The sequence below is a fragment of the Pseudomonas sp. F3-2 genome (assembly GCF_038804275.1).
In the GTDB taxonomy this organism is placed as follows: domain Bacteria; phylum Pseudomonadota; class Gammaproteobacteria; order Pseudomonadales; family Pseudomonadaceae; genus Aquipseudomonas.
In genome coordinates, this window is record NZ_CP152388.1 from 3,826,780 (window position 1) to 3,884,450 (window position 57,671).

Below are 57,671 nucleotides of genomic sequence, written 5' to 3' on the forward strand. Positions count from 1 at the left end.
ACGAAGGCCCTGCCAGCCAGTCGCCCCTGGCCTTCCGGTACTACGACGCCGACAAGATCATCCTTGGCAAACCCATGCGCGAACACCTGCGCATGGCCGCCTGTTACTGGCACACCTTCGTCTGGCCGGGCGCCGACATGTTCGGCGTCGGCACCTTCAAACGGCCCTGGGTCAAACCCGGCGATGCGATGGCGCTGGCGCGCCTGAAGGCTGAGGCCGCGTTCGAGTTTTTCTCCAAACTGGGCATCGACTATTACAGTTTCCACGACACCGACGTGGCCCCGGAAGGCGCGTCGCTCAAGGAGTACAGCGATAACTTCGCGCAGATGGTGGACGTGCTCGAAGGGCATCAGGAGCAGACCGGCATCCAGCTGTTGTGGGGCACCGCCAACTGTTTCAGCAACCCGCGTTTCGCCGCTGGCGCGGCCAGCAATCCGGACCCGCAGGTCTTCGCCTACGCAGCCGCTCAGGTGTTCAATGCAATGAACGCCACGCTGCGCCTCAAAGGCTCCAATTACGTGCTGTGGGGTGGCCGCGAGGGCTACGAGACGCTGCTCAACACCGACCTCAAACGCGAGCGCGAGCAGCTGGGGCGCTTCATGCGCATGGTGGTCGAACACAAATACAAAATCGGCTTCAAGGGCGATCTGCTGATCGAGCCCAAGCCGCAGGAGCCGACCAAGCATCAGTACGATTACGACAGCGCGACGGTGTTCGGTTTCCTCCACCAGTTCGGACTCGAGAACGAGATCAAGGTCAACATCGAAGCCAACCACGCCACCCTCGCCGGCCATAGTTTCCATCACGAAATCGCCACGGCCGCCTCGTTGGGCATCTTCGGCAGCATCGACGCCAACCGCGGCGATCCGCAGAACGGCTGGGACACCGACCAGTTCCCCAACAGCGTCGAAGAGCTGACCCTGGCGACCTACGAGATTCTCAAGGCCGGGGGCTTCCGCAACGGTGGCTACAACTTCGACTCCAAAGTCCGCCGCCAGAGCCTGGACGAAATCGACCTGTTCTACGGCCACGTCGCCGCCATGGACGTCCTCGCCCTGTCCCTGGAGCGCGCCGCCGCCATGATCGAAAACGATGTCCTGCAACAGTTCAAGAGCCAGCGCTATGCCGGCTGGGACACGCCGTTCGGCCAAGGAGTGCTCTCCGGCGACTTCAGCCTCGAATCGCTCGCGCAGCATGCATTGGCAAACGCGTTCGCCCCCAAAGCGGTGAGCGGGCGGCAAGAGATGCTCGAGGGCGTGGTGAACCGGTTTATTTATCCCTGAGGTCCTACAGGCCAACGCCGGTCTCTGCACGTAAAGAGGCCGGTTACATTCTCACGACAATTCCCTGCTCGCGGCGCGCGGCAGCTATCTACAGTTCTACCGGCAACACGTACACGCTCATGAAGTGCCCCAAACAAAAATAAAAGGACGCACCACAATGAAGAACCTGAAAGTCACCCTGCTCGCCAGCGCTCTGGCCCTGCTCAGCCTTCCGGTCATGGCCGACTCGGCTCATCCGAAAATCGGTTTCTCCATCGACGATCTTCGCCTGGAACGCTGGTCGAGAGACCGCGATTACTTCGTGGCCGCCGCTGAGAAAATGGACGCCAAAGTCTACGTCCAGTCCGCCGACGCCAATGAGCAGAAGCAGATATCGCAGATCGAAAACCTGATTTCACGGGGCGTGGACGTCATCGTTATCGTGCCTTTCAACGCCACGGTGCTGACCAATGCCGTCGCCGAAGCGAAGAAGGCCGGCATCAAAGTCGTGTCTTACGACCGGCTGATTCTGAACGCCGACATCGACGCCTACATCTCTTTCGATAACGAGAAGGTCGGCGAGATGCAGGCCTCGGGCGTGCTCAAAGCGGCGCCCAAGGGCAACTACTTCCTGCTGGGTGGCGCACCGACCGACAACAACGCCAAAGTGCTGCGCGAAGGCCAGATGAAGGTCTTGCAGCCAGCCATCGACAAGGGCGACATCAAGATTGTCGGTCAGCAGTGGGTCAAGGAATGGAACCCGACCGAGGCGCTGAGCATCGTCGAAAACGCCCTGACCAAAAACAGCAACAAGATCGACGGCATCGTTGCATCCAACGACGCCACGGCCGGTGGCGCGATCCAGGCGCTGGCCGCACAGAAACTCGCCGGCAAAGTGCCGATTTCCGGGCAGGATGCGGACCTGGCAGCGGTCAAGCGGGTCATCGACGGCACTCAGACAATGACCGTCTACAAGCCGCTGAAACTGATCGCCTCGGAAGCCGCCAAGCTTTCGGTGCAGCTGGCGCGCAACGAGAAACCGGCGTTCAGCTCGCAGTACGACAACGGCACGAAAAAGGTCGACACCATCCTCCTGACCCCGACGCCGCTGACCAAGGACAACATCGACCTGCTGGAGAAAGACGGGTTCTACACCAAGGATCAGATCGCCGGGAAGTGATCACTGTCTGCTGGCTGCCATAGCTGCAGCGTGAGCCCTGCACCGACACCTGCAGGAGCGTGGCTTGTCCCGCGATCGGCGGGGATCCCGTCGTGAAACCTGACGCTGTGGTTTGCCTGACACAACGCCTCGGTTGACTTCACGACAGCTTCCCAGCCAGTCGCAGGGCAAGCCGCGCGCCTGCACGAGAACTCCGGTCTGTCCTGGAATACCCCGCAATGTCCGATTACCTGCTGCAAATGAACGGCATCGTCAAAGCCTTCGGCGGTGTCAAAGCCCTCAACGGGATCGATATCAAGGTGCGCCCCGGCGAGTGCGTCGGCCTGTGTGGCGAGAACGGCGCCGGCAAATCCACGCTGATGAAAGTCCTGTCCGCGGTGTACCCATACGGCACCTGGGAGGGTGAAATCCTCTGGGACGGCGAACCGCTGAAAGCCCATTCCATCAGTGAAACCGAAGCGGCCGGCATCGTCATCATCCATCAGGAGCTGACCTTGGTGCCCGACCTGTCGGTGGCGGAAAACATCTTCATGGGCCACGAACTGACGCTGCCCGGCGGGCGCATGAATTACCCGGCGATGATCCACCGCGCCGAAGCCCTGATGCGCGAGCTGAAAGTGCCCGACATGAACGTCGCGCTGCCGGTTTCGCAGTATGGCGGCGGCTATCAGCAACTGGTCGAAATCGCCAAGGCGCTGAACAAGAAAGCGCGCCTGCTGATCCTCGATGAACCCTCCTCGGCCCTGACCCGCTCGGAAATCGACGTGTTGCTCGACATCATCCGCGACCTCAAGGCCAAGGGCGTGGCGTGCGTCTACATCTCCCACAAACTCGATGAAGTCGCGGCGGTGTGCGACACCATTTCGGTGATCCGTGACGGCAAGCACATTGCAACCACGGCCATGGCCGACATGGACATCGCGCAGATCATCACGCAGATGGTCGGCCGTGAAATGAGCAACCTCTATCCCACCGAGCCCCACGACATCGGCGAGGTGATTTTCGAGGCCAGGCACGTCACGTGTCATGACGTGGACAACCCGAAACGCAAGCGCGTCGACGACATCTCGTTCGTGCTCAGGCGCGGGGAAATCCTCGGCATTGCCGGCCTGGTCGGTGCCGGTCGCACCGAGCTGGTGTCGGCCCTGTTCGGCTCCTATCCGGGCCGCTATCAGGCCGAAGTCTGGCTGGACGGCAAGCCGATCGACACCCGGACGCCACTCAAGTCGATTCGCGCCGGGCTGTGCATGGTCCCTGAGGACCGCAAGCGTCAGGGCATCATTCCCGACCTGGGCGTCGGTCAGAACATCACCCTGGCGGTGCTCGACAGCTTTGCGCACCTGACGCGCATCGACGCCGAAGCCGAACTGGGCAGCATCGACAAGGAAATTTCGCGCATGCACCTGAAAACCGCGAGCCCGTTTCTGCCCATCACCAGCCTCTCCGGCGGCAACCAGCAAAAGGCCGTGCTGGCGAAAATGCTCCTGACGCAGCCCCGCGTGCTGATCCTCGACGAGCCCACCCGCGGCGTCGATGTCGGTGCCAAGTACGAGATCTACAAGCTGATGGGCGCGCTGGCCGCCCAGGGTGTGTCGATCATCATGGTGTCGTCCGAGCTGGCCGAGGTGCTGGGCGTTTCCGACCGCGTGCTGGTGATCGGCGACGGCCAGTTGCGCGGCGACTTCCTCAATCAGGGGCTGACTCAGGAGCAGGTCCTCGCTGCCGCACTCAGCCAGCCCCAAGGACATAACAATAATGATCGACCGGATGCCGTGGGGAGAAGCGCGTAAATGAATCAGGTCAAACAACTCTTCACCCGCTACAAGATGCTTGCGCTGGTCATCGCCATCGCGCTGATCTGGGTGTTTTTCAGCTGGCAGACCGAGGGCGGTTTCGTCACGCCGCGCAACCTCTCCAACCTGCTGCGGCAGATGTCGATCACGGGGATTCTCGCGTGCGGCATGGTGCTGGTGATCATCAGCGGCGAAATCGACCTGTCCGTCGGCTCGCTGCTGGGTTTGCTGGGCGGCGTCGCGGCCATCCTCGACGTGGTCTACCACGTGCCGCTGCCGTTGAACCTGGCCATCGTCGCGGCATGCGGGTTGGTGATCGGCCTTGCCAATGGCTGCATGACGGCTTACCTGCGCATACCCTCGTTCATCGTCGGTCTGGGCGGAATGCTGGCGTTTCGCGGGATTCTGCTGGGCATCACCGGCGGCACGACGATCGCTCCGGTTTCGCCGCAACTGGTGTATGTCGGCCAAGGCTACCTGCCGCCGCTGGCGGGCGTCACGCTGGGTGTGCTGCTGTTCGCCCTGACGCTGTTCCTGACCTGGCGCCAGCGTCGCAACCGTGCGCTGCACGGCCTCGCTGCGCACGCCCTGATGCGCGATGTCGTGCGGGTGCTGGCCATCGGCGCCGTGCTGGCGGGCTTCGTCTACACCCTGAACAGCTACGACGGGATTCCCGTGCCGGTGCTGTTGCTGCTGGTGTTGCTCGGGGTGTTCAGCTACATCACCAGTCAGACGGTGTTCGGGCGCCGCATCTATTCGGTGGGCAGCAACATGGAGGCCACGCGCCTTTCCGGCATCAATGTGCAGGCCGTGAAGCTGTGGATTTTCGGCATCATGGGCGTCATGTGCGCACTGGCCGGTCTGGTCAACACTGCGCGGCTGGCAGCCGGCTCGCCCTCGGCGGGCAACATGGGCGAACTCGACGCGATTGCCGCGTGCTTCATCGGCGGAACGTCCATGCGCGGTGGCTCCGGCACCGTCTACGGCGCGCTGCTCGGTGCGCTGGTCATCACCAGCCTGGACAACGGCATGTCGATGCTCGACGTCGACAGTTACTGGCAGATGATCGTCAAGGGCAGCATCCTGGTGCTGGCCGTGTGGGTCGATGTGAGCACGCGTAGCGGACGGCGCTGAGGCCAAGGGACCCAGCGCAATCAGGCTGGCTTCTGCAGAAACGTGGTCGGCGACAGACACGGCTTCTGCAGAAGCACGCTTGCACCCACCCGGTCGAAATCCTCATCGACATCGGTTCTGAAATCCCGCACAAAGCGCTACGCTGACGCCCACGCCCCTTCTGCGGAAACCCGATGCGCCCACGTCTATTCGCCCTGCTCCTGGCATGTCTATGCGCAAGCGCAGCCGCCGAACCCACCACCTGCCCTGCCGGCGAAAAACTCATCTGCCTGAACGGTTGCTTCTGTCTGCCCGATATCGGCCAGATACTGGGCAGCGGCATGCCCACCGACATCACCCAGATCGCCGGCCCAGCCCTGGCGTTGTGGCTCAGCCAGTCTCGCGCCGAAGCCGCAACCGGACTGACCCAACCCATTCCCGAACAGATCCGCGAGAAACTGCCGCGCTGGTACCCTGCCAGCGTCCTCGATGCAGCGCTGTACAAGGTCGGCGACGACGGCGAACTCAGCGCCGCCCACGCCATGATGCAAAATCCCGATATCGGCGCCGTCACGCTGATCGACATCATCGTGTTCCGCAGCGCCAGTGACGCCGAAAACAACGTCGCCCTGTGGGCCCACGAGCTCAAACACGTGCAGCAATATCAGGAATGGGGCGTCGACGGATTCGCCCAGCGCTACACCCAGGACTTCAACGCCGTGGAAGCGCCGGCGTACGAGATACAGACCACCGTCAGCCGGGTGGTGCGTGGGCTGGACCCGTGAGGTTATTCCATGAAGCGCGTAGCAAAGGACAGCGCATCAGCACTGAAGTTACCTATATCATATGCTGTCACTTCCGAGCAGGGGGATAATTGTTCGGATCGCCGTTTCGAGAGGAATCTACAGTGGACACCATATTCAAGATCAAGACTACTTCCGATGCTCCACCCCCCCTTAAAAAACTATTGAAACAATGGATCGCTACGGTACAGCGCTACTCCAACATGCATAACTATAATGATCACTGCTGGTGGTATAACGAACGCGCCACCCTGAGCTCTCTGGCGGGAGCCGCATGGTCGATGGAGGGCTGGGTGGCGCTGGAAGAGTACGCGACCCACAAACGTCAAATGACCAAAACGGATGGTGTCGAATCGGAAGACCACCATGCCGGACGCTGTGATCTATACATCACCAATTGCAAGGTCGATTTTGCCTTTGAAGGCAAACAGGCGTGGCAGCGAATCGGTATACATGCGAATCCAACTCGATATGTTCATAAAGGCATGCTGGCTGCTTGGAAGGATACCGAGAGGCTCGCCGATGAGTTAGCGTACCGCTACGCCGCAACATTTGTCATACCATCCTTGTCACTCAGATACATTCAGAAAAAGTCTATGAAAATTGATCATAAAAAAGTTGTGAAAATGCTTAACACTTGGTTAGACGAACAGAAAGACTTTATCCGCCCCAACGGCATCCCGACCAGCTATGCTTTTGTCTTTCCAAGAGTTGGCCATGCTGGATTTGCATCTGGATCCCGATATTATCCCGGTGTCGTTTTGATCCTAGAAGAGGTCTACAAACAAGATCACACGACCTGAAAAAGTTGGGATTAATTCCTTAAACCATCCAAAATCATGGACTTATGAAAGCCGCAACAAAAACTTCACAATTACTATTAATTCGCTAACACAAGATTTATCAACCACTACGAGAAGTAGCGAGACACCATAAAGCCGAGTAAAATACAATACGCGACCGCTACCACACTTTGAATACGATTTAAAATAAATACGCAATGACAATCTTCCGATTAATATGCCAGTAGTTAGAGTTACTCAATCAAGCAACCTCGTTCAACAGCCACACAATGAGCTTCACTGGAAATTAGATACCTGGAAATACAATGAGAAAAAAATACAGCTATAACATAGACATAATACTAGACGAAAAACCGACTAAGAAAGCGGCAGTACTAAATTTACCCTACCCTCACGGTGGAAATCTGAGCGATCTTTTGACGCTGCGCAACGACTCAATAGTCATAGCATGCACTCGAAACTCCGACATCAACATCAATGATATATTCAGGAACTATAATAGCGGGATCTATGCTCAAATCGCTAAATCATTCATTTACTATATATGCACTAAGCGGAAAATCCCGAAGGTAAAAAAAATAGTAATCACCTCAAGCCGCGGAGGCGCCGAGCTTGACAAGCTAAAAGTTAATCCTAAAGATTTTCAAATTCAATATAAGCTCCGCTCAAAGTTTTGTTCTATTATTAACTCAAAAGCACTCCAAGCATCTCTCGATGAAAGCCCGAAAGGAACAGCTCTACTGAAGGCTGCATCACATCTGATCAAATCAAAAACTAAAGAAGACATTTTTGATCGATTCGATTCGCTGTGGAAGGCATTCAATTCACTTTACAAGATCATAGGAAAAAGTGAAAAAGATCACGATTGCCACGTAGCCCTTAGAGAAAAGTTACTAGCTTATCCGACACTTTCTACAAATACCGCCCGGCTATTGAGCCCAATGACGGAAATGCAGATCCGGGACAAATTGAGATGGAGGCAACTAATACTAAACGATTATGCTACAGCAAAAAAAACTAAAGCACTCCACGACTTCATCTTACGATACACTGATGCTCGTCTAATGAAAGTAATCTGTCAGATCCTACCTTATAGACAGGATTTTTTAACAACAGAAAACTTATTACAGAGCACCTTAAAACACATTCAAAGCCACATCCAAGCCAACGTCAATAATGACCAAGAACTTACAGCATTTTTATGCATAAAATATATGTATTTTGTCAGAAACAGATCAGCACATGGTGAGCGACTGGACAGGATCATAGGACTGAATAATAAAGAGATAAAAGAAACGCAATGGTTATCTGACGTATTAGAATCGCTGATAATTGATCTTATAAACTCAAATAACCTCTTTTAGACCCGAATAAAACTCAGATTTTGATGTACGAGGGAATCGGAGAGTATAAACAACGAAAAACTCACCAGCGTTTGAAAGGTGTGCCACGCCAATCACCGCCCTTCTAGCAACTCCCCGGCCTTGTCCAGCAAGCCCAGCGGATCATCGGTCTTGTGGATGTCCACCGAGAGCAACTGGCGGAATTTTCGTGCGCCGGGGAAGCCGGTTCCCAGGCCCAGCACGTGGCGGGTGATGTGGTGCATCGCTCCGCCGTCGCGCAGGTGCGCGGCGACGTAAGGGCGCAATTGCGCCAGGGCTTCGGCGCGCGAGATGGACGGTCGGCTGTCGCCGAACAGTTCGCGGTCGACCTCAGCCAGCAGGTACGGGTTGTGGTACGCCTCGCGGCCCAGCATCACGCCATCGAAGGTCTTGAGGTGGTCCTGGCACTGCTCCAGGGTCTTGATGCCACCGTTGAGGACGAACTCAAGATCAGGGAAATCCTGCTTCAGACGCGCGGCCACGTCATAGCGCAAGGGCGGGATTTCGCGGTTTTCCTTGGGCGACAGGCCCTCGAGAATGGCGATGCGGGCATGCACGGTGAAGCTGGTGCAGCCGGCGTCACGCACCGTACCGACGAACTCGCACAACTGCTCGTAGCTGTCGCGGCCGTTGATGCCGATGCGATGTTTGACGGTGACCGGGATCGACACCGCGTCGCGCATGGCCTTGACGCAGTCGGCGACCAACTGCGGGTGGCCCATCAGCACGGCGCCGATCAGGTTGTTCTGCACCCGATCGCTTGGGCAACCGACGTTGAGGTTGACCTCGTCATAGCCCGCCGTCTGGGCCAGGCGAGCGCTGGCCGCCAGGTCCGCCGGGTTGCTGCCACCCAGTTGCAGGGCCAGCGGGTGCTCGGTCTGGTCGTGGCGCAGGAAACGTTCGGCGTCGCCATGCAACAGCGCACCCGTCGTCACCATCTCCGTATAGAGCAGCGCATTCTTCGACAGCAGGCGCAGGAAGAAACGGCAGTGACGGTCAGTCCAGTCCATCATCGGCGCCACGGAGAAGCGCCGCGAGGCTTGAACGGGCTGGCTGGCATTGGAAGAGGCGGTCATCGGCAACATGGAATAGATCAGACGGGTCAGGCGTAAAGGGCGCGTAGTTTACCAGTTCGCGAGGATTTAGCAGTCAGCCATAAAAAAACCCGCCGAAGCGGGTTGTTTTTTCAGTTCATGGCCATCCCGAGATCCGTTCGGTAGCGCTCCGCGCGATGGCTGATCATCCTTGATCTCTGAAGCGGGTCCTTCGCTTCAGTTGATGGATCCAATTTACTGCCGTCGCTCGCTGTTTCATAGGGCGAGTTTTCGTCTGCTCGCGTAAGCCTTTCGCTATAGCTGCGGCGCGAAAATGACGTTTATCAGTCAGCCACCAGCGCGTTGGCGATCGCCTGCATCCACAGCGCAACTGCGAAAGCGCCCGGATCCACGTGGCCCAGTACCCGCTCGCCGAGATAAGACGACCGCCCCTTCGCCGGCAACAGATGGCGCGTCTGTTCGGCACCCGCTTGCGCGGCGCTCGCCACCTGAGTCGCAGCGACCAGAGGCGTTGCGTCCTGTGGCTGGCTCGCGAGCACTGTTGCTGCCGGAATCAGTGCGTCGAGCATCGTCCGATCGCCAGCGTTGGCTCCGCCGAGTCTGATCATCGCCTCGCAACCGGCCTGCAACGCCTGCGCCCACGCCGCTATCGTATCCGGATGAGGATGCGCGGCCAGGGTGACGCCCGCGCGCAGGGCGAACACGGCATACAGTGGACCGGACGTGCCTCCCAACACGCGCCGCAGAATCGCCGACAACTGCTGAAGCGCCACGCCGGGGCGGTCGAGGGCAAGCGAGTCCAGGGCGTCGTCGATTGCCCTGGCGCCACGGGCGAGGCTGATGCCGATATCGCCGTCACCCACCTGTGAATCCAGCTCGGTCAACACGGACTCGTTGTCCTGCAGCGCCTGGCTGACAGTCTGAAGGACAGCGCGCAATACATGCTCGTTGCGCTGCGGCCACCCGCTGCCCTGAAGCGTGTCCTGCTCGGCGGCCTTGACACGAGGAATCCGCCTGACAGCCGCAGCAGGTACGGTCATCCCGTGCCATGCACTGGCGTCGCTGGGCGCCTGCAGGCGCTTCAATGTCCGGTCATCGACCCGCATCAGCGAAAGGGAGCAGCCGGCCATCTCCAGCGCCGTCAGAAACGTGCCCACCATCGCCGCCTCGACACTGATCCCGCGAGACGTGCAGCCTGACAGGACATGCCGCGCAACAATGTCGAGCTCCTGCACGGCACTGCCACCCAGGTTGTTGACCATCAGGACCACGCGGTCCCCCCGTTCCAGCGCCCCGCGCTCGACGATCCGCTGCAACAGAACCTCAACCATGTCGTCCGCTCGCTGAATCCGGCCGCGCCGCACGCCGCTTTCGCCGTGAATCCCCAGGCCATATTCGACTTCGTCGTCTGCGATCGCGAAGCCCGGTTGACCCGCTGCCGGGACGGTGCACGGGCTGAGCGCCAGGCCCATGCTGAACAGGCCGGCGGCAGCGTCCTGCGCTTCAGCCTTGACCTGCGCGAGGGACAGACCGGCTTCGGCAGCCGCCCCGGCGACCTTGTGAATGAACACCGTGCCCGCAATCCCTCGTCGCCCGACGCGTCCTGCGTCGTCATCCAGTGCCACGTCGTCGCCCACCACCAGCATCTCGACCCTGACGCCGGCGGCGGAGGCGATTTCCGCTGCCAGTCCGAAATTCAGCCGGTCGCCGGTGTAGTTCTTCACCACTAACAGCACGCCCGCCGGACCGGCCACGGTCATGATCGCGCTGAGCACCGCATCCACGCTCGGCGATGTAAACACCGGCCCCGCCACCGCCGCAGTGAGCATGCCCTTGCCGACGTAGCCGGCATGCGCTGGCTCGTGGCCGGCCCCGCCGCCGGAGACGATGCTCACCTTTCCGGCCATCATCAGGTCCTGATAATCGCTGCGCACGACGATGTTTTCGCCCTCCAGCAGAACTCGGCGCTGATCCGCCATAACGACGCCTTCAAGCATCTCGTCGACCACGCGCAGCGGATCGTTGATCAGTTTCTTCATGGTGGGTGCCTCTCGTCCCGAATCGGTCCTCAGCACAATAGACGAAGGTAGCGGGAACAACCTGCCGCGCCCATGCTCCAACCAGTCTGGATCGAGCGTCCGCCCTCCTCGGCCACCGACAACCCTGCCACCTGGCAGCCCGCGAACAGGGCTGTTCAATCAATCGCCCGGCGAAAACGCTGGCAGGCTGTTTGCGCAAACGCAGGCCGCTGAATCAGCGGGTTTGTTGCGGTTTACGCCCTTGAGTGACCGGCGACGCTCGGGTAATGTCATCAAACCCACAGGACAGAGCACGCTCATGACTTCCAAGCTGGAACAACTCAAGCAATTCACGACCGTCGTTGCCGACACCGGCGATTTCGCCGCCATCGAAAAGCTCAAGCCGGTCGATGCGACGACCAACCCTTCCCTGCTGCTCAAGGCGGGTTCGAGCGACAGCAACGCTGACCGCCTGAAAGAAGCCTTCACCGGCGCCAAGGGCGACATCAATCTGGCGAGCGACCGTTTCGCTGTCGCCATCGGCCGCGAAATCCTCAAAGTGGTGCCAGGCCGCGTTTCCACCGAAGTGGACGCCCGCATCTCGTTCGACACCCAGGCCTGTATCGCGCGCGCCGAGCGTATCGTCGGCCTGTATGAAGAGTTCGGTATCGGTCGCGACCGCATCCTGATCAAGCTGGCCTCGACCTGGGAAGGTATCAAGGCGGCCGAGCAACTGGAGAAGAAAGGCATCCAGTGCAACCTGACCCTGCTGTTCTCCTTCGCTCAGGCCCAGGCGTGTGCCGACGCTGGCGTGTTCCTGATTTCGCCGTTCGTGGGCCGCATCTACGACTGGTACAAGAAAGCCGAAGGCAAGGATTACGTTGGTGCAGAAGATCCGGGCGTGAAATCCGTGACCCGCATTTACAACTACTACAAGGCCAATGACTACAAGACCGTCGTCATGGGCGCCAGCTTCCGCAACCTGAGCCAGATCGAAGAACTGGCCGGTTGCGATCGCCTGACAATCAGCCCTGACCTGCTGCAGAAACTTTCCGAAGACACCGGCACGCTGGAACAGAAACTCAAGCCAGGCAACGGCGGTGAGCCTCGCGTGACGTTGAACGAAAGCCAGTTCCGCTGGGCGTCCAACGAAGATGCGATGGCCACCGAGAAACTGGCCGAAGGTATCCGCCAGTTCGCCCGCGATCAGGAAAAACTCGAAGCGCTGCTGTCCGCCAAGCAGTAACGCGCAGACACAAAAAGGGCGGCACCTTCACAGGTGCCGCCCTTTTTCATGCCCGCGTTTCAGACAACGGGCGAATGCCGAGCTTACTGATGCTCGAGCGCGTTGACCAGGTCGCGAAACGCCTCGCGATTGGAGTCGTTCAGGCCCATGAGGATCTTGTGCGCTTCCAGCACCTTGGCCTTGACCACATCTTCGCACTGATCTTGCGACGGAAGATCGCTCAGTGCCTCGGGCCGCGGAATCGGTCGGCCGACGATGTTGAACACCTGATCGAAGCCCATCGACTGCAACAGGCGCGTGATGTCTTCGTGGGTGGTCACGACGGTCGGCAGGAGCCCTGCTTTCTGACGTGACAAAATCGACAGCTTGGCCAGCAGGCCGAGTGTCGTGCTGTCAATGCTGCGGGTTTCGGTCAGATCGATCACCACGGTCGAAAAATTCATCGAGGTGAAGATCCGCTCAATCGTCGCATCCAACGCCGAGCATAGAGTCAGACGCACTTCACCCACGAATTTCAGGACGAACGTGCCATCTTGCTCGGCAAACTGGATTCTACCGGTACTCATTAAAGGTTCCTGCTCAACACTAACAAGGCGATATCATCCGGCATCTCCCCGAGTGTGGCCAATCCAAACTTACGACGCAGGCCATCCAAGCTGCCGCCCGCCGACTTGACCAGTTCGGGCAAGTTGGCTTCTTTCTCTTTCAGTGTATCACCTGGCAAAAGATCCAGAATGCCATCAGACAGCAGGGTCAGACTGAAGGACTCGGGCAGATCCAGCACGTGGTCCGAGTAAGTCGCTTCATTGAACAGCCCCACCGGCAAACCGCGGCCCTCGAGATAACGGGTCTCGGCAGGCGTATACAGCACCGGAAGCGGCAAGTGGCCACCGACACTGTAGGTCAGTTGCCCGGATTCTTCGTCGATCACCCCGCCCACCATCGTCACATGCTTGCCCAGCTTGCAGCTGATCAGACCGCGATTGATGTGGCCGAGGACGTCCGAAGGCTTGAATTCCGGCAAGCTACCGCCGCGCTTGGATTCGAAGAGCAAGCGCGTGGTCATGAACTTCAGCAGCACGGTAATGAATGCCGATGACGCGCCATGGCCGGAGACATCCGCCAAATAAAAGGCCACGCGGCGCTCGTCGACGCGGAAATAATCGACGAAATCGCCGGAAAGATACAGCGACGGGATGATTTCATGTTCGAATTCGAACGCGTCAATCGCCCAGGGACTGGTCGGCAGCATGTTCATCTGCACCTGGCGACCGGCATCCTGATCTTCCTGAAGCAGGTGCAGGCTGGCCTCGAGCTCGCGATTGGCGGTCTCCAGCTTCTGCCGGTACTGCTTGTTCTCCTGCAGCAGCCGGGCACGGTCCAGCGCGCGTCGCACCGAGTGCTCCAGCACGGCAAGGTCTTCCAGCGGTTTGATCAGGTAATCGGCCGCGCCCAGACGCAATGCCTCGACGGCATCGCTCATGACACCCGCACCGGACACCACGATGACCGGTGTTTCCGGCGCAAGGCTGGTGACCTGGCGAATCAGCTCGAGGCCGCCAACTTGCGGCATGCGCAGGTCGCAGATCACCAGATCGGGCTTTTCCTGCTCGAATGTCTGTAGACCCTGCTGGCCGTTTCCGGCTTGCAGGACGCTGAACCCACTGTCTTCCAAATAGGCCGCGAGACTCGCGCGCACTACTTCGTCGTCATCGATAATCAGCAGCGTGGCACTGGTTTTTTGCATGTGGGCAAACGGCGCCAGATTAGGTTGGCGTAACCGGTCGGATGCTGTCGGACCGCTTACTGGATTCGCTTCTAGCCTCTCTGGTTCAAGGTGGCGGACTTTTGGTCAAACGCTTCACGTGTACAGAGGTGCCCTTCAAGGCGCAGACGGTACTCCCATCCGACGGGCGTTTCAAGCTCGCTCCAGCGGTCGGCCAACGTCTTTACACCGCAAATCGCCGAGAGTTATAAGAACCCTTAAATCAGCAACGAAAACGAAGGATGAGCCATGGGCCAGATCGATCGCGACTACGCCGAGAAACGAGACTACATCCGCATGCGGGTCGACGCCGACATCAGCCTGATCTATGCCGGCCAGATCATCCCGGCCGTGTGCGTGGATTTATCGAGCTCCGGCATGCAGATACAGGCGCCGCGCACGTTCAAGGTCGGGGACAAGATCAGCGTGCGTATCGACTCCGAACACGCGGCGCTCAAAGGTCTTGAGGCCGATACCGAAGTCGTCTGGATTGCCGATGTCGACGGCGGCGAGCAGAAGCTGGGCCTCACCATCCTTGCGATGAAGTGATGGCACTGCGGAACTACTTCACAGTTTCGAAAAAATCCGAAAAAAGAAAAAGGCGACCCGAAGGTCGCCTTTTTTGCATCTCGCAACGGCCGGAAACGATTAAAAATCGTCGACGACCTTGCCATCCTTGACCTTGAACTCGCGGTTCTGCAGGTAGGCGTTGCGGATGAAAATATACTTGTCGCCGTTGATCAGTTTTTCAGCCGACAACAGGCTTGCGCGCGTATCGACCACGCTTACACCGAGCGCCGTGTTACGGGTCGGCACGTGATCGATGTAGCGGTAAGGCAGCGTATAGGTGTCAGGGTATTTCGCCACGGCGTCACGCACGGTGCTCGGGCCGAAAAACGGCAGCATCACGAACGGACCGCTTTCAACGCCCCAGTGGCCCAGCGTCTGGCCGAAGTCTTCATCGTTGCGTTGCAGGCCCATCTTGGTGCCGACATCGAAGAAGCCCAGCAGGCCGAAGGTGGTGTTGACGATCAGGCGGGCAGTGTCGACGCCGGCCGCTTCTGGCTTGGCCTGAAGTACATCGTTGGCGAAGTTGGTGACCTCACCGATGTTCTTGAACATGTTGTGGATGCCGTCTTCGAGGAACTGCGGCGTGATGAACTCGTAACCCTGGGCAATAGGTTTCAACGCGTAGGTATCGAGGGTGTCGTTGAAACGGAAGATTGCGCGGTTGACGCCTTCCCATGGATCTTCTTCAGCTGCCTGAGCGGCCATCGGCACGACTGCCAGGCCGGCCCAGAAACACGTTCGTACCAGACGATTGATAAAGCCTGCACCGGTCACGGGCATAGCTGAGACTCCCAGTCAAAGTAATGAAGCGGGCGCTACGCCCCCAAACCAAAGGCTGGGAGTATAAAGCGTTCTGCGATTATTTACCCCGCCCAATGCAGGGCGAGTTCTGTCAGGCATAAACATTTGCTCATCAAGTCATCTTCCGGTCATCGCAGTGTCATGCAAATCCCTTAGCGTCATGCTCATTTGAGAGGGAATTCCATGCTTGCCCCGGTCGCTGCGCCTGCCCCATCGTTTACCGCCGTGCTGTTCGGCCTGAGTGGCTGTCTGGTCGACTTCGGGGCGCAGACGCGGACGTTGCGCAGCGTCGATGGCAAATCCTTTCATTCCCACAATGCGCAGCCCTTCGCCACACCCACTCCCGGTGCGCTGCATGCGTTGAAACAGCTCAGGCAGCAGGGCATTCCCTGTGCCTGGATCGATGAATACCCCGCCGCTATAGCAGAACAACTGGCCGAGCCGCTGCACGGCCTGATTCAGCCGACGCCTGCACCGAACCATCACTGGCCCGCGCCGGACGCTTGCTGGCAGGCGCTGATGACACTCAACGTGGGTCAGCTCGATGGCTGTGTACTGGTCAGCGGCGACCCACGCCTGCTCATGGCCGGCCTCAACGCAGGCCTGTGGACGGTCGGTCTGGCCTCGTGCGGCCCGTTGTGTGGCCTGTCGCCCGCACAGTGGGAAAACCTCAGCGACCTGGATCGCGAACGCCGTCGCGCCAGGGCCACCCTTGAGTTGTACGCCAGCGGTGCGCACTCGGTCATCGACCACCTGGGCGAACTGGATTCCTGCCTCGCAGACATCACCCTTCGCCGTCAGAAGTCAGAAAAGCCCTAGCACGAAGGTGTCATGCAAGCTCGCCAAGAGTGGATTAGTCTTACGATGTAAAGGACCTTTGCCCACACGCTGCGGTCCATGCTGAGACTATCAATGAAGGGAGCACCCTATGCCCGCCCGCGAACTGCAAGCACAACTCGACACCCTGCGCGAGCAACTGGAGCAGAACCCGCCGCTGACTGCTGAAGAACACGTGCATTTGAAGGAGCTGATGGCCCAGATCCAGGCTCAGATCGAGCTTGAGTCAGCAACGCCCAACAATAATCTGGCCGATGGCGTGAATCTGGCCGTAGAGCGATTCGAGGTCGAGCACCCCACCATCGCCGGAACCCTGCGCAACATCATGAACACGCTGGGCAGCATCGGCATCTGAACACCCTGCTGCACACCCGAAAAAGCCCGTCGTAATGGCGGGCATTGTCTTGTGCCAGGTTTCACCCAGGCTGCAGATCACTGCCGCGCCAGGCGCCCATTTTCCAGCGTGAGTGTCTCTGTGCTGCGATAGGGGTTGATGTCCAGTCCGCCCCGACGCACATACCGCGCATACACCGTCAGCTTTTCAGGCTTCAGCAAACGCTGCAGGTCCATGAAGATTCGCTCCACGCATTGCTCGTGGAAATCCGAATGCTGGCGGAAACTTACGATGTAGGCCAGAAAACTCGCGTGATCCAGCGCCGCGCCCCGGTAGTGCACCGCTACACTGCCCCAGTCCGGCTGACTGGTCACGGGGCAGTTGGACTTGAGTAGATGACTGTGCAGCGCCTCTTCGATCACCTGTGATTCGTCACAGCGCAACAGCTCCGGCTGAGGCCGGTCATAGCTGCTGATGGACACGTCCAGGTCATCGACGCAGACACCGGGTACTGCCTCGATGCCCGCTGACTCGATGTCTTTGAGCGAACGGATGCGCACGCCCACCGGTTTGCCGGCAGCTGTCGACAGGTCCTGTTCCAGTGTCGCGACCAGATCGGCCTGGAAAGCGAACGGCGTCTGGTTCAGCGAGTTGAGATACAGCTTGAAGGACTTCGATTCGATGATATTCGGCGAATCGGCGGGAATGCTGAATTCCCCGATCGCCACCACCGGCTTGCCCGACGGCAACAACCAGGACAGCTCGTAGCAATTCCAGAAATCGACGCCCTGATACGGCAACGTCTCGGCAGTCAGCCCCAGTTCCGCCCACTTGGCGGTGCGCGGAATGGGAAACAGCAGAGACGGCGTGTAGGTGGCGATGTATTCACTGGACTTGCCCAGCGGCGAGTGTTCGGCTGCGGGATGCATGACGGGACCTGAACCTGAAAACGGATGTAATGACCAAGGCCAGGAGTTTATAGGTTTTGTCCCGCGCTTTCAGCGATTACTCGGCGATGGCGATTTTTCCGACCATGCCCGCCTGATAATGCCCGGGAATGTTGCAGGCGAACTCAAGATCGGTGGCTTTGCTGAACGTCCAGGTCAGCTCGGCGGTCTTGCCCGGTTCGACCAGCACGCTGTTGGGATCATCGTGCTTCATGCCTGCGCCGCCGTGGTCCATGCCCGGCATGTCATCGTGCTTCATCGCATCGTGGTTCATGCCTGTGGAGGTCAGCATGCCGCTGGCGACCATTTTCAGCATTTCCTGTTGATGCGCCGCGTGCATCGCGGCGTCTCCCAGATTGAACTCGTGCAACAGCTGGCCCTTGTTGACGAGGACGAAGCGAACCGTTTCGCCTTCTTTGACGGTCAGCGTCTTGGGTTCGAAATACATATCGCCCAAGGTCAGCTCGACCGTGCGCGTAGCCTGCTCCGCTTTGGCCGGATGACCGAAGGCGAAGTGCTCACCCGGCGAGGCCTGTGACGACAGGCTCGCGCCCAGCAACAGGGCAGCAGCGACAAAACGAGCGAACATGTGGATCTCCAGTCAACGACAATCGATGGGCATACCTTAGGCCTTCGCCGCTGGCAATGAGCTGACCGCAGGATTACAACTTTGTAAGCTTGGCCCCTGCCCTGTCCGCTCACGCTATAAAGCGTGCCTGCCAGGCGCCTCCATGAATACGAGCCACCCATGAAATTACTGATCATCGAAGATCAAGCGAAAACCGGCCAATACCTGCGTCAGGGCCTGAACGAAGCCGGTTTCAACACTGAACTGGTCGCAGACGGGACGACCGGTCAGCACCTGGCGCTGACCGGCGAATACGCGCTGCTGATTCTCGACGTCATGCTACCCGGCCGCGACGGCTGGCAGATCCTGCAAGCCGTGCGCGGCGCGGGCCTGGACACTCCGGTGCTGTTTCTTACCGCTCGCGACGCCGTGGCCGACCGGGTTCGCGGCCTGGAACTGGGTGCGGACGATTATCTGGTCAAGCCATTCGCGTTCTCCGAGTTGCTGGCCCGAGTGCGCAGCCTGCTGCGGCGCGGCAGCAGCAGCCATCAGGAAACTCATCTGCAGCTTGCCGACCTGCGACTGGACCTGCTCCGGCGCCGCGTCGAGCGCAATGGCCAGCGCATCGACCTGACCGCCAAAGAGTTCGCCCTGCTCGAGTTGATGCTGCGCCGTCAGGGCGAAGTGCTGCCCAAGTCGCTGATCGCCTCGCAGGTCTGGGACATGAATTTCGACAGCGACACCAATGTCATTGAAGTGGCGATCCGCCGTCTGCGCCTCAAGGTCGATGACGATTACCCCGACAAGCTGATCCACACTGTGCGCGGCATGGGCTATGTGCTCGAAGAGCGCGGCCTGTGAGGCTCAGGCGTATTTCACTGGGCAGTCGGCTGGCGCTGCTGTTCGCCGCCTGCACCTCGGTGGTCTCGCTTACCGCAGGCATCCTGTTCAATCAGGCCAGTGAAACCCACTTTCTGGAGCTCGATCAGCAACTGCTGGACAGCAAACTGCCGACCTTGCGCGAGGCGTTGGCAGACGTCTCCAGCGTCGAACAGCTGACCGCACGCGAACCGGCGCTGCAGGCCGAGCTGAGTCACTCGCCCGACCTTGCGCTGCAGGTGCGCAGCCCCGACGGCTCGCTGTGGTTCGACAGCCTGAACACCGCGTTGCCGGACACGGCAGCCCACACCGGCCTGCACACCCTGAACTACAATCAGACGTCTTACCGCGCTTACACCGTTGCCCTGCAACTCGACCGGCCCGAATCGCCAACGCTGACGTTGCTACTGGACATCACCCATCACCAGCACTTCCTCGAACGCATGCAACGCCTGATCTGGCTGACCGTCGGCCTGTCTGCGCTGGCCACTGCGCTGCTCGGTGCCTGGGCGGCCCGCAGCGGCCTGCGCCCCTTGCGCAACATGAGCGAAATTGCCGCCAGCGTTTCCGCCAGTTCGCTGACCACGCGCCTGCCTCACCAGGAAATGCCTGCGGAGCTTGCGGAGTTGAGTCAGGCTTTCAACGCGATGCTCGGGCGCCTGGACGATGCTTTCCAGCGGCTGTCGGCGTTTTCAGCCGACATCGCCCATGAACTGCGCACGCCGTTGTCGAATCTGCTGACGCACACCCAGGTCACCCTGACCCGTCCGCGCGACCGTGAGGAGTACCGCGAGGCGCTGCTGGGCAATCTGGAGGAGATGCAATGGATGGCGCAGATGGTCAACGACATGCTCTACCTGGCCAAGGCCGAGCACGGGTTACTCAATCCCGACCGCGAACGGCTGCAACTGGCGGATGAAACCGACGCGCTGCTGGAATTCTTTCTGCCGCTCGCCGAAGAGGCCGATGTGCGTCTGAGCCGTGAGGGCGAAGCGACACTGGCAGGCGACCGGCACATGCTGCGCCGCGCCCTGTCGAACCTGCTGGACAACGCGCTGCGCTTTACGCCCGCACAGGGCCGGGTGGCGGTGAAACTGGAATCATCTGTCCAGCGCGTGCGGATTGGTATAGAAAACACAGGCCCAACCATTCCGGCGGAGGCGCTCCCGCGGCTCTTTGACCGGTTTTATCGCGCTGACCCGGCACGTCATGAGGGCAGCAGTGAACATGCGGGGTTGGGGCTGGCGATTACCCAGTCGATCATCAGGTCCCATGGCGGGACGATCCGTTGTGAATCGCGGGAAGGCGTGACGCGGTTTTTGATTGAATTGCCCATCTGAAACCGCCGTCCCCTGTAGGAGCGTGGCTTGTCCCGCGATCTGACGCGCAGCGTCAGTGGATCCTGCGCTTCTCCTGACACTGCTGTGGCGTATGGGTTTGCTGCCGGTTCCCGGCAGATCGCGGGACAAGCCACGCTCCTACAGGTCATGCGCGAGCGTTAGCTGAGGTCTGCGAGACCCCAGCGTCTTACTCATACCGCAGCGCATGGGCCGGCTGAATCTGCGAGGCGCGATACGCTGGGTAGATCGTCGCCAGAAAGCTCAGGATCAAGCCTGCCGCACAGATCATCACCACGTCACTGCCTTCCAGCTGCGACGGCAGGTTGCTGATGAAATAGACGTCGGACGTGAAGATATGCTGCCCGGTGATGCGCTCCACCCAGCCGACCAACTGGCTGACATTGATCGCGGCAATCACCCCGAGCACGCCGCCGATGATCGTGCCGACGATGCCGATGACCGTGCCCTGGACCATGAAGATGGTCATGATCTGCCGGGGCGTGGCGCCGATGGTGCGCAGAATCGCGATGTCGGCGCCCTTGTCGTTCACCACCATGATCAACGTCGCGATGATATTGAACGCCGCAACCGCAACGATCATCAGCAGCAACAGGCCGATCATGGTCTTTTCCATCTTCATCGCGCTGAACAGACTGCCCTGCGTGTGGGTCCAGTCATCGGCCTTGTAGTCCGCGCCCAGCCCGCCGGCGATTGCCGTCGAGACCTGCGGCGCGGCGTACAGATCGGTGAGCGCCAGACGCACGCCTTGCACCTGATTGGGTTGCCAGCGTTGAATCACGGCAGCGTCGGCGACGTTGACCAGCGCCATGGAACCATCGAGCTCGGCGCCGACCTTGAAGACGCCCACTACGGTCAGCCGCTGCAGCCGAGGCGTGATACCGCCCGGCGCGCTGCTGATCTCGGGGACGATCAGGGTGATCTTGTCGCCAACGCTCAAGCGGAAACGTCGCGCCGTGATTTCGCCGATCACCACACCGAACTCACCCGCTTTGAGGTCCTGCAGACGGCCCTGGACGATGTGCTGCGTCACGATCGAGACTTGCGATTCCAGCGCCGGATCGACACCGTTGATCTGGATCGGCTGCATGGCGCCCTTGTACGACAGCATGCCGTCCATTTCAGTGAACGGCACCGCGGCGGTGACCTGTGGATCCTTGAGCGCCGCCCTGGCCGCCGGCTGCCAGTCGTCCAGCGGCTTGACCCCGGAGATGACCGCGTGCGGCACCATGCCCAGGATGCGCGAGCTCATTTCCTTCTGAAAGCCGTTCATTACGGACAACACGACAATCATCGCCAGCACGCCCAGCGCCAGCCCGATCATCGACGTCATCGAAATGAACGAGATGAAGTGGTTGCGTCGCTTGGCCCGGGTGTAGCGCGTGCCGATGAAGATGGATAACGGTCTGAACATTCGTGGAGCACCGTAGCTGAATAGGATCACCCCGTCGCCCCATAGGCGGCGCCGGGTTCAATGCATCACACCTCGACGAGGCGGCCTTCTTCCAGACGCCAGACGCGGTCCATCTGCCGGGCCAGCGCCATGTCGTGAGTCACCACCAGAAACGCGGTGCGCGACGACGTGCTGAGCTCCAGCATCAGGTCCTGAATGCCTTGCGCGGTGTGGGAGTCGAGGTTGCCGGTCGGTTCATCGAGCATCACCAGCCCGGGCTGATTGACCAGCGCGCGCGCGATCGCCACGCGCTGACGTTCGCCGCCGGAGAGTTCCGAAGGCTTGTGTGCCAGACGGTGCTTGAGGCCGACCCGCTCCAGCAGGGCGGTGGCGCGCTGACGGGCTTCGGGGATCGGCGTCTTGCCGATGAGCAGCGGCATGCAGACGTTCTCCAGCGCGGTGAACTCCGGCAGCAAGTGGTGGAACTGGTAAACGAAACCCAGCGCCCGGTTGCGCAACAGGCCACGGGCCTTTTCATTCAGCGCGGACAGCTCCTCGCCCGCCAGCCAGACGCTGCCTTCGGTGGGCGTGTCCAGGCCGCCGAGCAGGTTGAGCAAGGTACTTTTGCCGGAACCCGAGCTGCCGACGATGGCCACGCGCTCGCCCGCGTGCAGTTCAAGTTGCAGGCCCGAGAGGACCACCACGGACTCCGGCCCCTCCTCGTAGGATTTGCCCAGGTTGCGGCAACTCAATACAGCTTTATCACTCATGCCCGACTCACTCATAACGTAGCGCCTCCGCCGGCTGGGTGCGCGCCGCACGCCAGGCTGGATACAGGGTGGCGAGGAAACTCAGGACCAGGGCCGCGCCACACACCAGCAGCACGTCCTCGGCCATCAATTGCGAAGGCAGATAGTCGATGAAATAGACATCCGCGTTGAGAAACTTGTGACCGATCAGGCCTTCCAGCGCGGAGATCGCCGAGCTGACGTTGAGCGCGGCGAGAATGCCCACGCCCGCGCCGATCAACGTGCCGACCACGCCGATCACGGTACCCTGGACCATGAAGATCGCCATGATCTGGCCCGGTGTCGCGCCCAGCGTACGCAGGATGGCGATGTCGCCGCGCTTGTCGTTGACCACCATCACCAGCGTGGAAATGATGTTGAACGCCGCCACCGCGACGATCAGCAACAGCAGCAGGCCGATGATGGATTTTTCCATGCCGATCGCCTGATACAGGTTGCCGTGGGTCCGGGTCCAGTCGCGGGAATAATATTGGTGCTCGCCCAGGCTCTGGGCGATTTCGTAAGCGGTGCGCGGCGCCTTGAACAGGTCGGTGAACTTCAGGCGCAGGCCTTGCACCTGCTCAGGCTTCCAGCGGTGCAGCCGGGCCAGGTCCTGCAGGTTGGTCACGCCCAGATAACCGTCCAGTTCGCCCGCGCCGACGTGGAAAATCCCCACGACCGTGAAACGCTTCATGCGCGGAAACATCCCGGCTGGCGTGACCGTGACCTCAGGGGAAACGAAGGTCACTTTGTCCCCGACCCCGACGCCCAGTTTGGTCGCCGCCTTGTCCCCGATCACCACGCCGAAACCGCCCGCAACGAGGTCGTCGAGGCTGCCCTGCTTCATGAAGCCGTCGATGATCGAAACTTTGCGTTCCTGAACCGGGTCGATGGCATTGAGCAGGATTTTCTGGACATTGCCGTTATTGGTGAGCAGGCCCTGCATCTGTGTGAAGGGTGCGACGGCTTCGACCTGCGGGTTGCGTTTGACCTTGTCCGCCAGCGCCTGCCAATCGCCGATAGGCTCACCGGATTCGATGGTTGCGTGAGGCACCATGCCCAGGACGCGGGTGCGCATTTCATGATCGAAGCCGTTCATGACCGATAACACGACTATCATCACGACTACGCCCAGGGCGAGTCCGATCATCGATGTCAGGGAAATGAAGGAGACAAAATGATTACGGCGTTTTGCACGGGTGTAACGCGTGCCGATGAATACAAAAAGAGGTCTGAACATTTAGGGGCTTGTTCGGAGGAATGGGAACGTCCTTGTGGCGGGCCTGGGCCTGCGGCTTTACACTCGAATCACTAGGTTACGATTCTGAGCAATCACTCTGACAACCGCCGCTACCATGGGTTCGCCATGCCGACACTAGATGAAGAAGAACGCCGCGAATACTACCGTATCGAGGACAGCGTCGCACTGGAAATTAACCGCATTCCCGGTCCCGGCGCCCTCGACGAACCTGCTCTGCACGACACCTCCACGCTGTTCGATCTGCTGAGCGAACTGCACGTCGCCGAGTTCGAATCCCAGCACCTGCTGCGCCAGCTCGATGACCGCGACCGCACCACCAACAGCTTCCTGCGAGCGATGAGCAAGCGCATCGACCTGCTCGGCCAGGTCGTGGCTCAAACCGTGCTCGGCAAGCTGGGCGCGCCGCAGCGGGTGATCATGTCGGAGGGTGGTCTGCAATTCGAATCCCATCAGCCCTTCCCCGTTGGCAGCCTGCTGTCGGTGAAGATGGTGCTGATGCCGCAGGCCTCCGGGATGATGTTGCGGGCCAAAGTGACACAATGTCAGTCGCTGACCATCGGCGACTTCGAGGTCGGTACCGAATGGATCGACCTGAGCGATGCCCAGCGTCAATTGCTGGCCCGACACATTCTGCAACGACAGGCTGCGCAACGGCGCCAGGCCCGTGAGCAAAACGACCCTGAAGTGAAATGAACCGATTCCAGCCTTAGCGCGCATTCGAGGAACAATTGTGACCTTAATTTACGGCCACCGCGGCGCCAAGGGCGAAGCACCGGAAAACACCCTGACCAGCTTTCAGGAATGCCTCAAGCACGGGGTCAAGCGTTGCGAACTGGACCTTCATCTCTCCCGCGACGGCGAGCTGATGGTGATTCACGACCCGACCCTCAAACGCACCACCGACAGGCGCGGCAAGGTGGTCGAGCACGACGCCGCCGACCTTGTGACCTATGACGCGCGCAAGGGTGGCCCGGGATGGGTACAGCCCTGCCCCATCCCGCGTCTGGAGGAATTGTTCGAGCAATGCGCCTTCGACCACTGGCAGCTGGAAGTCAAAAGCGCCTCGCGCACGCGCGCAGCGACCACGGTGCTGGCAATACGCGAACTGGCTCAGCGCCACGGCCTGCTGGACAAGGTGACCATCACGTCGAGCTCGCGGGAAGTGTTGCGCGCCGCCCTGGAGCTGACACCGGATCTGTCCCGTGGCCTGGTGGCCGAATATGCGTGGCTGGACCCGCTGAAAGTCGCGGTGGGATATGGCTGCGAGATACTGGCGCTGAACTGGACGCTGTGCACGCCCGAACGCCTGAAAAAAGCGCAGGCGCTGGGCCTGCATGTGTCGGTGTGGACGGTCAACGAGCCTGCGCTGATGCGCAGACTCGCCGACTTCGGCGTTGACAGCCTGATTACAGACTTTCCCGGTTTGGCCAGCGCCACGCTCGGGAATTACTGAAATCGGTCTCCCCGGCCGGCTCAGGCCACCGGCCGGAGCCGCTCAAAAAAGCCGGTTGAGACCGTCGTAGGCCGCGACCCGGTAGGCCTCGGCCATGGTCGGATAGTTGAACGTGGTGTTGACGAAGTACTTGAGGCTGTTCAACTCGCCCGGCTGATTCATGATTGCCTGACCGATGTGCACGATCTCGGACGCCTGGTCGCCGAAGCAATGCACGCCGAGGATCTGCAACGTCTCGCGGTGGAACAGAATCTTCAGCATGCCGACCGGCTCGTTGGAGATCTGCGCGCGCGCCATGCTCTTGAAGAACGCCTTGCCCACTTCGTACGGCACTTTGGCCACGGTCAGGTCGTGTTCGTTCTGGCCGATGGAGCTGATTTCCGGAATGGTGTAAATGCCGGTCGGCACGTCATTGACGAAGCGCCATGCGCCGTTGTCGACCGCGCTGCCCGACGCGGAACGCCCCTGGTCATACGCGGCACTGGCCAGACTCGGCCAGCCGATCACGTCGCCGGCGCCATAAATGTTCGGCTTGCTGGTGCGGTAGGTTTCATCGACCTCGATCTGCCCACGGCCATTGGCCTTGATGCCGACGTTTTCCAGGCCGAGCTTGTCGGTGTTGCCGGTACGGCCGTTGCACCACAGCAAGGCGTCGGCCTTGACCTTCTTGCCCGACTTGAGGTGCAGGATCACGCCGTTTTCCAGGCATTCGACGCGCTCGTATTCCTCGTTGTGCCGCACCATCACGTTGTTGTTGCTGAAGTGATAGCTCAGGCCCTGGGAAATTTCCGAGTCGAGGAAGCTCAGCAACTGGTCGCGGTTATCGATCAACTCGATGTCCACACCCAGGCCACTGAAAATCGACGCATATTCGCAGCCAATCACGCCAGCGCCGTAGATGATGAGCTTACGCGGGGTGTGGTTGAGGCTGAGAATGGTGTCGCTGTCGTAGATGCGCTTGTGGGAAAAGTCGATATCGGCAGGACGATAAGGACGCGAGCCGGTGGCGATGATGATCTGATTGGCGACCAGTTTTTCCACGACGCCAGTGTTGCAGACCACGTCGATGGTGCGCTCGTCGGCAAAGCTGCCGGTGCCGAAGAACACGTCGACGCGATTGCGCGCGTAATAACCGGTGCGCGAGGCCACCTGCTTGTTGATGACCTTCTCGGCGTTTTTCAGCACGTCAGGGAAGGAAAACCAGCGCGGCTCGCCAATGGCCCGGAACATCGGGTTGGTGTTGAACTGGATGATCTGCTTGACCGAGTGACGCAGTGCCTTGGACGGAATCGTGCCCAGGTGAGTGCAGTTGCCGCCGACCTGCCGGCGGCTGTCGACCATGGCCACCTTGCGCCCAGCCTTGGCGGCGTTCATTGCCGCGCCTTCACCTGCCGGACCCGAACCCAGCACCACTACGTCGTAGTTGTAGACAGCCATGCGTACTCCTCAGAACAGGCCGAGACACCACTCTGGCGTCTCTGGCTAACTCACGCCGCAGCCGGCGGCATGAAGAATCGATATTCGCGGCGCAGTCTAAACGCCCGGCGGCGGAGCGAACATTAACCCTTGGTCGCGTCCCGGGCCAAACGTGTCTGCGCAACAGTACGCGGGACGCTGGAAAAGCCGTCGCGCGACAAATTGCAGCGGATGATAAATCCGTTGGCGTGGCTGCGCATGAAAAAAGCTGCGATTTTGTGCGATTGCGCGAAAACCCGTACGTTTTTGTCGTCCACAACGAAACCGCCAGCCCGATCAGGGGCTGGCGGTCCGGTCTGCGGCGAGCCTCAACCGTACGGCTGCGGATCGCAATTCACTGCGGCTCAACCCTGTCGACGCTTAGTCGTTGGGCTGCACCGGACTTACGGCCGGCTGCAGAAACAGGCGCTTGGCCAGTTCTTTGCCGATCGCGCTGCGATAAATGCTCACCACCTCTTTATTGTCTCTGGCGGCCTTGACCAGCGCCTTGTAGCCGAGAAAGCGCTGGTCGGGCAGTTTCAGGTGCGCCGCCGTGAACGCCGCGTCTGCGTCGGCCTCGCCGGCATAGTGAAAGTGCGCCCACCACAGCACGCTGTGATCCTTGTCGCGAATGACGTACTCCTGCATGAAGTCATTACGTCGAGCCCCCGACATGTTTTTGCGTCCGTCGACACGGGCGATGTCGACTTCCCGCTGCCGATACAGATAATTGACCCGCGCCGCAGTCGGCGGCTGACGCTTGATCATGGCGATGCGCAGACTGCGGCCCTGCTCACGCAGTCGCGCCTCACCGGCCTGCAAATCGGCCAGCACAGTCGCGAGGTTGGCACGGGTTTCGTCGGTCAACTGCTCATCCCCCTCATGCATGCCCAGCTTGCCGGCCAGATCCCGCAGCTTGTCGGCCTTCTGCACGAGGATGTCTTCCATGTCTTCAGGCTCGCTGACACGCCTGGCCTGACGCTGGACGCTGGCGATATCCGGCTCCACGCGTTCGAGCAGCGCCTGGCCGCGACGCAGAAGCTCCGACAGCGCCACAACGCTTTCCCTCACTGGGGGCAGCGGACGTCGCGTCTCCAGTTCGACCCATTCGCCTTCGGCATGTTGGTGATAGGAACCGATGACCCGGTTGCCGACCGTATCCTTGACCTCGACCACTTCCCCGTGCAGCGGCTCCTCGCCCTCGCGCAGACGCCCGATCAACGTTCTCTGGCCCTGCGTTTTGATCACCCGGCGACGTGGCTGCTTGACCCGCGGGGCGTATTCCGATGGTTTCAGCGCTGGCTCCTGGGTTTCACGAATGAGGTCCGACAGGCGTGCCTCGGCGTTATCGCTGATGGCACTGAGATCGTCCAGAAAGGCGCTGAAACGGGCCTTCTCGACCGCCGCAGGCTCGCTCTCGAAGACCGACATGGCGATGATCGACGCGCGGTTGTATTCCCTCAGCGAACTTTCGAGCACGCCGATCTGCTCGTCCATCGAATAGTCGTTGGGCTTCTCCAGCTCCACTTGCGACGTCAGCGCGGCATGCAATGGCTCGTCCAGCCGCAAGGCTTTCAGGGCGAGGGCCTCGCGTCGCTGCAGAATGCTTTCTCGACTGAAACACAGCTCCAGGTACGACCACATGCGGCTGATTTTCCATTCCAGCGCGGTGAACATGTTGCTCTCGTGCAACTCCAGCACCTCCTCGCGCCAGAAGGCCTCGCCGACCTTGGGCACCTCGCGCAGTTGCTGCCAGAGTTTTTCCCGGACGCCGGACCAGTGCACGCCGGTCTCCTGCAGCGCCAGCACTTTCTCGAACAGGCCCAAGTAGATGTCGACGTTACTGGACGTGACCGAATCGCCAGACATCGCGTTCATGCGCTCCGAGTCTTCACGGGCTGACTTGAGCATGTCGTTGAGCAGGATGCCTTCGAACAGGCACACCCGACGACTGATGCCTTGCAGGTCCTTGCCATAGGCCTTCTCGCCCATCCGGTCCGCCGGCCTGAGCTCTTGGTCCAGCACCTGTTTTTTCTCGATGATCTCGATGGTTTCACGCAGCGCCGCTTCGAACATCGTGGTCACTTGCCCTCGCATCTGCGCGGGGACGGTTTGCAGGGATTTGTCGTAATCGGCGATCTCTTTGATCAGCGCCGCCTGACGGTGCACCAACGCGGTTTTCTGCGCGACGACGCGCTTGAGCGTGGCGGCGTTATCCAGGGCCATCTGGCGTGCGTTGCGCTTGGGCGCGCCGCCGCGCAGGCGCAGTGAAAGGTCAAGACGCCACGCGGCGCCGTCGCGCAGCAGGCGCGGACCGGTCACGGTTGCGTCCAGCGGGTCGACGACGAACAGCGCTTCATCGCGCCACTGAACCTGAAAAAGATCGTCGCCCACCGACGCGTACCAGGCGTCGGCGCCACGGCACAGGCCCTCGGATTCCGGCGCGTCGGAAGCCGGCTCAAGCGCGGGACGATCCGTGACTTTGAATCGCTGCAGGGCCGCAGACTGCGACGGGGTCAGCCGGTCGTTCATGCTGGTCCAGGAAAAATCGAGCACTGTGCCCGCAGTCGCCGGCTCGAACTCAGCGACGGGATGCGCAACGACTGGCGTGCGCTGAGCTTCAGCCTCCGGTCGTCGAACGGCGAGGCTGCGGGCGCCGGACGACAGGCCGTGATGCAGCAGAATCATGGACAGACTCAGCAGCAGTTCGCCCATTTGCACCGAGCGCTGATGACCGTCATCGCCTGGCGCCTGCGCCAGCACCGCTTGCACATCGCTCATCAGCTGCACCAGCCAGAGCGCCGTGCCCGCTGTCCCGGAGATGAACGGCATGACGGCGTTCAACGCCAGCCATCCGCCGCGCTTGAGCATTGCCCAGCGACTTTCCGCATCGGACACCGACTGCCGGTCCGCAAGCGCCACCAGCGCCTGTGCATTGGCGTCGTACAAGACCGTCATCAGGTCACCGACGACTGCCTCGTGTACCAGTTGCGCTGGCTGCGGCGTTTCAATCGGGGCGAAGTCGGAGCCGAGGCCGAAGCGCAACAGATGCGGCTCGTCGAATCCGCCGTTGGCATAGACCGGCTGTGCCTGCTCGCTCATCCACGCCAGCACTTCATTTTGCAGCTCGCCCGGCGCTGCAATGGCCGTTCGCAGCGCGCCCCAGGATTCGAACTCGGTCAGGCCGTGGCTCGACAAGGGTCGATACAGCACCACCGGGCCCACGGTGGGATCACGGTCCGCGATCACGAACATGTCGGCGACCTTATCGGCAGCGCGCCCGGCCGACGCACGAAATGCCAGCGGCATGACCATGGTATGCCGCATGTCGCTTTCGCGCTGATCGGCCGTTTGCATGATGGCCGCAACGCGTCGATAGCCTTTTTTGCTGATGCCCTCGCCGCGCAGCTTTTGTTCGAGCGCCTTGAGCGGCAGTTGGATGCACAACTGGCGAGCGAACAAGGCCTGACGACGAGTGCGCTGGGCGTGATCATCAATCAATACGCGCTGAACCAGCGCAGGATAGGTGCGGCCGATGTCGACATGGCAGACCAGCAGTTTCAGGTAATCGGAGGTGAACCATTCCGGCACCTGCGAGCCGTCGCGGCTCACCACCGACAGCGTGCCGCTCGGGACGCTGGACAGGTTACCGAGGGCGAACTCGGCCATGCTCGTTCGCTCCGGCTCGACGCTGCCAAGGGCAACGACTTGTCCGCCTGACGCCACGGCAGCGCCTGTCACCTTATTGATCAGCACATCCAGGCTGACCACCGACAGGCCGCCGTCCTCTGGATGATCGATGTCGATCTTCTTCTGCAGTTGCTCGTTCGCATAGGCCAGCAACGACGGCAAACCGTCGTTAAAGCCTCGCCCGCCGCTCTGCGCCTGGGCACTGGCGAGTGCAGCGGTTCTGCGGCTGAAATCCAGCCGGTCGCCCGGGCGTGCATCGCGCAACCACTGGGGCAGATGCTGCCACTGGGCGACAGCCGGCTGCCCGGCATACAGCACGGGGGTGATGTCCAGAATGCTGCTCAGACACAGTTCCAGTTCTGCAGTGGTGTTGGCTTGCGCAAGGTCAGCGCTGCGCAGAGCCTGCAACTGATTGTCGAAAACCACCTGGGCCAGCACATCGAAGATGTCATCTCCGGTTTCGCGCAGGCGGCCGCGCGGGGCTTGCCCAGCGTCGGCAGCGGTCAGGCTCAAAGCGTCTTCAAGGGCGAGCAGCGAAGCATGGGTCTGCAAATCGCCAGCGGGTTGCCAGCTCAGAAACACCTCGACACCCTGCCACTTCCCGGTCACCGCCAGCCACGGCACCGGCAGCTGCCAGGGCTGCGTCTGCGGCGCGCGATCGACGACACAGGCACGGATGACATCGCCCTGACCCTTTTCAGTGATCTTGAGCATGAAATCTCGCTGACTTTTCTCGCCGAACGAGGTAATCGCCATCATCAGTGCGCGCTGTGCGTCGCTCAGGACAGAATGGCTCGCCACCGCGCTCGCCAGACTTTCCCTGAGCGTGTCGGACACAAGCGCCCAAGGACTTTTCCCGCCCGCTTGCGCTCGACGCCAGAATTCCACCATTGCCTGCTCGAAATCCTCAGCCAGCGCCAGTGCCACACTGTCCACAACGACCCCGAGCTGCTCGAAATCGATCGGGATCACGTCCGGTACCGTCGCCGATGGATTGACCACCAGCTGGTTTTTTTCGCTGCTCCAGCGCGGCGTGCGCTTTTTCGCGAAGACGTACAGCAGGTTGGCCAGCAGCGTTTCAGACTTTTTCTCGCCATCTGCTGTGGTTCGGGTGATCTCACAGACATCAGGGAGCAAGCCTGTGCCGGGAAATTGTTGCTCGAGGGCCGCCGACAGTCGCTCACGCGCCACGCTGGAAACGGTTGGACGCATTAAAAAAGCGTCGATCAGGTCAAACTTTGTACTCATTTGGGATTCAACTCGCAGTCATTGCTAATTCTTCTCACGCGTCAGGAGCAGTGAGAACCAGAAGCGGCGAGTTAATGCATGGGCCGACTCAACGGTGGGATACATAAATATTGTTTTGCGATGACACGAGGCGAACGGTGCGACGGCGGCCATGGTCTTCTGATTGCCAACCCAGTTGTTTACACATATCGTTACAAATCTGCGCCACCCGAGATGACCGGCGAGCGGCGCAGCAGAGGACGCATAAATACAACGGATCCCCAAGCTAGACAGCCTAAGTGAGTAATTCCAGATGGCCTCGACCACAGGCAAAGGCAAGGCGATTTTTCGCGTTGTCAGCGGTAACTTTCTTGAAATGTTCGACTTTATGGTCTATGGCTTCTACGCCACAGCCATCGCCAAAACCTTCTTCCCTGCCGACAGCGAATTCGCCTCACTGATGCTGTCGCTGGCCACCTTCGGTGCCGGCTTCCTCATGCGCCCGCTGGGTGCGATCTTCCTCGGCGCGTACATCGACCACCACGGCCGTAAGAAAGGCCTGATCATCACGCTGGCCATGATGGCCATGGGCACGATCCTGATCGCCTGCGTGCCGGGCTACGCCACGCTGGGTGTCGCTGCGCCGTTACTGGTGCTGATCGGCCGTCTGCTGCAAGGCTTCTCGGCGGGCGTGGAACTGGGCGGTGTTTCGGTGTATCTCGCTGAAATCTCGACGCCGGGCCGCAAAGGCTTCTTCGTCAGTTGGCAGTCCGCCAGTCAGCAGGCCGCAGTGGTTTTCGCCGGTTTGCTGGGCGTTGCGCTCAACCACTGGCTGAGCCCTGAAGACATGGGTCAGTGGGGCTGGCGCGTTCCGTTCCTGGTCGGCTGCATGATCGTTCCGGCGATCTTCGTCATCCGCCGCTCGCTGGAAGAAACCCCAGAGTTCGAAGCCCGCGCCAGGCACCACCGTCCAAGCCTGGGCGAAGTGGTCAAGTCGATCGGCCAGAACTTCGGCCTGGTGATCGCGGGCATGGCGCTGGTGGTGATGACCACGGTGTCGTTTTACCTGATCACCGCCTACACCCCGACGTTCGGTAAAAACGAGCTGCACCTGTCCGATCTGGACAGCTTGCTGGTGACCGTGTGCGTGGGCATTTCGAACTTCATCTGGCTGCCGGTGATGGGCGCGGTGTCTGACAAGATCGGTCGCAAACCCTTGCTGCTGGCGGCGACCATTCTCGCAATCGTCACAGCTTACCCTGCCCTGTCCTGGCTGACCTCGAACCCGAGCTTCGCCAACTTGCTGATGGTCGAACTGTGGTTGTCGTTCCTTTACGGCTCCTACAACGGCGCGATGGTTGTTTCGCTGACCGAGATCATGCCGGTTGAAGTGCGCACGACAGGGTTCTCTCTGGCCTACAGCCTGGCGACGGCAACGTTCGGTGGTTTTACCCCGGCGGCCTGTACGTACCTGATTCACGTGCTGGATAACAAGGCAGCGCCAGGCATCTGGCTCAGCGGCGCGGCGGTGCTGGGCCTGATTGCGACGCTGGTGCTGTTCCGCAAAGGTGGTCAGGCACGGATGGAAGCAGTCGCCGGTTAAGGGTTCGGCGCTTCACTCCGGATACGCGAAAACGCCTCGACATTGTCGGGGCGTTTTTTATTGCCCCACGCCTGCGGCAGCGTCAACCGCAGAAGCCCGCGTCGCTCACCGCAGGCGAGACTAGTATCGCAACTGCCAACACTCGATCCCCACTCGATAGAGCAAAAAAAAACGCCCCGAACCATCGGAGCGTTTCTTTCGACTCAGCGTACGACGTGCGGCATCCCGCCAATCGCCCGCGTGTGCATCGACCTTACTTCGGGAAAGCCGGAGGGTTAACGCCCGCCATGTCTTCCATCACGCGAACCACCTGACAGCTGTAACCGAACTCGTTGTCGTACCAGACATACAGCACGACGCGGTTGTCGTTGCAGATGGTCGCTTCGGCGTCGACCACACCCGCGTGACGGGAGCCCACGAAGTCGGTGGACACCACTTCCTGGGAGTTCACGAAATCGATCTGCTTGTGCAGGTCCGAGTACAGCGCGGTGTGGCGCAGGTATTCGTTGATTTCTTCGCGGGTGGTCGCGGTACCCAGGTTCAGGTTGAGGATCGCCATCGAGACGTTCGGCGTCGGAACGCGGATCGCGTTACCGGTCAGCTTGCCGGCCAGTTCCGGCAGCGCCTTGGCAGCAGCGGTGGCCGCGCCGGTTTCGGTGATGACCATGTTCAACGCAGCGCTGCGGCCACGGCGATCGCCCTTGTGGAAGTTGTCGATCAGGTTCTGGTCGTTGGTGTACGAGTGCACCGTTTCGACGTGACCGTTGACGATACCGAACTTGTCGTTGACGGCCTTGAGCACCGGCACGATGGCGTTGGTGGTGCAGGACGCCGCCGAGATGATCTTGTCATCGGACGTGATGTCCTGATGGTTGATACCGTGAACGATGTTCTTCAGCTTGCCCTTGCCCGGCGCGGTCAGCACCACGCGGTCGACGCCAGGGCACTGCAGGTGCTGGCCCAGACCGTCGGCATCGCGCCAGACACCGGTGTTGTCGACCAGCAGCGCGTCCTTGATACCGTACTGGGTGTAGTCCACCTCGGTCGGATTCTTGGCGTAGATCACCTGAATCAGGTTGCCGTTGGCGCTGATGGTGTTGTTCGCTTCATCGATGGTGATGGTACCGTCGAACGGGCCGTGGACCGAGTCGCGGCGCAGCAGGCTGGCGCGCTTGACGAGGTCGTTTTCAGCGCCCTTGCGGACCACGATGGCGCGCAGACGCAGGCCGTCGCCGCCACCGGTTTTCTCGATCAGGATACGCGCCAGCAGACGACCGATACGGCCGAAACCGTACAGTACGACGTCAGTGCCCTTGCGCGCGCCGGAGTTCTGCTGACCGACGATCTCGGCCATTTCGTCACGAACGAACTGCTCGGCGGTGCGACCTTTGCTCTCGGCCTTGTACTTGACGGCCAGCTTGCCCAGGTCCACCGAAGCGGCACCCAGCTTGAGCTCGCTCATTGCTTTGATGAGCGGGAAAGTCTCGTGTACGGACAACTCGGTGGCGTCAGCTTGACGATGACGCGCAAAGCGGTGGGCTTTGAGAATCGCGATCACTGAACGGTTGATCAGGGTGCGGCCATAGATCGAACTCACCACGTTATTATTGCGGTAGAGCTGACCGATAAGCGGGATCATCGCCTCGGCGAGGGCTTCACGATCAATCCATTCACCAAGACACTGGTCGGGCTTCTGAGTCACGGGAACCTTCCACATGTAGGGGCTGAAAAAAGGGACTACATTATGCCCAAGCCTTTGTTTATGAGCAATCCAGTGTTTTGAACAACCCGGGCACTACATAAATGCGTGAGCACAAAACTGACAGCGGATTCCCGATTTAGTTACAATCCCCGGCTTTGCCGCAACGCCTGGAGCTTTATCTTCCGTGCCCGTTCTGCGCCTACCGATTCTTCCTGCCGCCGCAGGCAAACAACATTGGGGCAACCTGCCCGGTGCCGCTCAAAGCCTTGCCATCGCCGAGGCTGCCAGCGCCGCGAAACGCTTCACCCTGCTTTTGACCGCCGACAGCCAGAGTGCCGAGCGACTGGAACAGGAACTGAAGTTTTTCGCCCCCGATCTTCCGGTGTTGCATTTCCCCGATTGGGAAACCCTGCCCTACGATCTGTTCTCGCCGCATCAGGACATCATCTCGCAGCGCATCGCCAGCCTGTACCGGCTGCCTGAGCTGGAGCATGGCGTGCTGGTGGTGCCAATTACCACGGCGCTGCACCGTCTGGCGCCGACCCGGTTCCTGCTGGGCAGCAGCCTGGTGCTCGATGTCGGCCAGAAACTCGACGTCGAAGCGATGCGCACGCGGCTTGAAGCCAGCGGCTATCGCTACGTCGACACGGTGTACGAACACGCCGAATTCACGGTACGCGGCGCGCTGATCGACCTCTTCCCGATGGGCAGCAAACTGCCCTACCGGATCGACCTGTTCGACGATGAGATCGAAACCCTGCGCACCTTCGAGCCGGAAACCCAGCGTTCGATCGACAAGGTCGATTCGGTGCGACTGCTGCCAGCCAAGGAATTCCCGCTGCAGAAAGAAGCCGTCACCCGCTTCAAGGCACGTTTTCGTGAGCGCTTCGATGTCGACTTCCGTCGCAGCCCGATCTTTCAGGACTTGAACAGCGGCATTACGCCTGCCGGTATCGAGTACTACATCCCGCTGTTTTTCGAGGAAACTTCCACGCTGTTCGACTACCTGCCGCAGGACACGCAAGTGTTCTCGCTGCCGGGCATCGAGCAGGCCGCCGAGACGTTCTGGAAAGACGTGCGCAACCGCTACGAAGAGCGCCGTGTCGACCCCGACCGGCCGCTGCTGCCGCCTGACGAACTGTTCTTGCCCGTCGAGGACTGTTTCGGTCGGCTGAAGAGCTGGCCGCGAGTGGTCACCAGTCAGGACGACATCGAGCCCGGCGTCGGCCGCGAGCGTTTCCCGGCGCAGGCGTTGCCGAACCTGGCCATTGAAGCCAAAGCCAACGAACCGCTCGCCGCGCTGGCGCACTTTCTTGACGACTTCCCGGGCCGCGTGCTGTTCACCGCCGAGTCCGCCGGTCGCCGAGAAGTGCTGCTGGAACTGCTCGAGCGCCTGAAACTGCGCCCGAAGACCCTCGACAGCTGGCAGGAATTCGTCGACAGCAAGGAACGGTTGGCGATCACCATCGCACCGCTGGACGAAGGCCTGATGCTGGAGCAACCGGCGCTGGCGCTGGTCGCCGAAAGTCCGCTGTTCGGTCAGCGGGTCATGCAGCGCCGTCGCCGCGAGAAGCGCATCGATGGCCATTCCAGCGACGCGGTCATCAAAAACCTTGCCGAGCTGCGCGAAGGCGCACCGGTGGTCCACATCGACCATGGCGTCGGTCGCTATCTGGGGCTGGCAACGCTTGAGGTGGAAAATCAGGTCGCCGAGTTCCTGATGCTTGCTTACGCCGAGGACGCCAAGCTCTACGTGCCCGTCGCCAACCTGCACCTCATCGCACGCTACACCGGCAGCGATGACGAGCTGGCGCCGCTGCACCGGCTGGGCTCCGAGGCGTGGCAGAAGGCCAAGCGCAAGGCCGCCGAGCAGGTGCGCGACGTGGCCGCCGAGTTGCTCGACATCTATGCACGCCGCGCCGCGCGGGAAGGTTACGCGTTCGCCGATCCGAAGCTGGACTACGAAACCTTCAGCGCCGGGTTCCCGTTCGAGGAAACCCCTGACCAGCAGACCACCATCGAAGCCGTGCGCGCGGACATGCTGGCGCCCAAACCGATGGACCGGCTGGTGTGTGGCGACGTGGGCTTCGGCAAGACCGAAGTCGCCATGCGCGCCGCGTTCATTGCCGTGCACGGCGGCAGGCAGGTGGCAATTCTGGTGCCGACCACCCTGCTCGCCCAGCAGCACTACAACAGTTTCCGCGACCGCTTCGCCGACTGGCCGGTGAAGGTCGAGGTGATGAGCCGCTTCAAGTCCGCCAAGGAAGTCAGCGCGGCCGTCGCGGAGCTGGCCGAGGGCAAGATCGACATCGTCATCGGCACCCACAAGCTGTTGCAGGATGACGTCAAGATCAAGAACCTGGGCCTGGTGATCATCGACGAAGAACACCGTTTCGGTGTGCGTCAGAAGGAACAGCTCAAAGCGTTGCGCAGCGAGGTGGACATCCTGACCCTGACCGCCACGCCGATTCCGCGGACCCTGAACATGGCCGTGGCCGGCATGCGCGACCTGTCGATCATCGCCACGCCGCCGGCGCGTCGCCTGTCGGTGCGCACCTTCGTCATGGAACAGAACAAGCCAACGGTCAAAGAAGCGCTGCTGCGCGAATTGCTGCGCGGCGGCCAGGTGTATTACCTGCACAACGACGTGAAGACCATCGAGAAATGCGCTGCCGACCTCGCCGAACTGGTGCCTGAGGCGCGTATCGGTATCGGCCACGGCCAGATGCACGAGCGCGACCTCGAACAGGTGATGAGCGACTTCTACCACAAGCGTTTCAACGTGCTGATCGCCTCGACCATCATCGAGACCGGGATCGACGTGCCCAGCGCCAATACCATCATCATCGAACGCGCCGACAAGTTCGGCCTGGCCCAGCTGCACCAGTTGCGCGGACGCGTCGGGCGCAGTCACCACCAGGCCTATGCCTACCTGCTCACGCCGCCGCGCAAGCAGATCACGCCGGATGCCGAGAAGCGTCTGGAGGCCATCGCCAACACGCAGGATCTGGGCGCAGGCTTCGTGCTGGCGACCAACGACCTGGAAATTCGCGGCGCCGGCGAGCTGCTGGGCGAAGGTCAGAGCGGGCAGATTCAGGCGGTCGGTTTCACGCTGTACATGGAGATGCTCGAGCGCGCGGTGAAATCGATCCGCAAAGGCGAGCAACCGAATCTGGAACAACCGCTTGGCGGCGGCCCGGAAATCAATCTGCGCGTGCCGGGGCTGATTCCCGAGGACTACCTGCCCGACGTTCACGCACGCCTGATCCTCTACAAACGCATCGCCAATGCCGCCGATGAGGAAGGCCTGAAGGACTTGCAGGTGGAAATGATCGACCGGTTCGGCCTGCTCCCGGAGCCGACCAAGAATCTGGTGCGCATGACCTCGCTCAAGCTCAAGGCCGAGCAGCTGGGGATCAAGAAGGTCGATGCGGGTCCGCAGGGTGGACGAATCGAATTCGGTGCCGATACTTCAGTAGACCCACTGACGCTGATCAAGCTGATTCAGGGACAACCCAAGCGTTACAAGTTCGAAGGCGCCACGCTGTTCAAGTTCATGGTGCCCATGGAGCGCCCCGAGGAACGCTTCAATACGCTGGAAGCGCTGTTCGAGCGTCTGACCCCGCAGTCCACAAAATCAGCTTAAGGATTCACCATGCGTCTGATTCGCGCGTTCACCCTGCTGCTGGTGCTGGTTGCCCCTGCGGCCTTCGCCGATGGCACCTATCAGGTCGAGCTGATCCTGTTCCGCCAGAACGGCGAGCCGGCGGCGACCAATCAGCCTGCGCCGGAAAACTGGGCCGCCGACGCCCGGCGTCTGGGTGCGGACAACCAGACCTCGACCAGCCTCGACGCGTTGGTGAGCAAGCTGCAAACCAGCACCGGCTACGCCGTGTTGCTGCACCGCGCCTGGCAGCAGGACCTGAGCGCGACGCCAGGCAAGGTGGCGATCAGCAGCGGTGAGGAACAGTTCGGCCATTTTCCGATCGAGGGCACGGTCAGCCTGAGCCTGGCCCGATTCACCGACATCGATGCAAATTTCTGGGTGAACCAGCTCGATGAACACGGCGTGCTGGTGACCAGCGAGCGCATGCGTCAGGCCACCCGGGTCCGCAATGGCGAACTGACTTACCTGGACAACGGGAGCCTGGCGATGCTGATCAAGGTCTCTCCACTTCCAGCACCGCGTTGACGTAGGGCAAGACGTGTCATCCCTATTGGAAAAAGCCCTGGCTCTGCCATGGGAGCCCTTGTTCAAAGCGCAGAGCGTCGAGCGCGGGCTTGAGTACGCGCGTCAGAAACGGGTGATGCTGGAACACTTGAGCGACGACGTGGTGCGCACGGCGTGCCGCGGCTCGAGCCTGGAAATCTACACCCAGACCTTGCAGTTCAAGGACCCCGAGCGCACGCGGCATTTCGTCGTCGGCAAGTGCACCTGTCCGGTCAGAAATAACTGCAAACACTGTGCGGCTGCGCTGTTCTTCCTGCAGGACCCGGACAACCGTTCGGGGATTCTGGCGGCCGTTGAGCGGCAAGGCGCGGCGCGCGCGGCCAAGGCTGAGGAAAAACCTGCGCTGCCCGAGCGCATCATTGAGGCTGTTGCGCCCGAGCCGCGCCTGATCCTCGCCAGCTTCGAGTTCAGCGCCTACGAGCCGCGCAACGGCAAGATGCAGCGGCACATTCAGCACCGTGCCGCGCTGGCGTTTCGTTACAACGAGTTCTACGCCTCGGGTTTGCCTGGCCCAGGTCGTTCCAGCGATATCGTGCGCCACCTGAGCGACGAAACCCTGCGCCTGCGCCGCCATCTGGAGCAGGAGGCCCAGTACCGCAAGCAGTTGCAGGACCTCGGCTTTCGCATCGCCACGCGCCAGAGCAAGGCGCTGCCGGACAGTGCCGGCGAAATGTTCGAGCTGCCCAACGACAAGGCCTGGCTGAGTTTCATGCTCGATCAGTTGCCAGTGCTGCGTGAACAGGGCTGGCAGGTCGAGATGCACGACGATTTCGGCTTCGACGTCACGCCGGTGGACGACTGGTACGCAGTGGTCGACGAAGAGCCGGAGCGCGACTGGTTCGATCTGGAGCTGGGCATCATCGTCAACGGCGAACGCCTGAGCCTGCTGCCGATACTGATCAACCTGCTGCGCACGCATCCCGAATTGATGACCCTGGCCGGTATCGCCAAGCGTCGCGACGACGAGCAGTTGCTGGTCCAGCTCAATCATTTCACCCAGCGCGGCGGCGGCCCGATTCAAGTGGCCCTGCCCTATGGCCGACTGAAAACCGTGCTGGCGACCCTGGGCGATTTCTATTGGCGCGAAGACGGCAACGATGCCATTCGCCTGAACACCGCCGACGCCACACGCCTCAAGCAACTCGATGACATGCCGCTGGTGTGGCAAGGCGGAGATCGGCTTCGGCAGTTTTCCGAGCGCCTGGTCAATATCAAGAATGCCAGCGTCAAAGCGCCAAAAGGATTGAACGCGAAGCTGCGGCCGTATCAGCTCGAGGGCTTGAGCTGGATGCAGGCGCTGCGAGAGCTGGAAGTCGGCGGCGTGCTGGCGGACGACATGGGCCTGGGCAAAACATTGCAGACCCTGGCGCATCTGCTGCTGGAAAAGCAGGCCGGGCGCCTGGATCGACCGGCCCTGGCGGTCATGCCGACCAGTCTGATACCCAACTGGATGGACGAGGCGAAGCACTTCACCCCGCAGCTCAATGTGCTGGCACTGTACGGCGCCAATCGGCATCAGGATTATCAGGATTTGCAGGACTACGACCTGATCCTGACCACCTATGCGCTGCTGCCCCGGGACGTGGAACTGCTCAGTAAACAGTTGCTCCACGTGCTGGTGCTCGACGAGGCACAGTACATCAAGAACCCCAACAGCAAGGCTGCCCAGGCGGCGCGTCAGCTGAACGCGCGGCAGCGCCTGTGCCTGAGCGGCACGCCGCTGGAAAACCATCTGGGCGAACTCTGGTCGCTGTTTCATTTCCTGATGCCGGGCTGGCTGGGCGACGCCAAACAGTTCACCAGCAACTACCGCACCCCCATCGAAAAGCTTGGTAACGAGGCGCGCCTCCAGCACTTGAACGCGCGAATCAAGCCATTCCTGCTGCGTCGCACCAAGGAACAGGTTGCCACCGAACTGCCGCCCAAGACCGAGATCGTGCACTGGGTCGAGCTCAGCGATGCGCAGCGCGATGTGTACGAGACCATGCGGCTGGCAATGGACAAGAAGGTGCGCGACGAAATCACCCGCAAGGGCGTGGCGCGCAGCCAGATCATCATCCTCGAGGCATTGCTCAAGCTGCGCCAGGTGTGTTGCGATCTGCGTCTGGTCAACAGCGCACCGGCCGGCCCGCGCCCGTCCGGTTCGGCCAAGCTGGAAAGCCTGCTGGACATGCTGGACGAACTGCTGGCGGAGAACCGCAAGATCCTGTTGTTCTCGCAGTTCACCTCGATGCTGGAACTGATCGAAGCCGAACTGCAACAGCGCGGCATCGAGTACGCGATCCTCACCGGGCGTACCAAGGATCGCCGTACGCCGGTGCAGGATTTCCAGAGCGGCAAGCGCTCGATCTTTCTGATCAGCCTGAAAGCAGGCGGCACCGGCCTGAACCTGACCGCCGCCGACACCGTGATCCATTACGACCCGTGGTGGAACCCGGCGGCCGAAAACCAGGCCACCGACCGCGCCTATCGCATCGGTCAGGAGAAGCCGGTGTTCGTCTACAAGATGATCGCGCGCGGCACCGTCGAGGAAAAGATCCAGCACTTGCAGCAGGAGAAATCCGCACTGGCATCAGGCGTGCTGGATGGCAGAACAGCCGGTGACTGGAAGTTGCAGGATGACGACATCGAGGCACTGTTTGCGCCGCTGCCGTTGCCGCCGAAGAAGGTCAAACGCTGACTTCTGGAGGGGATTTCGGCACGTTTACCCAGGGTGATGGATGACCTGTGGGGGTCGGCGTGCTCACGAAGGCTGATTTCCGACCACTGCATCTCCACAGCCTGCACCGGCCTCTTCCCGGCTAAAGCCGGTCCTACAGACGCTGCAAATGTTGCGTAGGACCGGCTTTAGCCGGGAAGAGGTCAGTCCACAGACGCCGGAAGTCTTGTAGGACCGGCTTCAGCCGGGAACGCGTTGGGTGTCACGCGTTTGATCGAAGGGGGCGTCAAAGACCGTTGGCTCACTTCCACAAGCATCCGATCGACCGGGCAAGGGGGTTTCTGTCTGGTTGTCCGCCCGCTCCGCCCATTGCACATAACAGACCACGACCGGCATCTCATGCTCGGCGCAGAAATCCAGCCAGCGCAACTGGTTGTCCTGCAGGCGATCACCCGGGCCCTTGACTTCGATCATCCGGTAACGGCGTTGCTCGGGGTAGAACTGGATCAGGTCGGGCATGCCGGTGCGATTGGCTTTGATGTCCTGCAGCAGCCGCCGGAACCAGCGCTGAAGGTGCTGCGCGGGCAGACAATGCAGCGCCTGCTCCAGCAGTTGCGGCGTCAGCGTGCCCCAGAACACGAAAGGCGATTGCAGCCCGAACTTGTTCACGTACGTGTCGCGAATGGCGCTCAGGTAACGCTCATCGTCCAGCAGCGCCAGGCGTTCATCGAACAACGCAGCGCGACGCTGATAGAAGTCGGGGCTGTACAGATCACTCGGCGCGCTGTGGAACGGATGAAAGAACGCTCCCGGCAATGGCGCGAAGATCACCGGCCAGCACAGCAGCCCGAACAGCGAGTTGACCAGGGCATTTTCGACGTAATGCACTTCGCTGCCTTCCTCGGCCAGATGCGCCTGAATCAATCGCTCGACGCTGTGATCCGGCAGTGGCATCACGCTCAGATCCAGCCGGCTGACCACGCGTCTGGCTCGTCGCTGAACCCCGCCCTCGCCCAGCTTGCGCTTGAGACGCGGCTCGATTCGCAGCAGGTGCTGGGTTTCTTCGTCGTTTTCCGGGGCGGCCTGCGCCTGCAGCAGCAGAGCCATCGATTCGGCGAAGCGCTCCGCGCGCTCGAGCACACGGATCCGGCGCACGCGGGCGCCGGGATAGCTCGATGAGCCGTAGACGCTCAGCGCCAGGGCGGCGTCCTGCTCGCGCTCGGCCTGTTGACCGATCCGGAACAGCAATTTGGCGCGACGCATCGCCAGCCACGGGTTGTCGGTCTGAACCGCCAGCGCCTGAGCCGCCAGCTCGCTCAGTGCGGCGCCTTCATCGAGCGCCTGACGACAGGCGTGCAGGTGCAGGCAGATGTCGATGTCGGCGCGCTGATTGATGCCCCGCGACTCAAGGGAAAATTCGACCTTCTCGTAGCGGTAGATGCCCAGGTCCGCCAACACGAATTCGGACCATTCCTGATACAGATTGCCGAAGTACAGCAAGCGCAGCCGGTCGCACAGCGGCATCACCTGGAGGGAAAAAATCACCTCGTCGAAACCGGCAAACCATTCCTCGAGCGGCCGGGCCGTGGGATAGGAAGGCAGCAGTCGTTCGAGCAACGTGGATTTGTTCTCCGCCCGCTTGATCCCGTGCGCCTTGAAGCAGGCGCACAGTTCTTCCTTGCGCAGCAGCGCGAACAGGGCTTGAAGATCAAGGTGCGGCTGGCCTTCGAGCCATCCGTTGTCCAGCAGTGGCGCGGCGGCGAGGCGTACGTCGCCGATCTCCGGATATTCCAGTTTACTCGCCCTGAACAGCGTGCCCTTGCGCATGACCATTCGCACCAGCAGCGCCTGCGCCGGCTGCGGCAGGGACGTGAAATTGGCAATGAACCGGCGCTCGTCGTCATCCAGCAAGTCTTCATAGCGCTCGGCGATCCAGCTCAGCACCTGGCGGAAGTTCTGCAGATAATAAAACGGGTTGTCGAGGGGCGAAGTGCTCACGGCGAGGTCACGCAACGGCTGGTCGAAAGGCGTCAGGATACTGTTTATCCGTACAGATTCCAGCCCCTTTTTACCGTGCACAGGCGCTGGTCTGATCAACGGCACTCCCGCGGCACGTTAGAATTCCCGCACTCACTCTGGCAGGAACCGTTCATGTCCTTTTCATCGCCGCCGCGCATTTACCTTGCAGGCTTCGACGTGTTTCGCGCCGACGCCGTCGACCATGGCCGCTATCTCAAAGCACTGTGCCAGGCTCGCGGGCTCGAAGGGCTCTACCCGTTCGATAATGAAGTGCCGCAGGATCTTGCGCCGGAACAGACCGCAGCGCTGATCTGCCACGCCAATATCGAGATGATCAAGGATTGCGATGCCGTGCTGGCCAATCTGAACGCATTCCGTGGCGTGGAGCCGGATTCGGGGACAGCCTTCGAAGTGGGCATGGCGGTCGCGCTGGGCAAACCGGTCTGGGCTTATTTCAGCGACGAAGGCTCGCTGCGCGATCAGATCGAACACGATGCCCAGGGGTTCGATGCGCAAGGATTTCAGGTGGAAGACTTCCGGCTGCCGAAGAACCTGATGCTGGCGTGCACTTGGGCAGGCAGCAGCGAGACGGCAGAAGCCGGGATTGAGGCGTTGAGTAGTTATCTGGCGGCTCATCACGCCGGCCAGTCCTGATCCGTCCGGCTGGCGAGGCAGGCGCTGCTCAACGGCTTACGTTCAGGCCTGCTGCTCGCCTGGCCGGTATGGAGCCTGGTATCAGCCGAGCGTCGAGGAGCCGATGTCCAGTTTGTCGGCGTCGGCAAATTCGTCCAGACCCAGTTCGCCCAGGTCGAGTTCGCCTTCCGGATCGCTGTCTTCGTCGGCGTCGGCGTCGTTGAGCGGCGAACGGTCGCCGCCGAAATGCTGATCTTCGGTGTTGAACAGAAACGCTGTGCGGTGCAGAAGTGAAGGGTCGGACTGTGCATGCATCGTGAGGTTCTCCCGCTGAAGAAAGGTCAAGGCTCAGGCTAACCCAGTTCGCCTGGAAAAAGCATCGGTCATGACCAGCTCAGGAACGAGCCGCCGTTGTCGCGCAGCATCTGCACCATCGCATGAGCGGCGGGCGACAGGTAGCCCTCGCGACGCAGCATCACGCAGATGGTGCGCGCCATCGTCGTCTGCTCCAGCGGGACCTCGCGCAACTCCTGCATGTTCTTGCCGAACTCCAGGGTTTCCCGGGCGATGAAGCTCAGCAGGCTGGTCTGCGCGATCAGGCGCGGCAGCAAGGAGATCGAATTGGCCTCGATCTGCACCACGGGCAGCGGCAGATCGTGCCGGGCAAACGCTTCGTCGACCCACATCCGCGACGACACGCCCTGCGGCGGCAGCACCCAACGATAGCGACACAGGTCGCTCATCTGGAACGCCTTCTTGAATATCGGGTGGTTGCGACTGGCGATCACCACGGCCTCGTCGGTGAGAATCGGGTAGCCGGTGAATTCGTCTTCATTGATGCGTTGCGCGCAGATGATCATGTCCAGATGCCCGGAGCGCAGTTGCTCGCGCAACATGTCGTCCTGGCCGATCACCAGCTTCAGGGTGATCGCCGGGGAGCGCTTGAGCAAGGCGTTGGTCAGTTCGGGCAGCAAGTACTCGGCCATGGTGGCCGCGCAGCCCAGCCGAATCTCGCCGACCGCGCCACTGGCGAAATCCCGCACCTCGCGCTGGGTCTGGGCGATGCTCTGCTGCAGCACCTTGCCGCGCGCCTGCAACAGTTCACCCACGGGGGTCAGCTTGATTCTGCGCCCGTCACGCTGGAACAGCTTGGTGCCGAACGACTCCTCCAGGCGCTGAATGCTTTTGGTCAGCGCAGGCTGGCTACGGTTGAGTTTTTCAGCTGCGCGGCCGAGGTGGCCCAGCTCGGCGATGGTTTCAAAATAGGTCAGGTCACGCAGGTCCATATATCAACCAAAGTTATCAATTCATGATTATTAGAAAATAGACTTGATCGGTTGGACTGTCGATACTGCCCGGCATTGGATGAAACTCCACCAGGAAAAAGCCAATGCTCTGGAGACCTGCGTTGTCGCGCCCCTCATCGTTTTCCCTCGATCACCTGCACCCGCTGTTGCAATGGTCGCTGCTCATCCTGCTGGCAGGCAGTGCCGGTCAGTTGTTCAAGTACTTTCACGTTCCCGCCGCCCTGTTTCTCGGTCCCATGCTGGTCGCCATCGGCTTCGGCGTCTGCGGGGCGTCGGTGCGCCTGAACAAGCATGTCTTTCGCCTCGGTCAGGGCACGGTCGGTGTGCTGGTCGCCCATTCGATGACGATGGGCGTGCTGCTGGCTGCCGTGCACTCGTGGCACGTCATGGTGTTCGCCACCTTGCTGACGGTCGCGCTGAGCGCGGTGGTGGGCATCGGCATGGCGCGCTGGGGCGGCATTCAGAGCAGCACGGCGGCATGGGGCACCTCGCCCGGCGCGGCCTCGGCGATGGTGGCGATGTCCGAAGACTACGGCGCCGATTCGCGGGTGGTGGCAACCATGCAGTACGTGCGGGTGGTCTGCGTGGTGATGATCGGTGCGCTGGTCAGCCGCTTGATCGGTGCCGACGCCGGCGGCACGGACGCCCATAGCAATGACGCACTGCTGCAGGGCATGAATCTGCTGAACCTGAGCCTGAGTCTGTTGGTCATCGTGGTGGGTGTCGCGTTGAGCGGGCGCATTCCGGCAGGCGCGCTGCTGGTGCCGCTGCTGCTGGGCGGCGCCTTGCAACTCAGCGGCCTGCTGCAGATCACCATGCCCACCTGGTTGCTGGCGATTGCCTACGGCGCAATCGGCAGTTACATCGGGCTGCGCTTCGACCGCGCGACCATCCATTACGTCTGGCGCAGACTGCCGGCGATGATCGTCGGTGCCCTGCTGCTGATTCTGCTGTGCGCGATCTCTGCCTGGTTCATCGCCCGGATGATGGGCAAAGACTTCCTCTCGGTTTACCTGGCGATCAGCCCCGGCGGCCTCGATGCCATGGCCATCATCGCCATCGACACCCATTCGGACGTCGGCTTCGTGCTGGCGATGCAGACCTTGCGCCTGTTCGGCGTCATTGTCACCGGCGCCTACATTGCGCGGCAGGTCATCCGCGTGACTCAACGTCTGGCGTGAGCCAACCAACCCGCCCGGACGCTGCTGTCACCGAGTTGACCCAGGCGGGCATCGGCGCCTGGCAAATCGTTGAATCTTCTGCGCCTGCCATGCCTCCAACGCATCACACCCTTGTGAGCGAACCGCCATGGCCACGCTGAAAATCGCCACGTTCAACATCAACGGCATCCGCGCACGCTTGCCGATTCTGCTGCAATGGCTGGAAACCGAAGCGCCGGACATCGTCTGCCTTCAGGAATTGAAAGCCACGGACATCGCCTTCCCCGCCGACGAGATTCGCAAGGCCGGCTACCAGCCTATCTGGCACGGCCAGTCGTCCTGGAACGGCGTCGCGATTCTGTCCCGCGACAGCGAGCCGCTGGAAATTCGTCGCGGTCTGCCGGGCAACGAGAAAGACAGTCACAGCCGCTACCTGGAAGCGGCGGTTCAAGGGGTCATCGTGGGGTGCTTGTACTTGCCCAACGGCAACCCGCAGCCGGGGCCGAAATTCGATTACAAACTGGATTGGTTCGAACACTTGATCAGGCACGCCGACACGCTGTTCAAGAGCACCCATCCGGTGGTGCTGGCCGGCGACTACAACGTCATCCCCACCGACGATGACATTTACAACACCCGCTCATGGCTCAAGGATGCGTTGCTGCAACCGGAAAGCCGGGCCTGCTACAGCCGCCTCCTCGAACAGGGCTGGACGGACGCGATACGCGCGCACTTCCCCGACGAGCGCATCTACACGTTCTGGGATTACTTCCGCAATCACTGGAAAACCAATTCGGGCTTGCGCATCGATCACCTGCTGTTGAGCGAAGACCTGGCGCCCCGACTGCGCAACGCGGGCGTGGACCGCTGGGTGCGCGACCTGCCCCACGCCAGCGACCATGCGCCGACGTGGATCGAGATCGAAGTCTGAGCCGGCCAGACTGACTCAGCGTAGTTGCGCGAGTGCCGTGGCAAGACTCTGCGCCAGCGGCAACACCGGCAGCAGCGTGGCCTGCAAGGCGTGGTAGAGATCCGGTTTGCCGGGCCAGATGTCAGCGCTTGGCTGGTTCTGCGGGTTCAGCTCATGCCGCCAGCTGCCATGCTCGCGATCGATGAAACGGGTTTCGTTGAACTCCCAGAACGTGCGATACCAGTCTTCGTAGGTTTGCTCGTTGGTGCGTTGCAGCAGGGCCGCCGCTGCCGCCGCCGCTTCGGCGTGGGTCCAGTGCAGGCGATGGCGCACGACCGGTTTGTTTTCCCAGTCCAGGGTGTAAACAATCCCCGCTGCACCGTCGATGTCCCAGCCGTAGCGACAGGCGTTCTCGAACAGACCCCGCGCGTCTTCCAGCAGCCACGCCGGGGTGTCGAGCCGGGCTTTCTGCCTGGCCGCTTCAAGGTGCAGGACCAGTCGCGCCCATTCGAAAGCGTGACCGGGCGTCGTGCCATACGGACGGAAACCGTCGTCGGGCTTGTCGACGTTGTACTCGCGCAGCGGTTGCCACTGCAGGTCGAAGTGCTCGATCACCTGATGGTTGTTGGCCGCCGCATGCTGATGTATGACCCGCTCGACGATGCGCAGCGCACGGTCCAGCCAACGCGCATCGCCCGTGACGTCGGCCAGCGCGAGGAAGGCTTCGGTGCTGTGCATGTTGCTGTTGGCGCCGCGATAGTGCTCTTCATGGCTCCAGTCGCGGTCGAAGGACTCCCGCATGGCGCCTTCTTCTTCGCTCCAGAATCGCTGGGAAATGACTTGAATCGCCTGATCGAGCAATGCCTGCGCGCCGGGTCGGCGGGCCACCACCGCGGAACTTGCGGCCAGCGCAACGAAGGCATGCAGGTACGCCGCTTTACCGGTGTCGGCGCACTGCTCCAGGGGCTTGGCGAACCAGCCGCCATGCTCGGCATCGCGCAGGGGACCGGCCAGTGCCGCGACGCCGTGATCGACCCATTCGGCGCAGCCCGGGATGCCGTTGATGTGGGCCAGCGCAAAGCTGTGGGTCATGCGCGCGGTGTTCATGGTTTCGGCAACTGCATCGGCCGGGAGGCGCCCGTGATCATCGAGGTTGCCAAACCCCTGAGGCATCCGAGCCGCCTTGGCGAACGCCAGCAGCCGGTTTCCCTCATGCGCCAGCCAGGCCTTGTGGCCGGGCGAACGCAGCCAGCTGCTGAACTCGTGATTCAGATCATCCATTGCCTTTCACCTTGTCTTGTCGGCAGGTTCGGCCCGCCAGGAATTATTAGTCGTGGCGAATCATGCAAGCCCTGGACGGCGACAGGCAAGTGAATGAGATGAAACGTTTGCGCAGGACCGGGTCGTCGCCTCGAAGACCCGGACCGGATCATCAGACTCTGAAGCGTGCCACCACCTGATTCAGCTCGCCGGCCAGGCGCGACAGTTCATTGCTGGACGCGCTGATCTGGTTGGCACCCGAAGACGATTGCAGCGACAGGTCGCGGATGTTGACGATGTTGCGGTCCACTTCCCGGGCCACTTGCGCTTGCTCCTCGGCGGCGCTGGCGATGACCAGGTTGCGTTCGGAGATTTCGTTGATCGACGAGGTGATCCGGTGCAGCGATTCCCCCGCGCCCTGCGCCAGCTCCAGGGTTTCGCTGGCCCGCGACCGACTGACCAGCATCGATTGCAGCGCTTCACTGGAGCCGCTGCGCATGGTCGACACCATCTTGTCGATTTCCAGTGTCGATTGCTGCGTGCGATGGGCCAGCGCACGAACCTCGTCCGCCACGACCGCAAAACCACGGCCGGACTCACCGGCGCGGGCCGCTTCGATGGCCGCGTTGAGCGCCAGCAGATTGGTCTGTTCGGCGATGGAGCGAATCACGTCCAGCACTTTGCCGATGTCCTGGGATTGATCGGCCAGGTTCTGCACCAGCTCGGAGGTATGCTGCACGTTGCCGGACAGCGTCTGAATCGAATTGACCGTGTCGATGACGCGAGCCTGTCCGTCCTTGGCTGCGCTGTTGGACTCACTGGAGGCCTGCGAGGTGGACACCGCATTGCGCGCCACTTCCTCGACCGCCGAGGTCATCTCGTTGACAGCGGTGGCCGCCTGCTCGATCTCGGCGTTCTGCTGATGCAGACCTCGATGGCTGTCCTCAGTGACCGAGTTGAGTTCGGTCGCCGCTGAGGCCAGTTGACTGGCTGAGCTGCCGATCAGGCTCAAGGTCGAACGCAGATTGTTCTGCATCGCCTGCAAGGCTTTGAGCAATCGGGTCACTTCATCCTTGCCCTCGACGCGGATGTCGTGGGTCAGATCGCCCTTGGCGACGTATTCGGCAGCGCCCACCGCGTCTTCCAGCGGACGAATGATGCTGCGCGTGAGCCACAGCGCCAGGACAATGGTCGCCAGCGCAGCAATCAACACGAACACCAGCACGATGTCGCGGGAATGGTCGTATTGCGCCTGGGCGGCAGCCCCTTCGAGCTCCACCTGGCGGGAGTAGAAATCACCCAGATCGCCCAGTTGCGTGCCCGAGTTGTCGACCACGGTTTTCATGTCGACCAGCAGCAGCGTGTTGAGCGCCTTCAGATCGCCGCTTTCGGCCAGCACGAAGGACTGCGCCAGCGCGCGCTGATAATCGGCCAGGGTCGAGCGGAATTTGTCGTAGAGGACTTTTTCCTGAGGCGTGTCGACGAACGTGTCCAGGCTTGCCAGTTTGTCGGCCAGCACCTTGGCCCGTGCATCCATCTGCCCCTTGTACGTGCTGACGTTTTTCGGGTCGGTGTCCAGGGCCATGCGCAGCGAGATCGTGCGAATGCGCAGCATGGCTTCACGGATATCATTCACCAGCCGCATGCTCGGCATCCAGTTGCTCTCGACCGCCACTTCGCTCTGGCGAATGGTGGACATCTGGCTGAGGGCAAACCAGCCCAGCAACGCGACAAGCAGGGAAATCAGGGTAAACCCAAGGCCCGCGCGACGGGCGATGGTCAGGTTGCGTAGGTTCATGACCGTTTGCTCATTGTTATCAGAGACAGCGAATGTCGTCGTATGACTATCGCTTATCGACGCTGCCCAGCGCTTCTTGAGGGCCCGGAGGATGAAGAATCCGAACGCCTGTTCGAGAAAACTTCGAACTACAACCCACGGGACGGTCTAGACAAAGGATGTCGACGATCCGACCGATCAAGGAGGTAACAGCATGCATCTTGAAGGTTCCTGCCATTGCGGCGCGGTGGAGTTCAGCCTGACCAGCGTCCACCCCTACCCCTATCAACGTTGCTATTGCTCGATCTGCCGCAAGACTCAAGGCGGCGGAGGCTATTCGATCAACCTGGGCGGCGACGCCAAAAGCCTGAAAGTCAAAGGCAAGAACAGCATCGCCATCTATCACGCCAAGATGCGCGATGAGGCTCACCATCACGTCCACACCAGCAGCGCCGAGCGGCATTTCTGCAAGCAGTGCGGCAGCGGCCTGTGGTTGTTCAGCCCTGAATGGCCCGAGCTGATCCACCCGTTTGCATCGGCCATCGACACCCCGCTGCCGACGCCGCCCGAGCACACTCACCTGCTGCTGGATTCGAAGGCCTCGTGGGTCGAAGTCCAGGCGGGCCCCGACGACCAGCAGTTCGAGCAATACCCGCAAGAATCGATCGCCGACTGGCACGAGCGGCTGGGTCTGGTGCGCTGATGCCGGCCGATGGGTGATCGGCGCTGACTCGCCAAATTGTCTGAACCTCTGCACAGGCGCCCCACTCCCAACAGAAAGCCTGGGAGGAACATCAAATGCCTATGCATCGAGTCGCTAGCCTGGCCGATCTTCGTCGAGATCGGGGCCTTCAGGTTGAAGTTGGCGAGAAAAAGGTCGTATTGCTGCGTCATGGCGATGAGGTTCGCGCCTATCAGGGCGAATGCCCTCACGCAGGCGCACCGCTGGCCGAGGGGGCGGTCTGCAATGGGCATCTGATCTGCCCGTGGCACAAGGCAGAATTCTCGGTCGACGATGGCCACTTGTGTGAGCCACCTGCCCTGGATGCCCTGACTCGCTATCCGACGCAGGTGATCGAAGGACAGGTGCATGTCGATGATCAAGCGTTCGTTGCCGAGCCACGATCGCTGCCCGACGATTCGCGCTGCTTCATCGTGATCGGAGCGGGGGCTGCCGGCACTGCGGCGGCCTGTGCCCTGAGGGAGAAAGGCTTTAACGGACGCCTGCTGCTGGTCGACCGCGAGGGCAACCCGGGTTACGACCGCACCGCGTTGAGCAAATTTGTGCTGTCCGCCGACATGCAGCCCGACGAAACGCCGCCGCTTCGAGACGACGCGTTCTACGAGGCCAGCCATATCGAGCGGATTCAGGGTGAGGTGATGAAGCTGGACGTCGTCAACAAACGACTGACGCTGGCAGATGGTCGGCGTTTCGGCTATGACGCCGCACTGATCACCACCGGCGGCGAGCCGCGCGCACTGCCGTTGATCGGCGCCGACCTGCCGCAGGTTCTCACGCTGCGCATCCGCGAGGATGCGAAAAAGATCCTGGCCGCCGTGCAGCCCGGTCGTCACGCGTTGATCGTCGGCGACAGCTTCATCGGTCTGGAAGCGGCCTCGGCGCTGCGCAAGCATGGCGTCGACGTGACCATTCTGGCGCGCCATGAAGTGCCCTTCGCGGCGCAACTGGGCGAGCGCATAGGCAAAGCGATCCGCAGCCTGCACGAGCGCAACGGCGTGCTCTTCCGCACCCACGTCGAGATCAGTCGCTTTGAGGACGATGGCGTGAATGGCAAGAAAGCGTTGCAGACGGCGGTGCTGACCAATGGAGAACGACTGCCCGTCGATCTGGCGCTGATCGGCATCGGCGTCTCGCCGGCCACGCATTTCATTGACGGGCTGCAGCTCGAACAGGATGGCTCCCTTGCCGTCGACGATGGCATGCATGCCGGCAAGGACGTGTGGGCAGCGGGTGATCTAGCCACGTTTCCGTACGATAAAAAACCCCAGCGCATCGAACACTGGCGGCTGGCGCAACAACAGGCGCGCATCGCCGCCAGCAACATGCTGGGCGGCGACCGGCATTACACCGACGTTCCGTTTTTCTGGACGTATCACTTTGAGAAGCGGCTGGACTACCTCGGTCATGCCGACCAATGGGATGAAATTGTCTACCTGGGCGAACCTGAAACCTTCGAGTTTCTGGCGCTGATGTGCAAAGAGGGCGTGGTCGCGGCTGCGGTGGGCTGTGAACGAGAGCGGCAGATGGCGCTGCTTGCCGAGCGGCTGAAGCAACCGCTGTTCAAGGACGAAGCGCTGATGCTGATCCGCCAGATGGACGAATGACCGTCAGACCTGCAACGAAAACAACAAGCAAGCGGAGAATGAGATGAACAAAGAATCGAACCGTGACGACCTCGATCACAAGCCCGAGAACGCCGGCAAGGTCGGCGAAGAGCACAAGCAGCTGAACCAGCAGGGAGAGCAGGACCGCCACCCTGGCACGCCTGCGGATCCGAAAGAGCAGAATCAAAGCAAACCTTGAACACGCAGGGCCGCAACGACTGGGTTGCGGCCCTCTCTATGGGTCAGCTTCGACCGACCGCCTGCTGGCGCTGGCAGCGTCGGCTGCGGTGCTGCTGAACCTGAGGCTGTGGCTGCTGTAAATGCGGCGGGGTCGTCTCGTCCACTTCTGCCGCTTTTTCGACCTTTATCCACCATGCCTGACCCCGACTGGGGTACTGAAGGTAAAACGGTTGGCCCATTTCGGGCGTGGTGATGGAAATGCTGCGATCCCAGGCCAACGCGAGAATCCGGTCGAAAGGCTCGTGCCAGGCGTGCATCGCCAGGTCGAACGTCCCATTGTGAATGGGTAACAGCCATTTTCCGCGCAAGTCGATGTGCGCCTGCAATGTCTCCTCCGGCTGCATGTGCACGTCGGGCCACTCAACGTTGTAAGCGCCGGTTTCCATCAGGGTCAGGTCGAACGGCCCGTACTGTTCGCCGATCAGCTTGAAGCCGTCGTGGTACCCGGTGTCACCACTGAAGAAAATGCGTTGCTCACCATCGAGCATCACCCATGAACACCACAACGTGCGGTTGCCGTCGCTCAAGCTGCGGCCGGAAAAATGCTGCGCCGGCGTGGCAACGAAGCGGATGCCGTGGATCTCGGTGGACTGCCACCAGTTCAGTTGCCGGACCTTCTCGGCCGGCACGCCCCACTCGATCAGTGTGTCCCCGACCCCCAGCGGCGCAATGAAATGCTCGGCCTTGTCCTTGAGCACCTGGATGGTCATGTGGTCCAGATGGTCGTAATGGTTGTGCGAAAGAATCACCGCTTTGAGCGGCGGCAGGTCGGCCAGGCTGATCGGCGGCTGGTGGAAACGTTGCGGACCGGCCCACTGGATCGGCGAGGCACGCTCGGCGAACACCGGATCGGTGAGGAAATATTGATTGCGCAGTTTGAGCAGCACCGTCGAATGGCCCAGGCGGTAAACCGTGTTGTTCGGCGCCGCGAGCAACTGCTGGCGAGACAGCGGCTGCACGGGAATTTCGCCGATCGGGCGGGTGTGACGGGGCTTATTGAAGGTCGCGTTCCAGAAAATGCGCAGGGTCTTGAGAAATCCGGAGCGCTTCATCGGCTTGTGATTGAGATAGCGACCCTCAGACCGGGACAGAACAGGCAGTGAGGAAGCGGTATCGAGGTTTTTTTCGATCGAGGCCATGATGTGCTGACTCCATGGAACGGGTGGAGGTTTCCGCGACAGCAAACGCTGTGCAGAATGTTGCAAACGACGGAAAGAAGTAAGCGGGAAGTTGTAACAGCGCTTTACACTACACAGTGTAGTTTCAAGCTTGCACGATCTTCAAATGGAAGTAAACTGTTCAGTGTAATTTTCTTGCCGGGGTATCTTGCCAGTACGACCCCTGCACAACCTCTTAGAAGCGAAGCCATGACCGCCCCCTTGCGACTGACCGACCGAAAACGTGAATCCATCGTGCAGGCAGCGATTGCCGAATTCCGCGACAACGGTTTCGAGGTCACCAGCATGGACCGTATCGCGGCCCGCGCCGAGGTGTCCAAACGCACGGTCTACAACCACTTTCCGAGCAAGGAAGAGCTGTTCTCCGAGATGCTTCACCGCCTGTGGGCCAGTGCCGCGGCTCAGCCCGATGCTGCCTATCGGCCGGATGTGCCGTTGCGTGCGCAACTGCGCGACTTGCTCAATGCCAAGATGGCACTTCTGGGTGACAGCAATTTTCTGGATCTGGCGCGCGTGGCCATCGGCGCGACGATTCATTCACCCGAACGCGCGCAGACGTGGGTCAACCGGCTCAACCAGCGCGAGGAAACCTTCACGGTCTGGGTGCGCGGCGCCCAGCAGGACGGCCGCTTGAAAGCCGTCGAACCGGGTTTCGCCGCCTCGCAGATTCACGCCTTGCTCAAGGCGTTTGCCTTCTGGCCGCAAGTGACGCTCAACGAGCCCCTGCTGACGCCTGAAAAGCAGGCGGCGGTGGTCGAGTCGGCGCTGGACCTTTTCCTCTGCTGGTACGAGCTGCCCGCCGCCTCTTGCGCCTAACGGCTGGCCAACACACGCTCGACGATCTGCCGACGGGCCAGCAGCCCCGCGGATGCGCGCTCACTGGCGACAGCCAGGACATGGGCCGGCGCGGTTTCGGGACGGCCGGAGTCGAACGGCGGCGCTGGGGCGTACTCCAGTTGCAGCTGAATGACCTGGGATTTTTCCGGATCGAAGATCTCTGCGATCAGGGTCAGGGCAAAGTCGATCCCCGCCGTCACGCCGCCGCCAGTCATCAGATTGCCGTCGCGCACGACCCGCTCCTTGACCGGGATCGCGCCAAACAACTCAAGCAACGAATGAGACGCCCAATGCGTGGTGGCGCGCTTGCCCTGCAGCAGGCCGGCAGCGCCCAGCACCAAGGCACCGGTGCAGACCGACGTGATGTATTGCGCAGTTGTGGCTTGCGCCTTGATGAAAGCCAGCGTCTCGGCGTCTTCCAGCAAGGCATCGATACCGACCCCGCCCGGGATGCAGATCACGTCCAGATCCGGGCAGTCGGCGAACGTGCGGGTAGGCACCAGCGTCAGCCCGGTGCTGGACTGCAACGGCTCAAGGTTTTTCCACACCAGATGCACGGTGACACCCGGCATCGTGGCGAACACTTCATAAGGGCCGGTGAGGTCCAGTTGCTGGACCTTCGGGAACACCAGCAGACCGATGTGCAATGTCATGGAGTTTCTCCTCAATGGATATGAGCGCAGGCGTCATTCGAAAAAACGCGCCTTCCTCTGATCGGTGGACGAACTCACTTTAGCCAGATAGGCTCTGGCGGATACGCCATATCACCCACATTTCACGCCACGGCAAAGCGAGTCTTCTATGCCCGAGCCCTCAAGACCGGTGCACATCCTGGCCTTTCCCAACGTTCAACTGCTGGACGTCACAGGCCCCTTGCAGGTCTTCGCGTCGGCGAACGTGCAGCTGCAGGAAAACGGCCAGGCGGCGCATTACTCCCCGCGCGTGGTCGCCGCTCAGGACGGCAGCGTGGTGTCCTCATCCGGGCTCGGCCTGCTCACGGATCCGCTGCCGGAAACGGCATCCGACACGCTGATCGTCGCCGGAGGCAAGGGCGTGCACACGGCCCTGAAGGATCAGCGCCTGTTGCAGTGGGTGCGCGATCAGGCTGCCGGCGCCCGGCGCGTAGCCTCGGTGTGCACCGGCACGTTCATGCTCGCCGAGGCGGGCGTGATCGACGGACAGCGGGTGGTCACGCACTGGGACAGCTGCGCACGGCTCGCCGAGCGCTATCCACAGTTGCAGGTCGACCCGGAACCGATTTTCATCAATCAGGGCAAACTCTGGACATCGGCAGGCGTCACGGCTGGTATCGACCTGGCGCTGGCGATGGTGGAAGCGGACCTGGGGCGCACGGTGGCACTGGCGGTGGCCCGGGATCTGGTGGTGTTCCTCAAGCGCCCGGGCGGTCAGTCGCAGTTCAGCACCGCACTGTCGATGCAGCACGCCACGCGCAGTCAGGACAGCCGGTTTGGCGATCTGCACGCCTGGATCCTCGATAACCTGGCCAGCGATCTGTCGGTGGCCACCCTCGCCGCACAAGTCGGCATGAGCGAACGCAGTTTCGTGCGCCACTACCGCGCCCACACCGGCAACACGCCGGCGCGGGCCATTGAACAACTGCGCGTGGAAGCCGCCAGGCGCTTGCTCGGCGACAGTGCGCTGCCGATCAAACGCATCGCCGATCGCTGCGGTTTCGGCACCGAAGAGACCTTGCGCCGCAGCTTCATGCGCGCAGTGTCCGTCACCCCACAAGCCTATCGAGAGCGCTTCAGCGCAGGGTGACGCTTATACCCGCAGGGACGTTTTTTACGAATGAATTTGCGCCCTT

The 57,671-nt window shown here is 61.2% G+C and carries 46 protein-coding genes and 1 pseudogene (1 of these 47 running past the window's edge); 27 read left to right on the forward strand and 20 right to left on the reverse strand.

The features are described 5' to 3' along the window. The 7 genes from xylA to AAGQ88_RS17420 form a co-directional block, all read left to right on the forward strand. Positions 1 to 1,283: the 3' portion of a xylose isomerase gene (gene xylA, locus AAGQ88_RS17390; RefSeq protein ID WP_342653070.1), read on the forward strand. 34 nt of this gene lie to the left of the window's left edge; 1,283 of the gene's 1,317 nt are visible here — the last part of the coding sequence; the start codon falls outside the window, past its left edge; its stop codon occupies positions 1,281 to 1,283. Positions 1,284 to 1,440: 157 nt separating this feature from the next. Then, positions 1,441 to 2,442, forward strand: a complete 1,002-nt coding sequence (gene xylF / locus AAGQ88_RS17395; protein ID WP_285425465.1) for a D-xylose ABC transporter substrate-binding protein — start codon at positions 1,441 to 1,443, stop codon at positions 2,440 to 2,442. Positions 2,443 to 2,660: 218 nt separating this feature from the next. Continuing rightward, on the forward strand, positions 2,661 to 4,232 hold the full coding sequence (xylG, locus tag AAGQ88_RS17400) for a D-xylose ABC transporter ATP-binding protein (RefSeq protein ID WP_342653071.1): 1,572 nt from the start codon (positions 2,661 to 2,663) through the stop codon (positions 4,230 to 4,232). Next, positions 4,233 to 5,369, forward strand: coding sequence for a sugar ABC transporter permease (locus AAGQ88_RS17405; protein WP_342653072.1), 1,137 nt, complete (start codon positions 4,233 to 4,235; stop codon positions 5,367 to 5,369). A 173-nt stretch (positions 5,370 to 5,542) separates the two neighbouring features. Continuing rightward, positions 5,543 to 6,133, forward strand: a complete 591-nt coding sequence (locus AAGQ88_RS17410; protein ID WP_342653073.1) for a DUF4157 domain-containing protein — start codon at positions 5,543 to 5,545, stop codon at positions 6,131 to 6,133. 122 nt (positions 6,134 to 6,255) lie between these two features. After that, the gene (locus AAGQ88_RS17415; protein WP_342653074.1) at positions 6,256 to 6,954 is read left to right on the forward strand and encodes a hypothetical protein; all 699 of its coding nucleotides are present in this window, start codon (positions 6,256 to 6,258) and stop codon (positions 6,952 to 6,954) included. A gap of 305 nt (positions 6,955 to 7,259) precedes the next feature. Beyond that, complete coding sequence (locus tag AAGQ88_RS17420; protein WP_342653075.1) at positions 7,260 to 8,318, forward strand: hypothetical protein; 1,059 nt, start codon at positions 7,260 to 7,262, stop codon at positions 8,316 to 8,318. Positions 8,319 to 8,410: 92 nt separating this feature from the next. On the opposite strand, the gene dusA is transcribed toward AAGQ88_RS17420, so the two are convergent. Continuing rightward, positions 8,411 to 9,412, reverse strand: coding sequence for a tRNA dihydrouridine(20/20a) synthase DusA (gene dusA / locus AAGQ88_RS17425; protein ID WP_342655831.1), 1,002 nt, complete (start codon positions 9,410 to 9,412; stop codon positions 8,411 to 8,413). A gap of 302 nt (positions 9,413 to 9,714) precedes the next feature. Next, positions 9,715 to 11,430: a dihydroxyacetone kinase subunit DhaL gene (gene dhaL, locus AAGQ88_RS17430; protein ID WP_342653076.1), complete on the reverse strand. Its 1,716-nt coding sequence runs from the start codon at positions 11,428 to 11,430 to the stop codon at positions 9,715 to 9,717. 298 nt (positions 11,431 to 11,728) lie between these two features. Here dhaL and tal point away from each other — a divergent pair, with 298 nt between their 5' ends. Continuing rightward, complete coding sequence (tal, locus tag AAGQ88_RS17435; protein ID WP_285425473.1) at positions 11,729 to 12,655, forward strand: transaldolase; 927 nt, start codon at positions 11,729 to 11,731, stop codon at positions 12,653 to 12,655. A gap of 83 nt (positions 12,656 to 12,738) precedes the next feature. On the opposite strand, the gene rssC is transcribed toward tal, so the two are convergent. After that, the gene (gene rssC / locus AAGQ88_RS17440; protein WP_037009276.1) at positions 12,739 to 13,221 is read right to left on the reverse strand and encodes an anti-sigma factor antagonist RssC; all 483 of its coding nucleotides are present in this window, start codon (positions 13,219 to 13,221) and stop codon (positions 12,739 to 12,741) included. Further along, positions 13,221 to 14,402: a two-component system response regulator RssB gene (rssB, locus tag AAGQ88_RS17445; protein ID WP_342653077.1), complete on the reverse strand. Its 1,182-nt coding sequence runs from the start codon at positions 14,400 to 14,402 to the stop codon at positions 13,221 to 13,223. Before rssB ends, rssC begins: the two co-directional genes overlap by 1 nt. Before the next feature lie 267 nt (positions 14,403 to 14,669). Between rssB and AAGQ88_RS17450 the strand changes: the two genes are divergently transcribed. After that, on the forward strand, positions 14,670 to 14,969 hold the full coding sequence (locus tag AAGQ88_RS17450) for a PilZ domain-containing protein (protein WP_093459300.1): 300 nt from the start codon (positions 14,670 to 14,672) through the stop codon (positions 14,967 to 14,969). 99 nt (positions 14,970 to 15,068) lie between these two features. Here AAGQ88_RS17450 and AAGQ88_RS17455 read toward each other — a convergent pair whose 3' ends face one another. Further along, on the reverse strand, positions 15,069 to 15,770 hold the full coding sequence (locus AAGQ88_RS17455; protein ID WP_285425476.1) for a VacJ family lipoprotein: 702 nt from the start codon (positions 15,768 to 15,770) through the stop codon (positions 15,069 to 15,071). A 204-nt stretch (positions 15,771 to 15,974) separates the two neighbouring features. On the opposite strand from AAGQ88_RS17455, the gene AAGQ88_RS17460 reads away from it, so the two are divergent. Both AAGQ88_RS17460 and AAGQ88_RS17465 read left to right on the forward strand, forming a co-directional pair. After that, positions 15,975 to 16,610 carry an HAD family phosphatase gene (locus AAGQ88_RS17460; protein ID WP_285425477.1) on the forward strand — a complete coding sequence of 212 codons (636 nt, stop codon included), beginning with the start codon at positions 15,975 to 15,977 and terminating at the stop codon, positions 16,608 to 16,610. 109 nt (positions 16,611 to 16,719) lie between these two features. After that, the gene (locus AAGQ88_RS17465) at positions 16,720 to 16,983 is read left to right on the forward strand and encodes a DUF4404 family protein (protein ID WP_285425478.1); all 264 of its coding nucleotides are present in this window, start codon (positions 16,720 to 16,722) and stop codon (positions 16,981 to 16,983) included. A 77-nt stretch (positions 16,984 to 17,060) separates the two neighbouring features. Here the strand turns inward: AAGQ88_RS17465 and queF are convergent, their stop codons facing one another. Then, the gene (gene queF, locus AAGQ88_RS17470) at positions 17,061 to 17,891 is read right to left on the reverse strand and encodes an NADPH-dependent 7-cyano-7-deazaguanine reductase QueF (protein WP_342653078.1); all 831 of its coding nucleotides are present in this window, start codon (positions 17,889 to 17,891) and stop codon (positions 17,061 to 17,063) included. Positions 17,892 to 17,967: 76 nt separating this feature from the next. Next, entirely contained in the window at positions 17,968 to 18,498 is a 531-nt protein-coding gene (locus AAGQ88_RS17475; protein ID WP_093459305.1) for a cupredoxin family protein, read from the reverse strand. Between the two features lie 159 nt (positions 18,499 to 18,657). On the opposite strand from AAGQ88_RS17475, the gene AAGQ88_RS17480 reads away from it, so the two are divergent. Both AAGQ88_RS17480 and AAGQ88_RS17485 read left to right on the forward strand, forming a co-directional pair. After that, positions 18,658 to 19,338: a heavy metal response regulator transcription factor gene (locus AAGQ88_RS17480; RefSeq protein WP_093459306.1), complete on the forward strand. Its 681-nt coding sequence runs from the start codon at positions 18,658 to 18,660 to the stop codon at positions 19,336 to 19,338. Continuing rightward, the gene (locus AAGQ88_RS17485) at positions 19,335 to 20,696 is read left to right on the forward strand and encodes a heavy metal sensor histidine kinase (RefSeq protein WP_342653079.1); all 1,362 of its coding nucleotides are present in this window, start codon (positions 19,335 to 19,337) and stop codon (positions 20,694 to 20,696) included. Before AAGQ88_RS17480 ends, AAGQ88_RS17485 begins: the two co-directional genes overlap by 4 nt. A gap of 187 nt (positions 20,697 to 20,883) precedes the next feature. On the opposite strand, the gene AAGQ88_RS17490 is transcribed toward AAGQ88_RS17485, so the two are convergent. From AAGQ88_RS17490 to AAGQ88_RS17500, 3 genes are all read right to left on the reverse strand, one after another. Further along, on the reverse strand, positions 20,884 to 22,128 hold the full coding sequence (locus tag AAGQ88_RS17490) for a lipoprotein-releasing ABC transporter permease subunit (protein ID WP_093459308.1): 1,245 nt from the start codon (positions 22,126 to 22,128) through the stop codon (positions 20,884 to 20,886). Positions 22,129 to 22,193: 65 nt separating this feature from the next. Next, the gene (gene lolD, locus AAGQ88_RS17495) at positions 22,194 to 22,877 is read right to left on the reverse strand and encodes a lipoprotein-releasing ABC transporter ATP-binding protein LolD (RefSeq protein WP_342653080.1); all 684 of its coding nucleotides are present in this window, start codon (positions 22,875 to 22,877) and stop codon (positions 22,194 to 22,196) included. A 7-nt stretch (positions 22,878 to 22,884) separates the two neighbouring features. Beyond that, positions 22,885 to 24,135 carry a lipoprotein-releasing ABC transporter permease subunit gene (locus AAGQ88_RS17500; RefSeq protein ID WP_342653081.1) on the reverse strand — a complete coding sequence of 417 codons (1,251 nt, stop codon included), beginning with the start codon at positions 24,133 to 24,135 and terminating at the stop codon, positions 22,885 to 22,887. 126 nt (positions 24,136 to 24,261) lie between these two features. Here AAGQ88_RS17500 and AAGQ88_RS17505 point away from each other — a divergent pair, with 126 nt between their 5' ends. Beyond that, a complete protein-coding gene (locus AAGQ88_RS17505) occupies positions 24,262 to 24,849 on the forward strand; it encodes a PilZ domain-containing protein (RefSeq protein WP_342653082.1) in 588 nt (195 codons plus the stop codon). A 37-nt stretch (positions 24,850 to 24,886) separates the two neighbouring features. Further along, positions 24,887 to 25,609, forward strand: coding sequence for a glycerophosphodiester phosphodiesterase (locus tag AAGQ88_RS17510; protein ID WP_093459312.1), 723 nt, complete (start codon positions 24,887 to 24,889; stop codon positions 25,607 to 25,609). A 42-nt stretch (positions 25,610 to 25,651) separates the two neighbouring features. Here the strand turns inward: AAGQ88_RS17510 and sthA are convergent, their stop codons facing one another. Both sthA and AAGQ88_RS17520 read right to left on the reverse strand, forming a co-directional pair. Then, the gene (gene sthA, locus AAGQ88_RS17515) at positions 25,652 to 27,046 is read right to left on the reverse strand and encodes a Si-specific NAD(P)(+) transhydrogenase (RefSeq protein WP_093459313.1); all 1,395 of its coding nucleotides are present in this window, start codon (positions 27,044 to 27,046) and stop codon (positions 25,652 to 25,654) included. 399 nt (positions 27,047 to 27,445) lie between these two features. Beyond that, positions 27,446 to 32,002, reverse strand: a complete 4,557-nt coding sequence (locus AAGQ88_RS17520; protein WP_342653083.1) for a DUF6543 domain-containing protein — start codon at positions 32,000 to 32,002, stop codon at positions 27,446 to 27,448. Positions 32,003 to 32,294: 292 nt separating this feature from the next. Here AAGQ88_RS17520 and AAGQ88_RS17525 point away from each other — a divergent pair, with 292 nt between their 5' ends. After that, a complete protein-coding gene (locus AAGQ88_RS17525; RefSeq protein ID WP_285425485.1) occupies positions 32,295 to 33,584 on the forward strand; it encodes an MFS transporter in 1,290 nt (429 codons plus the stop codon). Between the two features lie 253 nt (positions 33,585 to 33,837). Here the strand turns inward: AAGQ88_RS17525 and AAGQ88_RS17530 are convergent, their stop codons facing one another. Next, positions 33,838 to 35,301, reverse strand: coding sequence for a glyceraldehyde-3-phosphate dehydrogenase (locus tag AAGQ88_RS17530; RefSeq protein WP_285425487.1), 1,464 nt, complete (start codon positions 35,299 to 35,301; stop codon positions 33,838 to 33,840). Between the two features lie 169 nt (positions 35,302 to 35,470). Here AAGQ88_RS17530 and mfd point away from each other — a divergent pair, with 169 nt between their 5' ends. Genes mfd through AAGQ88_RS17545 form a run of 3 tightly spaced genes read left to right on the forward strand, consistent with a single transcriptional unit; the run spans position 35,471 to position 42,197 of the window. Beyond that, positions 35,471 to 38,932, forward strand: a complete 3,462-nt coding sequence (mfd, locus tag AAGQ88_RS17535; protein ID WP_342653084.1) for a transcription-repair coupling factor — start codon at positions 35,471 to 35,473, stop codon at positions 38,930 to 38,932. Between the two features lie 9 nt (positions 38,933 to 38,941). Then, complete coding sequence (locus AAGQ88_RS17540; RefSeq protein WP_285425490.1) at positions 38,942 to 39,478, forward strand: CsiV family protein; 537 nt, start codon at positions 38,942 to 38,944, stop codon at positions 39,476 to 39,478. Between the two features lie 13 nt (positions 39,479 to 39,491). Next, entirely contained in the window at positions 39,492 to 42,197 is a 2,706-nt protein-coding gene (locus tag AAGQ88_RS17545; RefSeq protein ID WP_342653085.1) for a DEAD/DEAH box helicase, read from the forward strand. 318 nt (positions 42,198 to 42,515) lie between these two features. On the opposite strand, the pseudogene AAGQ88_RS17550 reads toward AAGQ88_RS17545, so the two are convergent. After that, positions 42,516 to 44,174, reverse strand: a pseudogene (locus tag AAGQ88_RS17550) (VRR-NUC domain-containing protein); the annotation flags it as partial. 153 nt (positions 44,175 to 44,327) lie between these two features. On the opposite strand from AAGQ88_RS17550, the gene AAGQ88_RS17555 reads away from it, so the two are divergent. Then, a complete protein-coding gene (locus AAGQ88_RS17555; RefSeq protein ID WP_342653086.1) occupies positions 44,328 to 44,849 on the forward strand; it encodes a nucleoside 2-deoxyribosyltransferase in 522 nt (173 codons plus the stop codon). Between the two features lie 81 nt (positions 44,850 to 44,930). Here AAGQ88_RS17555 and AAGQ88_RS17560 read toward each other — a convergent pair whose 3' ends face one another. Together AAGQ88_RS17560 and AAGQ88_RS17565 are read right to left on the reverse strand one after the other, a co-directional pair. Continuing rightward, positions 44,931 to 45,143: a hypothetical protein gene (locus AAGQ88_RS17560; RefSeq protein ID WP_342653087.1), complete on the reverse strand. Its 213-nt coding sequence runs from the start codon at positions 45,141 to 45,143 to the stop codon at positions 44,931 to 44,933. Positions 45,144 to 45,211: 68 nt separating this feature from the next. Then, positions 45,212 to 46,114: a LysR family transcriptional regulator gene (locus AAGQ88_RS17565; protein WP_342653088.1), complete on the reverse strand. Its 903-nt coding sequence runs from the start codon at positions 46,112 to 46,114 to the stop codon at positions 45,212 to 45,214. 122 nt (positions 46,115 to 46,236) lie between these two features. On the opposite strand from AAGQ88_RS17565, the gene AAGQ88_RS17570 reads away from it, so the two are divergent. Next, entirely contained in the window at positions 46,237 to 47,316 is a 1,080-nt protein-coding gene (locus AAGQ88_RS17570; RefSeq protein WP_342655832.1) for an AbrB family transcriptional regulator, read from the forward strand. Between the two features lie 127 nt (positions 47,317 to 47,443). Further along, positions 47,444 to 48,226 (forward strand): exodeoxyribonuclease III, encoded by a 783-nt coding sequence (locus AAGQ88_RS17575; protein ID WP_342653089.1) that lies wholly within the window; start codon positions 47,444 to 47,446, stop codon positions 48,224 to 48,226. 15 nt (positions 48,227 to 48,241) lie between these two features. Here AAGQ88_RS17575 and AAGQ88_RS17580 read toward each other — a convergent pair whose 3' ends face one another. Both AAGQ88_RS17580 and AAGQ88_RS17585 read right to left on the reverse strand, forming a co-directional pair. Next, complete coding sequence (locus tag AAGQ88_RS17580; RefSeq protein ID WP_342653090.1) at positions 48,242 to 49,486, reverse strand: AGE family epimerase/isomerase; 1,245 nt, start codon at positions 49,484 to 49,486, stop codon at positions 48,242 to 48,244. Between the two features lie 151 nt (positions 49,487 to 49,637). Continuing rightward, positions 49,638 to 51,263: a methyl-accepting chemotaxis protein gene (locus AAGQ88_RS17585; RefSeq protein ID WP_285425497.1), complete on the reverse strand. Its 1,626-nt coding sequence runs from the start codon at positions 51,261 to 51,263 to the stop codon at positions 49,638 to 49,640. Positions 51,264 to 51,456: 193 nt separating this feature from the next. On the opposite strand from AAGQ88_RS17585, the gene AAGQ88_RS17590 reads away from it, so the two are divergent. The 3 genes from AAGQ88_RS17590 to AAGQ88_RS17600 all read left to right on the forward strand — a co-directional run bounded on the left by AAGQ88_RS17590 (position 51,457) and on the right by AAGQ88_RS17600 (position 53,787). Beyond that, positions 51,457 to 51,945 carry a GFA family protein gene (locus AAGQ88_RS17590; protein WP_342653091.1) on the forward strand — a complete coding sequence of 163 codons (489 nt, stop codon included), beginning with the start codon at positions 51,457 to 51,459 and terminating at the stop codon, positions 51,943 to 51,945. Between the two features lie 95 nt (positions 51,946 to 52,040). Then, on the forward strand, positions 52,041 to 53,588 hold the full coding sequence (locus tag AAGQ88_RS17595) for an FAD-dependent oxidoreductase (RefSeq protein ID WP_342653092.1): 1,548 nt from the start codon (positions 52,041 to 52,043) through the stop codon (positions 53,586 to 53,588). Between the two features lie 43 nt (positions 53,589 to 53,631). Next, a complete protein-coding gene (locus AAGQ88_RS17600; protein ID WP_285425500.1) occupies positions 53,632 to 53,787 on the forward strand; it encodes a hypothetical protein in 156 nt (51 codons plus the stop codon). 43 nt (positions 53,788 to 53,830) lie between these two features. Here the strand turns inward: AAGQ88_RS17600 and AAGQ88_RS17605 are convergent, their stop codons facing one another. After that, a complete protein-coding gene (locus tag AAGQ88_RS17605) occupies positions 53,831 to 54,967 on the reverse strand; it encodes an MBL fold metallo-hydrolase (RefSeq protein WP_342653093.1) in 1,137 nt (378 codons plus the stop codon). A gap of 228 nt (positions 54,968 to 55,195) precedes the next feature. Between AAGQ88_RS17605 and AAGQ88_RS17610 the strand changes: the two genes are divergently transcribed. Beyond that, complete coding sequence (locus AAGQ88_RS17610) at positions 55,196 to 55,822, forward strand: TetR/AcrR family transcriptional regulator (RefSeq protein ID WP_285425502.1); 627 nt, start codon at positions 55,196 to 55,198, stop codon at positions 55,820 to 55,822. Here the strand turns inward: AAGQ88_RS17610 and AAGQ88_RS17615 are convergent. Continuing rightward, a complete protein-coding gene (locus tag AAGQ88_RS17615; RefSeq protein ID WP_342653094.1) occupies positions 55,819 to 56,496 on the reverse strand; it encodes a DJ-1/PfpI family protein in 678 nt (225 codons plus the stop codon). The two genes, AAGQ88_RS17610 and AAGQ88_RS17615, sit on opposite strands and share 4 nt — an antisense overlap. A gap of 148 nt (positions 56,497 to 56,644) precedes the next feature. On the opposite strand from AAGQ88_RS17615, the gene AAGQ88_RS17620 reads away from it, so the two are divergent. Beyond that, positions 56,645 to 57,625 (forward strand): GlxA family transcriptional regulator, encoded by a 981-nt coding sequence (locus AAGQ88_RS17620; protein ID WP_342653095.1) that lies wholly within the window; start codon positions 56,645 to 56,647, stop codon positions 57,623 to 57,625. The last annotated feature ends 46 nt before the right edge of the window (positions 57,626 to 57,671 follow it).

Coding starts and splice junctions, on each gene's coding strand:
- AAGQ88_RS17420 (WP_342653075.1), top strand. CDS start 7,260: ATGAGAAAAAAATACAGCTATAACATAGACATAATACTAGACGAAAAA.
- AAGQ88_RS17525 (WP_285425485.1), top strand. CDS start 32,295: ATGGCCTCGACCACAGGCAAAGGCAAGGCGATTTTTCGCGTTGTCAGC.
- AAGQ88_RS17465 (WP_285425478.1), top strand. CDS start 16,720: ATGCCCGCCCGCGAACTGCAAGCACAACTCGACACCCTGCGCGAGCAA.
- AAGQ88_RS17455 (WP_285425476.1), bottom strand. CDS start 15,770: ATGCCCGTGACCGGTGCAGGCTTTATCAATCGTCTGGTACGAACGTGT.
- rssB (WP_342653077.1), bottom strand. CDS start 14,402: ATGCAAAAAACCAGTGCCACGCTGCTGATTATCGATGACGACGAAGTA.
- sthA (WP_093459313.1), bottom strand. CDS start 27,046: ATGGCTGTCTACAACTACGACGTAGTGGTGCTGGGTTCGGGTCCGGCA.
- xylF (WP_285425465.1), top strand. CDS start 1,441: ATGAAGAACCTGAAAGTCACCCTGCTCGCCAGCGCTCTGGCCCTGCTC.
- AAGQ88_RS17595 (WP_342653092.1), top strand. CDS start 52,041: ATGCCTATGCATCGAGTCGCTAGCCTGGCCGATCTTCGTCGAGATCGG.
- AAGQ88_RS17605 (WP_342653093.1), bottom strand. CDS start 54,967: ATGGCCTCGATCGAAAAAAACCTCGATACCGCTTCCTCACTGCCTGTT.
- tal (WP_285425473.1), top strand. CDS start 11,729: ATGACTTCCAAGCTGGAACAACTCAAGCAATTCACGACCGTCGTTGCC.
- AAGQ88_RS17565 (WP_342653088.1), bottom strand. CDS start 46,114: ATGGACCTGCGTGACCTGACCTATTTTGAAACCATCGCCGAGCTGGGC.
- AAGQ88_RS17505 (WP_342653082.1), top strand. CDS start 24,262: ATGCCGACACTAGATGAAGAAGAACGCCGCGAATACTACCGTATCGAG.
- AAGQ88_RS17410 (WP_342653073.1), top strand. CDS start 5,543: ATGCGCCCACGTCTATTCGCCCTGCTCCTGGCATGTCTATGCGCAAGC.
- AAGQ88_RS17405 (WP_342653072.1), top strand. CDS start 4,233: ATGAATCAGGTCAAACAACTCTTCACCCGCTACAAGATGCTTGCGCTG.
- xylG (WP_342653071.1), top strand. CDS start 2,661: ATGTCCGATTACCTGCTGCAAATGAACGGCATCGTCAAAGCCTTCGGC.
- rssC (WP_037009276.1), bottom strand. CDS start 13,221: ATGAGTACCGGTAGAATCCAGTTTGCCGAGCAAGATGGCACGTTCGTC.
- AAGQ88_RS17580 (WP_342653090.1), bottom strand. CDS start 49,486: ATGGATGATCTGAATCACGAGTTCAGCAGCTGGCTGCGTTCGCCCGGC.
- AAGQ88_RS17460 (WP_285425477.1), top strand. CDS start 15,975: ATGCTTGCCCCGGTCGCTGCGCCTGCCCCATCGTTTACCGCCGTGCTG.
- AAGQ88_RS17540 (WP_285425490.1), top strand. CDS start 38,942: ATGCGTCTGATTCGCGCGTTCACCCTGCTGCTGGTGCTGGTTGCCCCT.
- lolD (WP_342653080.1), bottom strand. CDS start 22,877: ATGAGTGATAAAGCTGTATTGAGTTGCCGCAACCTGGGCAAATCCTAC.
- dhaL (WP_342653076.1), bottom strand. CDS start 11,430: ATGAAGAAACTGATCAACGATCCGCTGCGCGTGGTCGACGAGATGCTT.
- dusA (WP_342655831.1), bottom strand. CDS start 9,412: ATGACCGCCTCTTCCAATGCCAGCCAGCCCGTTCAAGCCTCGCGGCGC.
- AAGQ88_RS17560 (WP_342653087.1), bottom strand. CDS start 45,143: ATGCATGCACAGTCCGACCCTTCACTTCTGCACCGCACAGCGTTTCTG.
- AAGQ88_RS17590 (WP_342653091.1), top strand. CDS start 51,457: ATGCATCTTGAAGGTTCCTGCCATTGCGGCGCGGTGGAGTTCAGCCTG.
- AAGQ88_RS17600 (WP_285425500.1), top strand. CDS start 53,632: ATGAACAAAGAATCGAACCGTGACGACCTCGATCACAAGCCCGAGAAC.
- AAGQ88_RS17585 (WP_285425497.1), bottom strand. CDS start 51,263: ATGAACCTACGCAACCTGACCATCGCCCGTCGCGCGGGCCTTGGGTTT.
- AAGQ88_RS17480 (WP_093459306.1), top strand. CDS start 18,658: ATGAAATTACTGATCATCGAAGATCAAGCGAAAACCGGCCAATACCTG.
- AAGQ88_RS17520 (WP_342653083.1), bottom strand. CDS start 32,002: ATGAGTACAAAGTTTGACCTGATCGACGCTTTTTTAATGCGTCCAACC.
- AAGQ88_RS17530 (WP_285425487.1), bottom strand. CDS start 35,301: ATGTGGAAGGTTCCCGTGACTCAGAAGCCCGACCAGTGTCTTGGTGAA.
- AAGQ88_RS17450 (WP_093459300.1), top strand. CDS start 14,670: ATGGGCCAGATCGATCGCGACTACGCCGAGAAACGAGACTACATCCGC.
- AAGQ88_RS17490 (WP_093459308.1), bottom strand. CDS start 22,128: ATGTTCAGACCGTTATCCATCTTCATCGGCACGCGCTACACCCGGGCC.
- AAGQ88_RS17555 (WP_342653086.1), top strand. CDS start 44,328: ATGTCCTTTTCATCGCCGCCGCGCATTTACCTTGCAGGCTTCGACGTG.
- AAGQ88_RS17620 (WP_342653095.1), top strand. CDS start 56,645: ATGCCCGAGCCCTCAAGACCGGTGCACATCCTGGCCTTTCCCAACGTT.
- AAGQ88_RS17475 (WP_093459305.1), bottom strand. CDS start 18,498: ATGTTCGCTCGTTTTGTCGCTGCTGCCCTGTTGCTGGGCGCGAGCCTG.
- AAGQ88_RS17575 (WP_342653089.1), top strand. CDS start 47,444: ATGGCCACGCTGAAAATCGCCACGTTCAACATCAACGGCATCCGCGCA.
- AAGQ88_RS17610 (WP_285425502.1), top strand. CDS start 55,196: ATGACCGCCCCCTTGCGACTGACCGACCGAAAACGTGAATCCATCGTG.
- AAGQ88_RS17615 (WP_342653094.1), bottom strand. CDS start 56,496: ATGACATTGCACATCGGTCTGCTGGTGTTCCCGAAGGTCCAGCAACTG.
- AAGQ88_RS17500 (WP_342653081.1), bottom strand. CDS start 24,135: ATGTTCAGACCTCTTTTTGTATTCATCGGCACGCGTTACACCCGTGCA.
- queF (WP_342653078.1), bottom strand. CDS start 17,891: ATGCATCCCGCAGCCGAACACTCGCCGCTGGGCAAGTCCAGTGAATAC.